This window comes from Dactylosporangium sp. NPDC005572 (assembly GCF_040605515.1).
Classification (GTDB): domain Bacteria; phylum Actinomycetota; class Actinomycetes; order Mycobacteriales; family Micromonosporaceae; genus Dactylosporangium.
On record NZ_JBEXCY010000026.1, the window covers coordinates 1 to 57,671 of the forward strand.

At 72.2% G+C, this 57,671-nt stretch carries 51 protein-coding genes (1 of these 51 running past the window's edge); 28 read left to right on the forward strand and 23 right to left on the reverse strand.

The window, feature by feature from the left end:
* Positions 1 to 639, reverse strand: a 639-nt coding sequence (locus ABZS66_RS15775; protein ID WP_354758200.1) for an FAD-dependent monooxygenase, incomplete at its 3' end; no start/stop codon positions are given.
* Positions 640 to 770: 131 nt separating this feature from the next.
* Between ABZS66_RS15775 and ABZS66_RS15780 the strand changes: the two genes are divergently transcribed.
* The 3 genes from ABZS66_RS15780 to ABZS66_RS15790 all read left to right on the forward strand — a co-directional run bounded on the left by ABZS66_RS15780 (position 771) and on the right by ABZS66_RS15790 (position 3,329).
* Complete coding sequence (locus tag ABZS66_RS15780) at positions 771 to 1,532, forward strand: sulfite exporter TauE/SafE family protein (RefSeq protein WP_354758052.1); 762 nt, start codon at positions 771 to 773, stop codon at positions 1,530 to 1,532.
* A gap of 85 nt (positions 1,533 to 1,617) precedes the next feature.
* On the forward strand, positions 1,618 to 2,118 hold the full coding sequence (locus ABZS66_RS15785) for a RidA family protein (protein WP_354758054.1): 501 nt from the start codon (positions 1,618 to 1,620) through the stop codon (positions 2,116 to 2,118).
* Positions 2,115 to 3,329 carry an MFS transporter gene (locus ABZS66_RS15790; protein WP_354758056.1) on the forward strand — a complete coding sequence of 405 codons (1,215 nt, stop codon included), beginning with the start codon at positions 2,115 to 2,117 and terminating at the stop codon, positions 3,327 to 3,329. The genes ABZS66_RS15785 and ABZS66_RS15790 overlap by 4 nt, the downstream gene beginning before the upstream one ends.
* Positions 3,330 to 3,408: 79 nt before the next feature.
* Here the strand turns inward: ABZS66_RS15790 and ABZS66_RS15795 are convergent, their stop codons facing one another.
* The 3 genes from ABZS66_RS15795 to ABZS66_RS15805 form a co-directional block, all read right to left on the reverse strand.
* On the reverse strand, positions 3,409 to 4,518 hold the full coding sequence (locus ABZS66_RS15795) for a histidine kinase (protein WP_354758058.1): 1,110 nt from the start codon (positions 4,516 to 4,518) through the stop codon (positions 3,409 to 3,411).
* A 35-nt stretch (positions 4,519 to 4,553) separates the two neighbouring features.
* Entirely contained in the window at positions 4,554 to 5,225 is a 672-nt protein-coding gene (locus ABZS66_RS15800) for a response regulator transcription factor (protein WP_354758060.1), read from the reverse strand.
* Between the two features lie 93 nt (positions 5,226 to 5,318).
* A complete protein-coding gene (locus ABZS66_RS15805; RefSeq protein WP_354758062.1) occupies positions 5,319 to 7,490 on the reverse strand; it encodes an MMPL family transporter in 2,172 nt (723 codons plus the stop codon).
* Positions 7,491 to 7,873: 383 nt separating this feature from the next.
* On the opposite strand from ABZS66_RS15805, the gene ABZS66_RS15810 reads away from it, so the two are divergent.
* Entirely contained in the window at positions 7,874 to 9,760 is a 1,887-nt protein-coding gene (locus ABZS66_RS15810; protein WP_354758063.1) for a DUF4118 domain-containing protein, read from the forward strand.
* A 56-nt stretch (positions 9,761 to 9,816) separates the two neighbouring features.
* Here ABZS66_RS15810 and ABZS66_RS15815 read toward each other — a convergent pair whose 3' ends face one another.
* The 13 genes from ABZS66_RS15815 to ABZS66_RS15875 all read right to left on the reverse strand — a co-directional run bounded on the left by ABZS66_RS15815 (position 9,817) and on the right by ABZS66_RS15875 (position 25,216).
* Positions 9,817 to 10,638 carry a DUF2470 domain-containing protein gene (locus ABZS66_RS15815; protein WP_354758065.1) on the reverse strand — a complete coding sequence of 274 codons (822 nt, stop codon included), beginning with the start codon at positions 10,636 to 10,638 and terminating at the stop codon, positions 9,817 to 9,819.
* 128 nt (positions 10,639 to 10,766) lie between these two features.
* Complete coding sequence (locus ABZS66_RS15820) at positions 10,767 to 11,063, reverse strand: DUF1540 domain-containing protein (protein ID WP_238009289.1); 297 nt, start codon at positions 11,061 to 11,063, stop codon at positions 10,767 to 10,769.
* Positions 11,064 to 11,437: 374 nt separating this feature from the next.
* Complete coding sequence (locus ABZS66_RS15825) at positions 11,438 to 12,391, reverse strand: GNAT family N-acetyltransferase (RefSeq protein WP_354758067.1); 954 nt, start codon at positions 12,389 to 12,391, stop codon at positions 11,438 to 11,440.
* Between the two features lie 2 nt (positions 12,392 to 12,393).
* On the reverse strand, positions 12,394 to 13,407 hold the full coding sequence (locus ABZS66_RS15830) for a hydroxyacid dehydrogenase (RefSeq protein WP_354758069.1): 1,014 nt from the start codon (positions 13,405 to 13,407) through the stop codon (positions 12,394 to 12,396).
* Positions 13,391 to 14,407 (reverse strand): dihydrodipicolinate synthase family protein, encoded by a 1,017-nt coding sequence (locus ABZS66_RS15835; protein ID WP_354758071.1) that lies wholly within the window; start codon positions 14,405 to 14,407, stop codon positions 13,391 to 13,393. The genes ABZS66_RS15830 and ABZS66_RS15835 overlap by 17 nt, the downstream gene beginning before the upstream one ends.
* Before the next feature lie 2 nt (positions 14,408 to 14,409).
* Positions 14,410 to 15,432 (reverse strand): NAD-dependent epimerase/dehydratase family protein, encoded by a 1,023-nt coding sequence (locus ABZS66_RS15840; protein ID WP_354758073.1) that lies wholly within the window; start codon positions 15,430 to 15,432, stop codon positions 14,410 to 14,412.
* Between the two features lie 5 nt (positions 15,433 to 15,437).
* Entirely contained in the window at positions 15,438 to 16,337 is a 900-nt protein-coding gene (locus ABZS66_RS15845) for a carbohydrate ABC transporter permease (protein WP_354758075.1), read from the reverse strand.
* Entirely contained in the window at positions 16,334 to 17,236 is a 903-nt protein-coding gene (locus tag ABZS66_RS15850; protein WP_354758077.1) for a sugar ABC transporter permease, read from the reverse strand. Before ABZS66_RS15850 ends, ABZS66_RS15845 begins: the two co-directional genes overlap by 4 nt.
* A 69-nt stretch (positions 17,237 to 17,305) precedes the next feature.
* Positions 17,306 to 18,553 carry a sugar ABC transporter substrate-binding protein gene (locus ABZS66_RS15855; RefSeq protein ID WP_354758079.1) on the reverse strand — a complete coding sequence of 416 codons (1,248 nt, stop codon included), beginning with the start codon at positions 18,551 to 18,553 and terminating at the stop codon, positions 17,306 to 17,308.
* 26 nt (positions 18,554 to 18,579) lie between these two features.
* Entirely contained in the window at positions 18,580 to 19,833 is a 1,254-nt protein-coding gene (locus ABZS66_RS15860) for a Gfo/Idh/MocA family oxidoreductase (protein ID WP_354758081.1), read from the reverse strand.
* 28 nt (positions 19,834 to 19,861) lie between these two features.
* Positions 19,862 to 22,048: a hypothetical protein gene (locus ABZS66_RS15865; protein ID WP_354758083.1), complete on the reverse strand. Its 2,187-nt coding sequence runs from the start codon at positions 22,046 to 22,048 to the stop codon at positions 19,862 to 19,864.
* Between the two features lie 19 nt (positions 22,049 to 22,067).
* The gene (locus ABZS66_RS15870; protein WP_354758085.1) at positions 22,068 to 24,167 is read right to left on the reverse strand and encodes a hypothetical protein; all 2,100 of its coding nucleotides are present in this window, start codon (positions 24,165 to 24,167) and stop codon (positions 22,068 to 22,070) included.
* Between the two features lie 236 nt (positions 24,168 to 24,403).
* Complete coding sequence (locus ABZS66_RS15875) at positions 24,404 to 25,216, reverse strand: IclR family transcriptional regulator (protein ID WP_354758087.1); 813 nt, start codon at positions 25,214 to 25,216, stop codon at positions 24,404 to 24,406.
* Between the two features lie 219 nt (positions 25,217 to 25,435).
* Here ABZS66_RS15875 and ABZS66_RS15880 point away from each other — a divergent pair, with 219 nt between their 5' ends.
* Genes ABZS66_RS15880 through ABZS66_RS15895 form a run of 4 tightly spaced genes read left to right on the forward strand, consistent with a single transcriptional unit; the run spans position 25,436 to position 29,646 of the window.
* Positions 25,436 to 26,806, forward strand: a complete 1,371-nt coding sequence (locus ABZS66_RS15880) for an aspartate aminotransferase family protein (protein WP_354758089.1) — start codon at positions 25,436 to 25,438, stop codon at positions 26,804 to 26,806.
* Positions 26,807 to 26,810: 4 nt separating this feature from the next.
* Complete coding sequence (locus ABZS66_RS15885) at positions 26,811 to 27,998, forward strand: mandelate racemase/muconate lactonizing enzyme family protein (RefSeq protein WP_354758091.1); 1,188 nt, start codon at positions 26,811 to 26,813, stop codon at positions 27,996 to 27,998.
* On the forward strand, positions 27,995 to 28,837 hold the full coding sequence (locus tag ABZS66_RS15890) for an amidohydrolase family protein (protein ID WP_354758093.1): 843 nt from the start codon (positions 27,995 to 27,997) through the stop codon (positions 28,835 to 28,837). The genes ABZS66_RS15885 and ABZS66_RS15890 overlap by 4 nt, the downstream gene beginning before the upstream one ends.
* On the forward strand, positions 28,834 to 29,646 hold the full coding sequence (locus tag ABZS66_RS15895) for an SDR family oxidoreductase (protein WP_354758095.1): 813 nt from the start codon (positions 28,834 to 28,836) through the stop codon (positions 29,644 to 29,646). Before ABZS66_RS15890 ends, ABZS66_RS15895 begins: the two co-directional genes overlap by 4 nt.
* Before the next feature lie 55 nt (positions 29,647 to 29,701).
* On the opposite strand, the gene ABZS66_RS15900 is transcribed toward ABZS66_RS15895, so the two are convergent.
* Positions 29,702 to 31,138, reverse strand: a complete 1,437-nt coding sequence (locus ABZS66_RS15900) for an MFS transporter (RefSeq protein WP_354758097.1) — start codon at positions 31,136 to 31,138, stop codon at positions 29,702 to 29,704.
* Positions 31,139 to 31,235: 97 nt separating this feature from the next.
* Between ABZS66_RS15900 and ABZS66_RS15905 the strand changes: the two genes are divergently transcribed.
* Complete coding sequence (locus ABZS66_RS15905) at positions 31,236 to 31,730, forward strand: helix-turn-helix domain-containing protein (protein ID WP_354758099.1); 495 nt, start codon at positions 31,236 to 31,238, stop codon at positions 31,728 to 31,730.
* A gap of 54 nt (positions 31,731 to 31,784) precedes the next feature.
* Positions 31,785 to 32,579 carry a GTP pyrophosphokinase family protein gene (locus ABZS66_RS15910; RefSeq protein WP_354758101.1) on the forward strand — a complete coding sequence of 265 codons (795 nt, stop codon included), beginning with the start codon at positions 31,785 to 31,787 and terminating at the stop codon, positions 32,577 to 32,579.
* A 25-nt stretch (positions 32,580 to 32,604) separates the two neighbouring features.
* Here ABZS66_RS15910 and ABZS66_RS15915 read toward each other — a convergent pair whose 3' ends face one another.
* Together ABZS66_RS15915 and ABZS66_RS15920 are read right to left on the reverse strand one after the other, a co-directional pair.
* Entirely contained in the window at positions 32,605 to 33,195 is a 591-nt protein-coding gene (locus ABZS66_RS15915; protein ID WP_354758103.1) for a methyltransferase domain-containing protein, read from the reverse strand.
* 3 nt (positions 33,196 to 33,198) lie between these two features.
* On the reverse strand, positions 33,199 to 33,405 hold the full coding sequence (locus ABZS66_RS15920; protein ID WP_354758105.1) for a 2TM domain-containing protein: 207 nt from the start codon (positions 33,403 to 33,405) through the stop codon (positions 33,199 to 33,201).
* 118 nt (positions 33,406 to 33,523) lie between these two features.
* Between ABZS66_RS15920 and ABZS66_RS15925 the strand changes: the two genes are divergently transcribed.
* The 3 genes from ABZS66_RS15925 to ABZS66_RS15935 are packed head-to-tail and all read left to right on the forward strand — an operon-like array spanning position 33,524 to position 36,072.
* Positions 33,524 to 34,309, forward strand: a complete 786-nt coding sequence (locus ABZS66_RS15925; RefSeq protein WP_354758107.1) for an alpha/beta hydrolase — start codon at positions 33,524 to 33,526, stop codon at positions 34,307 to 34,309.
* Positions 34,309 to 34,467, forward strand: a complete 159-nt coding sequence (locus tag ABZS66_RS15930) for a hypothetical protein (RefSeq protein WP_354758109.1) — start codon at positions 34,309 to 34,311, stop codon at positions 34,465 to 34,467. The genes ABZS66_RS15925 and ABZS66_RS15930 overlap by 1 nt, the downstream gene beginning before the upstream one ends.
* Positions 34,468 to 34,521: 54 nt before the next feature.
* Positions 34,522 to 36,072: an FAD-dependent oxidoreductase gene (locus tag ABZS66_RS15935; protein ID WP_354758110.1), complete on the forward strand. Its 1,551-nt coding sequence runs from the start codon at positions 34,522 to 34,524 to the stop codon at positions 36,070 to 36,072.
* Here the strand turns inward: ABZS66_RS15935 and ABZS66_RS15940 are convergent.
* Both ABZS66_RS15940 and ABZS66_RS15945 read right to left on the reverse strand, forming a co-directional pair.
* Complete coding sequence (locus tag ABZS66_RS15940; protein WP_354758112.1) at positions 36,061 to 39,237, reverse strand: AAA family ATPase; 3,177 nt, start codon at positions 39,235 to 39,237, stop codon at positions 36,061 to 36,063. The two genes, ABZS66_RS15935 and ABZS66_RS15940, sit on opposite strands and share 12 nt — an antisense overlap.
* The gene (locus tag ABZS66_RS15945) at positions 39,234 to 40,136 is read right to left on the reverse strand and encodes a bile acid:sodium symporter family protein (RefSeq protein WP_354758114.1); all 903 of its coding nucleotides are present in this window, start codon (positions 40,134 to 40,136) and stop codon (positions 39,234 to 39,236) included. Before ABZS66_RS15945 ends, ABZS66_RS15940 begins: the two co-directional genes overlap by 4 nt.
* 84 nt (positions 40,137 to 40,220) lie before the next feature.
* Here ABZS66_RS15945 and ABZS66_RS15950 point away from each other — a divergent pair, with 84 nt between their 5' ends.
* Positions 40,221 to 40,526 (forward strand): hypothetical protein, encoded by a 306-nt coding sequence (locus tag ABZS66_RS15950; protein ID WP_354758116.1) that lies wholly within the window; start codon positions 40,221 to 40,223, stop codon positions 40,524 to 40,526.
* Positions 40,527 to 40,538: 12 nt separating this feature from the next.
* Here the strand turns inward: ABZS66_RS15950 and ABZS66_RS15955 are convergent, their stop codons facing one another.
* A complete protein-coding gene (locus tag ABZS66_RS15955) occupies positions 40,539 to 40,733 on the reverse strand; it encodes a hypothetical protein (RefSeq protein ID WP_354758118.1) in 195 nt (64 codons plus the stop codon).
* Between the two features lie 281 nt (positions 40,734 to 41,014).
* Between ABZS66_RS15955 and ABZS66_RS15960 the strand changes: the two genes are divergently transcribed.
* The 14 genes from ABZS66_RS15960 to ABZS66_RS16025 form a co-directional block, all read left to right on the forward strand.
* Positions 41,015 to 42,112, forward strand: a complete 1,098-nt coding sequence (locus ABZS66_RS15960; protein WP_354758120.1) for a terpene synthase family protein — start codon at positions 41,015 to 41,017, stop codon at positions 42,110 to 42,112.
* 24 nt (positions 42,113 to 42,136) lie between these two features.
* Entirely contained in the window at positions 42,137 to 43,573 is a 1,437-nt protein-coding gene (locus ABZS66_RS15965; protein WP_354758122.1) for a cytochrome P450, read from the forward strand.
* On the forward strand, positions 43,570 to 44,937 hold the full coding sequence (locus ABZS66_RS15970) for a cytochrome P450 (protein ID WP_354758124.1): 1,368 nt from the start codon (positions 43,570 to 43,572) through the stop codon (positions 44,935 to 44,937). The genes ABZS66_RS15965 and ABZS66_RS15970 overlap by 4 nt, the downstream gene beginning before the upstream one ends.
* A gap of 5 nt (positions 44,938 to 44,942) precedes the next feature.
* On the forward strand, positions 44,943 to 46,013 hold the full coding sequence (locus tag ABZS66_RS15975) for a polyprenyl synthetase family protein (RefSeq protein ID WP_354758202.1): 1,071 nt from the start codon (positions 44,943 to 44,945) through the stop codon (positions 46,011 to 46,013).
* Positions 46,014 to 46,220: 207 nt separating this feature from the next.
* A complete protein-coding gene (locus ABZS66_RS15980; protein WP_354758126.1) occupies positions 46,221 to 46,592 on the forward strand; it encodes a metalloregulator ArsR/SmtB family transcription factor in 372 nt (123 codons plus the stop codon).
* A gap of 166 nt (positions 46,593 to 46,758) precedes the next feature.
* Positions 46,759 to 47,481 carry a hypothetical protein gene (locus tag ABZS66_RS15985; protein ID WP_354758128.1) on the forward strand — a complete coding sequence of 241 codons (723 nt, stop codon included), beginning with the start codon at positions 46,759 to 46,761 and terminating at the stop codon, positions 47,479 to 47,481.
* 82 nt (positions 47,482 to 47,563) lie between these two features.
* Positions 47,564 to 48,247 (forward strand): response regulator transcription factor, encoded by a 684-nt coding sequence (locus ABZS66_RS15990; protein ID WP_354758129.1) that lies wholly within the window; start codon positions 47,564 to 47,566, stop codon positions 48,245 to 48,247.
* Complete coding sequence (locus tag ABZS66_RS15995; RefSeq protein WP_354758131.1) at positions 48,244 to 49,665, forward strand: HAMP domain-containing sensor histidine kinase; 1,422 nt, start codon at positions 48,244 to 48,246, stop codon at positions 49,663 to 49,665. Before ABZS66_RS15990 ends, ABZS66_RS15995 begins: the two co-directional genes overlap by 4 nt.
* A gap of 191 nt (positions 49,666 to 49,856) precedes the next feature.
* Complete coding sequence (locus ABZS66_RS16000; RefSeq protein ID WP_354758133.1) at positions 49,857 to 50,111, forward strand: hypothetical protein; 255 nt, start codon at positions 49,857 to 49,859, stop codon at positions 50,109 to 50,111.
* 46 nt (positions 50,112 to 50,157) lie between these two features.
* Complete coding sequence (locus ABZS66_RS16005) at positions 50,158 to 51,135, forward strand: hypothetical protein (protein WP_354758135.1); 978 nt, start codon at positions 50,158 to 50,160, stop codon at positions 51,133 to 51,135.
* A gap of 93 nt (positions 51,136 to 51,228) precedes the next feature.
* Positions 51,229 to 53,775 (forward strand): hypothetical protein, encoded by a 2,547-nt coding sequence (locus tag ABZS66_RS16010; RefSeq protein WP_354758137.1) that lies wholly within the window; start codon positions 51,229 to 51,231, stop codon positions 53,773 to 53,775.
* 295 nt (positions 53,776 to 54,070) lie between these two features.
* On the forward strand, positions 54,071 to 55,114 hold the full coding sequence (locus tag ABZS66_RS16015) for a membrane dipeptidase (protein ID WP_354758139.1): 1,044 nt from the start codon (positions 54,071 to 54,073) through the stop codon (positions 55,112 to 55,114).
* Positions 55,115 to 55,145: 31 nt separating this feature from the next.
* The gene (locus ABZS66_RS16020; RefSeq protein ID WP_354758141.1) at positions 55,146 to 56,759 is read left to right on the forward strand and encodes an ABC transporter substrate-binding protein; all 1,614 of its coding nucleotides are present in this window, start codon (positions 55,146 to 55,148) and stop codon (positions 56,757 to 56,759) included.
* A 65-nt stretch (positions 56,760 to 56,824) separates the two neighbouring features.
* Positions 56,825 to 57,671, forward strand: partial view of a hypothetical protein gene (locus ABZS66_RS16025; RefSeq protein ID WP_354758143.1) — the 5' portion only. The gene runs 20 nt beyond the window's last position; only the first 847 of its 867 coding nucleotides appear in the window; its start codon is at positions 56,825 to 56,827; its stop codon lies beyond the right edge, outside the window.

Genomic DNA, 57,671 nt, shown 5'->3' on the forward strand with positions numbered 1-57,671 from the left:
CCGCAGCCCCGGTGGGTAGCCCGCCGCGCGGGCGGCGGCCATCCGGTCCGGCGGGCCGACGACGTTCGGGCCGGGCCACCAGTGCCAGCCGAGCCGGTTGTGCGCCGCGGCGACGCGGCGGCCGAGCTCCATGATCGGCAGGGCGCGGTACGGCGCGGCGCCGTTCACCGGGAACGCCGGGTCGCCCGGCTCGGCGGCCGCGCCGAAGTCCCGGTCGAGCCGCTCGTAGTACGGCGCGAGGTCGTCCCAGCCGATGGGCCAGTCCTCGGCGACCCCGTCGAACGAGCGGACCCGGAAGTCGCTGGGCAGGTACCGCTCCCATTGGGCGCCCCAGAGCACGGTGCCGCCGCCGACGCCGTTCCAGGTGAGCACGTCCAGGTCGGAGTCGCGGTCGTCGATCGGGTGGTCGCCGGGGCCGCGGCGGCGGTTCGGGCTGAAATGCGCAGGGCCGCGGCCGGCCAGCTCCCACCGGCTGTCGGTGGCGGCCACCAGCGGACCGGGCCACCCGCCCTGCTCCAGGCAGACCACGCGCACGCCCGCCGCGGCGAGCCGGTCTGCGACGACCGCGCCGACGGGGCCGGCCCCGACGATGACGACGTCGGCGGAGCGCGGGTCTTCGACCGCTTGCCGGGTGCTCAGGCCGCTCGCCTCCTAGGTACGGTTCGGTCTCCTGAACGCATGTACTGTATCCATACTACATGACTTTGTATCCACTGTACCCCCATAGTGGATGCGCGACACCCCCGGCTCCCCCGAGGAAGGCTGACCCGTTGACCCTGTTCCATGCCGCCCTGCTGCTCGTCGCCGGCCTGGCCGGCGGGATCGTCAACGCCATCGCCGGCGGCGGCTCGCTGATCACCTTCCCGGTGCTGCTCGGCATCGGCCTGCCGCCGGTGTCGGCGAACGTCAGCAACGCGCTGTCCGTCGCGCCCGGCTACGGCGCGAGCGTCGTCGGCAGCCGCGCCGACCTGTCCGGCCAGGGCCGGCGGATCCGCCAGGTCCTGCCCACGGTGGTCGCGGGCGCACTGTGCGGCAGCGCGCTGCTGCTGTCCACGCCGCGCGCGGTGTTCGACGTCGTCGTGCCGTTCCTGGTGCTCGGCGCGACCGCGACGCTGGCGTTCCAGACGAGGCTGCGCGGGCTCGCCGGGCAGCCCCGGGACCACTCCCCGCGCCGGGCCGCCGTGCTGCTGCAGCTGGCCGTCTTCGTCTGCGGCCTGTACGGCGGCTACTTCAACGCCGCGCTCGGCGTGCTGCTCATCGCCGGACTGGCCCTCGTCCTCGACGACTCACTGCGCCGGATCAGCGCGCTGAAGAACGTGCTCTCGGCCACGGTCGGCGGCGTGACCGTGCTGGTCTACGCCGTGTTCGGGCCGGTCAACTGGGCCGCGGTGGCCATGCTCGTGCCGGCGACCGTGGTCGGCGGCTTCGTCGGCGCCCGGCTCGCCCAGCGGCTGCCGCCCCGCGTCCTGCGCGCGGTCATCATCACCGTCGGCGCGGGCGTCGGCGGCGTACTGCTGATCCGGGCGTTCTGACCGCGCGTCGGGGGTCGTCAGGACGCACCCCTCTCGCTAAGGTGGATCCATTTCCGCTAGGTATGGATACAACTAGGGAGAGCGTGTGGCCAGTGCGGAGCAGCGGGTTCGAGAACTCGGCCTCACCATCCCCGACTACTCGGATCCCCCGTACGGGCTGCGTTACGGCCCGCTGAAACCGTTCCACCGCATCGGCGACCTGCTCGAACTCAGCGGGCTCACCCCGGAGAACCGGGCCGGCGAGCGACTGCATCCCGGGGTGATCGGGGTCGATGTCACGATCGGGCAGGGCTACGACGCGGCGCGGCTGACCGCGATCCACGCGCTGGGGATGATCCGCTACGCGATCGGCTCGCTCGACAACGTGGTGAGCCTGTCCCGGGCGCTCTGCTTCATGACCTGCCCGCCCGGGTTCGCGCGGTTGCACGAGGTCTCCAACGGCGCGAGCGACCTCTTCGTCGAGGTGTTCGGCGACGAGATCGGCAGCCTGGGCCGGGCGTCGATCGGCGCGACAGCCCTGTCCCGGAACAACTGCTTCGAACTCTGGCTCAGCCTGGAGTGCGCGCCAGAGCCGGCGGCGTCATGACGCCGCCGCGCGACATCACCCGCACCGTGCCCTTCTGGCTCATCTTTGCCGCCTCGACCCTGAGCGCGATGACCAACTCCGCCAGTACGCCGATCATCCCCGACTACGTGCAACGCGTCATGGGCGGCGACGCGACGCTGTCCGGTCTGGTGATCTCGCTCGGGGCGGTCGCCTCGATGGTCGCGATGCCGGTGGCCGGGATGCTCGGAGACCAGCACGGATACCGGGTGGTGGCGCTGGCCGGCGGTGTGACGGCGACCTTCGGGATGCTCCTGCTGGCGGCCGTGCCGTCCCTGTGGGGAGCCGGACCGGCCCGCCTGCTGTTCGGCATCGGCAACGCCGCCGCGATGACCCTCGTCATGGCCTGGCTGGTGGCGACGGCACCCGCCGCGCACCGCGGCAAGGCGCTGAGCATCTTCGGTCTGAGCGTGTGGATCGGGCTCGCCGTCGGCCCGCAGGTCGGCGTGGCCGTCAACCAGGCGCTCGGATTCAGCGCCGTGTTCCTGCTGTGCGCCGCCCTTGAGCTGGTCACCGCCGTCATCATCGCCTGTCTGCCGCGACCCGCGCGGCCGGCGGCGCCCGTGCCGACGGTCCGGCGCATCCATAGCGCCGCCGCGCTCTGGCACTCCTTCCGCGCGGTCTGGGTGCCCGGCGTCGTCGCCGCCGCGGCCTGGTGCGGTGAGGGGCTCATGCTCAGCTTCCTCATCGTGCACCTGGCGGCTCAGGGCGTGCCGGCGGGCGGCCCCACCGGTGCGGCATCCGTCTTCGCGGTCTTCTCCGTCAGCGTGATCGGTGCGCGCATCGCGCTGGCAAACCTGCCCGACCGGATCGGCCCCGTACGCGCGACCGCGATCTCGCTGGCGGCGCTCGCGGCCGGCCTGGCCGCCCTCGGCCTCGCCCCCAACTTCTGGGTCGCCGCGGCGGCGCAGATCCTGATCGGCATCGGCTTCTCCCCGCTGTACCCGTCGTTGACGATGCTCGCCGCACGCGGCCTGCCCAGCGGCATCCGAGCGCTGGGGCTCGGCATGTTCGCCAGCTTCAACAGCCTCGGGCTTGCCGGCGGCGCGCTCATCGGCGGGCTCGTCATCGCCGCCGCCTCGACGGTCTGGGCCTTCGTTCTCGTCGCCGGACTGCAACTGGCGGCGCTGGCCACCGTCACGATCTTCGCCCGCGACGACGAGCCCGCCGCGCTTGCTGAACAAGGTCGCTGACGCCGCGAGCTACGCGCGCGCGGCCCGACGTGGCACCGCTGGCGGTTCTTGCCGGCGGGGCATCGTTCGGCCCGAGAGGTCAATCAGTGTGCGGTTCTGGACCTGACACCAACGGCAGGCTGACTTGAACGACAAACGTATCGATGGTCATGCCAGCCGTGAACCGGCCGCCGGCTGACTCGGCGCGTTCCCGCATGCCGATCATGCCGTGGCCCGTGCCCGGACCCTGCACGCCCGGCTGGGCCCGATTGGCGAGCGTCATGTCAAGGGTGTCGCCGTCGTACGTGAGGTCCAGGTCCACGACTCCCCCGCCACCGTGCTTGCGAGCGTTGGTCAGTGCCTCCTGCACGATCCGGTAGGCGGCGAGGTCGGCGGTGCCGGTGAGCGGTCGCGGGGTGCCGGCGCGGGTCACGCGGACTTCGAGCCCGGCCTGGCGGAACCCGTCCAGCAACGCGTCGAGTCCGGCGAAGGTGGGAGCGGGTTGCCGGTCGTCCGGCTCGTCGTCGGCACGCAGCAGGCCGACCGTCGCCCGCAGCTCGTCCAGGGCTGCCCGGCTGGTGTCCTTGATGCCGGCGAGGGCCTGGTATGCGCGGTCCGGGTCGGTGCGCAGCAGGTGGTGCGCGACGCCCGCCTGTGCGTTGACCAGCGTGATGTGGTGGGCGACGACGTCGTGCAGGTCGCGGGCGATACGGACGCGCTCCTCGCGAACCTGCCGCCGGGCCTCCGTTTCACGGTCTCGTTCGGCCTCGGCCGCCCGCCGGCGTTCCTGAGCCAGGAGCTTGCGCTGGTTGCGCACCGAGTCGCCGATCGCGACCGCGGCCGCGATGTAGTTCAGCGGCAGCACGTTGTGGATGTCGAAGAAATGCTCCGGAAGCCACCACATGGAACTGCCGGTGAGCAGCAGCACGGCGACGGCACCGTAAGCTGCCGCGGTACGCCTTCCGGCTTGCAGCGCGAGGGTGTACAACGCCACCATGGTCGGCACATCCGCCAGCACAAGGTGCGGCGGAAACGCCGGCAGGGCCACCCCGCACAGCACCGTGACGACCACGACCGCGCGAGGATGGCGCTGCCGCGCCAGCAGCGCCCCAGCCCCAACCAGCACGAGCACGAGCTGGGGAATCGTCGGCTTGAACAATCCAGGGCCGTGGCCGTAGGCGATCTCCGCCATACCGATCAGCACGACCACCAGCGAGAGCCCGACGGCCCGCAACCCGCGCAAGATCAGCTCCGCCCCGGTGTGACAAGACCCGTCTCATAGGCGAACACCACGAGCTGGGCGCGGTCGCGCGCGCCGATCTTCATCATGGCGCGGTTGACGTGTGTCTTGGCGGTCGCGGCGCTGATCGACAGCCGCCGGCCGATCTCGTCGTTCGACAGCCCCGTGCCCGCCAGCGCGACGATCTCCCGCTCCCGGGTGGTGAGCTCGTCCAAGCGGGCGTCGGCAGTGACGGTGGCCTGGTCAGGGACTGCGAGGAACCGGCCGATCAGCGCGGTCGTCGCGGCCGGTGACAGCAACGACTCACCCGCGGCGACGGTGCGGATCGCCTGCAGTAGGTCGGCCGGGTCGACCCCCTTGCCGAGAAAGCCGCTGGCCCCGGCGCGCAGTGCGGCCAGGACGTGCTCGTCGGTCTCGAACGTGGTGAGGATGAGTACCCGGGTGCCACTCAGGCTCTGCGCCCCGGCAATCCGACCGGTGGCGGCAATACCGTCGCTGCCGGGCATCCGGATGTCCATCAGGACCACGTCCGGGCCGGCCTGCAACGCCTTCGCGACGGCCTCGTCGCCGGTCGAGGCCTCGGCGACGACCTCGATGTCCGGGGCGGCGTCCAGCAGCAGCCGGAAGGTGGCCCGTAGCAGCGCCTGGTCGTCGGCGAGGAGGACGCGGATCGTCACGGGCAATGCCTTTCCTGGTCATACGGTCGGTTCCATCATCCGCCGACGGCAGGGTGCCCGGACACTGGCACGCCCGGGCACCCTGCACTGGACTCATCCGACCACGGCCGGCACCCGCTCCGGTGCCGGCTGCGCCTCCGGGGTTCCCTCGACCGCCACACGCGGCGTGATCTTCTGCGCCCAGCCCGGATACCACCAGTTGCGCCGGCCGAGGACAGTCATCAGCGCCGGGATGAGGGTCATCCGCACGACGAAGGCGTCGATCAGCACGGCGACCGCCAGGCCGCCGCCGATGGCAGAGACGATCCGCTCCCCGCCGAACGCGAAGGAGGCGAACACACCGACCATGATCAGCGCAGCCGTGGCGATGACCCGGCCGGTCTCGGTGACGCCGACCCGCACGGCCCGACGGTTGTCGCCCGTGTGTGTCCACTCCTCATGAATCCGGCTGACCAGGAACACCTGGTAGTCCATCGACAGACCGAACACGATCCCGACGATCATCACCGGGACGATGTACATGACCGGCGCACCGGAGCCGACCTGCATCAGCTCACTGCCCCAGCCGAACTGGAACACGGCCGTGATGGCGCCAAGGCCGACGAGGATGCTCGTGATGTTGCTCAACGCCCCCACCAGCGGCACCAGGAAGCTGCGGAACGCCACCGCCAGCAGCAGGAACCCGAGAGTCGCGATGATGCCCAGGTACAGCGGAAGCCTGCCCAGCAGGGCGTCGGACAGGTCCTGACTCGATGCCGCCTTCCCCCCGACGTACGCACGCAGGCCCGTCCCGGCTTCCGCCGACGGGATGACCTCGCCACGCAGACGCTCGATGAGCTCCGCCGTGTCCGCAGCCTGCGCACTGCTCGCGGGGACGATCGTCACCATACCGACCGTGGCGTCCGCCGACGCGCTCACCGGAGTCACCGAGACGACACCCGGCACCGCGGCAAACCGACCAGCCAGCTCCGCGAACGCCCGCTTCGACGGGACGTCGGGGGTGCTCGCCGCGACGACGAGCGGGTTGTCGAAGCCCGCGCCGAACGCGGACGACGTCATCACCGAGTACTGGTGCGACCTCGACCCGGAAGGGTCGCTGCTCGCGTCGGCGTCGCCGACGCGCATCTGCAGGACCGGCGCCGCGAGCACCACAACCACCACCAGCGCAAGCGGAACCACCAGCCACGGCACCCGCTGGACGAGCCGGGCCCACCCGGCGGCAAGGCCCCCCGGCTGGTGGTGCTCGACGACACCCTCGGCCAGCTGCACACGCTGCCGCTTCGACAGCACCTTGACCCCCAGATTGCCCATCAACGCCGGCAGCAGCGTCAAGGCGGCCAGCACCGTGCACGCCACCGTCACCGCAGCGGCCTCGCCCATGCCGGTGAGCACCCCCATGCCGACGACCCGAATCCCGACCAGCGCTACGATGACCGTCAACCCGGCGAAGACGACCGCCCGGCCAGAGGTGTCGACCGCCCGGGCCACCGCATCCCCAACCGACTGACCGGCGAGCAGCCCCTTGCGCGTGCGGTTGACGATGAACAGTGCATAGTCGATGCCGACGGCCAGACCCATCATCGACGCCATCGTGATCGAAGTCGCGTCCAACGTGACGACGTGCGAACCGACCGCCACGAGCAGCAGCGACACGACCACACCAACGATCCCGGTGATGAGTGGCAGCCACGACGCCCACCACGACCGGAACATCAGCATCAGCAGCACCAGCGCCACGATCAGGCCGACAGCCTCACCGCCGTGGCTCGGCTGCGGCTGGTGATCGAACGCGGTACCGCCATAGGTCAGCTCGACCCCGCTGAGCTGCGCGTCGTCCAGGATCTTCGCGACGCCTTCGACATCTGCGTCGGACCGCAGGATCACCTGGGCGTACGCCGTGTTCGCCGACGCCGCCACCTGCCGTGCGCCGGCCTGGCTGTACGGACTCATCACGGAGACCACACCGGGCTGCTTCCCGACGTCGTCCAGCAGACCACCGATCTCCTGCTGCACCTGCGCCGACGTCACCGAACCAGCCGTCGCCCGCCACGCAACCTTGCCCGTGGTCGTCGCCTCACCGGCACCGCCGGACATCCGGTCGAGCAACGCATACGCCTTCGACGACTCGCTGTCGGGCATCTCGGCAGAGGTCTTGAACGCCGTTCCTCCGACGATCACCAAAGCGAGCAGGCCTGCCACCAGCAGCAGCCAGCCGGCGAACACTGTCTTGCGGTGCCTGACGCACCAGCGTGCCAGAGCAGACACGGAGCAGATCCCTTCGTCGCGACGGTGGAGCAGAACGCCTCCACTGTCGCCACCGGGCCCGTCCCCAGTCGTCGGCCAACCACGGTGACCGCACATACCGCGGTCGCCGCAGCCGGGTCCGGCATACCGCCGCTGCAGTACCTGGCGAAGCCGGGCCGCCCGCGGAGCGGGGCGTCCGATCAGCTCGGCGAGCGCGGACCCGGCGTCATCATGTGCCCCGCCGATGTCACCGTCCGGATTCCTGGTCGCTGTACTTCCGGACAAAGTGCGAAAATGGGTTACGTCATGTTACGAGGGCTGCTCGACGCGGGCCGGGTCGATAACGGCCTCCGCCCGTGGCACATGCTTCGCGGGAAGGGGGCAGCCGCCAAATGAGGGCGCGCATGGGCTCGCTGTTGTCCCGCCCGAAGCCGCCACCGCTCCGGCTCGGGTTCCTAGTCGCCGCAACGTTCGTTGCGGTGGAGACCCTCGTCCTGTTTCCCTTCCACAGCCTCGCCGGCAAAGGTGCCAACGGGGTGCTCTACCTGGTCGGCGTGCTGGTGGTTGCGGCCGTGTGGGGCGTCTGGCTGGGCGTGGCGACATCGCTGGTCAGTGCAGTGGTCTTCAACTACTTCCACGTCGCGCCGCTCGGCAGGCTGAACCCCTCCGCCGGCCGAGAGCTGCAGGACGTGGCCGTCTTCATCACGGCCGCTTTCCTGGTCAGCGCCCTGGCCGACGTCGGTCGCAAGCACGCCGTCCAGGAAGCCGAACGCCGCCTGGAGGCCGATCTCTCCGCCGAACTGGCCCGTCTCATGCTCGGTGCCAGCGACCTGCGCTCTGCTCTGGACGCGACGTCCAAGCGGATGGCGGCGGTGCTCGACCTGCCCGCCGCGGCCATCGAGCTCGACGCGGTCGCGGGTGACGAGCGCCGGACCGCGATCCCGTTGCGCGACGGCGCGACGGTTATCGGGACACTGCTGGTCCCAGCCGGCCTGCACCCGCACATGCTGGTTCGCCTTCGCGGGCGGGTCGCCCCCGCGCTGGAGTCGTTGCTGCGTGTTGCCTACGAACGGGAGACGATCACCAACTCGCTGAAGGCGAGCCGGGAAAGGGCCACCACGCTCGCTGCGGAGCAGGCCGCGTTGCGGCGGGTGGCGACGTTGGTGGCCCACGGGGCCGCACCGTCCCAGGTGTTCGACGTGGTGAGCGAGGAACTGGGTCGGGTCCTCGGTTCGTATCCCACGGCCCTGTACCGCTACGAGTCCGACGGCACGGCCACCCAGGTCGCGGGGCGCAACGTGCTGGTCATCGAACATACGCTTCCCGTGGAGGGCGACAGCCTCCTCGTCATGGTGCAGCGCGACGGCCGCGCAGCCCGGATGCACAGCTACGACAACGCCGTGGGTCCCAACGCGGAACTCGCCCGGCGCCAGGGCATCCGATCCGGGGTTGGCGTGCCGATCGTCGTCGAGGACCGCCTGTGGGGCGTCGCCGTCGTGGTGACCACCGAGCCGGAACCCCTACCGGCGAACGCCGAGGCGCGCATGGCCGGCTTCACCGAGCTCGTCGGGACTGCCATCGCCAACGCCGACAGCCATACCCAGCTCACCGCCTCCCGCGCCCGGATCGTCGCCGCCGGCGATGATGCCCGGCGCCGGATCGAACGCGACCTGCACGACGGCACGCAGCAGCGAATCATCGCGCTCAGCCTCAAGCTGCGCTTGATCGAGGCGTCGCTGCCCGCCGGGCTCGACCCCGTGCGGCGCGACCTGTCCCAGACGGTCGACGACGTCACGTGTGTCTTCGAAGAGCTGCGGGAGATTTCCCGGGGCATCCACCCGGCGATCCTGGCCAAGGGCGGGCTCGGCGCGGCGGTGAAGTCGCTCGCCCGGCACAGCGCGGTGCCGGTCGACCTCACGCTGGCCATCGATCGGCCGCTGCCCGAGCCGATCGAGGTGGGCATGTACTACGTCGTTTCCGAGGCGCTTGCGAACGCGGCCAAACACGCCCAGGCGACCCTGGTCCGCGTCGCCGTCGAGGCGGACGCGACGTCCCTGCGGATCTCGATCCGCGACGACGGCGTCGGCGGGGCCAACACCAGCCGGGGCTCCGGTCTGATCGGCCTCAAGGACCGCGTGGAGACGCTCAACGGCCGCATGGACGTCGCCAGCCCGCCTGGGCAGGGCACGGCACTGTTGGTTTGTATCCCGATCGACGGCCCGTGGACGGCGGCGGTCGAGGACCGCAACTGCCAGGGGCAACGGCGATCCGCGGCTCAACGTGACGCTTGACGCATCGACACCGTCGATGTACAGACCGTCTGGGTCAAGCGGCAGTGCGGCGAGTGCTATTCGCGCTCATCGCCGCGGACGCCGACCCGCCCGTCGGCCTCGCCTCGCGATCCGCGCCGGTCGGTGTCCCAGTTCGGCAGGAGCCGCCGCAGTTCCCGGTCGAGCGTGGCCTCGTCGGTGACCCGGGCGCGGAACGGCAGGCGGACGTCGTGATGTCCGTGCGCGGTCTCCGCCCGCAGCGTCAGCCCGTCGGTGTCGACGCCCACCGGCACCAACCGGGCGCCCGTGCCGGCCAGGTCGGGGTCGACCAGCGCGGCGAACCGGTGCACGGCGTCGCGGTGGTGGCGGATCAAGCGGGCCAGGTGCGCCGCTTCGACCGCGGCAAGCGGATCGGGACGCGCCGCCCGGTAGGCCGCGACGGGTACCTCGACTGCGGCCTCGTGCCGCTCGAGGTGGACGCTGCCGGGCTCGACCGTCCAGAGTGCCAGCGGCGGGAGGCCGAGCAGCGCCTGGACCGTGTCGTCGTCGCACGCGTCGAGAAACGCCGGGTCCAACCGGCCGACCTTGCCGGTCACCGTCACCCGCGCCCGCACCCGGGCACGCACCGGCACCGGCACCAGGTGGGTGACCTCGAGCCGGACGGCGCCGTCTGCTCCGCGGGCGGCGACGAGCAGGCCACCGAGCGGGGTCATCGCGTCGACGGCGACGACGATCGTGCCGTCGGGGAGCACGGCGTGCGCGTCGATCAGGTCGGTGGCCGCGCCGGCCACGTTCAGCCGCAACGACGTGCAGGTCGCTAGGGCGGAGCGGACCCCGACCGCGTCGGCTGACGGCCGGTCGCCGGCAACCGCCGACAACGGTTCGGCTGCGGATGCCACGCCAGACCTCCTTGCTCCGCGATCGAGTTCGAGCAAGCCTACCCCATGAAGTAAGGCTTACCTTAGTCGAGCCCGAGTGCGGTGCAAGGAGGACGTTGACCTGCCGTTTCGGCAGGTCGGCTGGTAGATCAGGCGGGCTGGTAGGTCAGGCAGTCGCTGACGGTGGCACCCGGGCCGACCTGGACGGACGGCGCAGTGCAGGCCAGGTTGGTGTTGTGGGCGCAGTCGGTGCGGGCGCACGCGCCGACACTGCCGGTGACCTCCGACATGCCCCCGCGCACCGACGACTCGACGAACGTCGCGCAGGACGCAGCCTTGCCGGCCGCCGCGACGGTCACGGCCGGGGCGTGACAGCCACCGTCGTTGAAGCTGCACGTGACGGCCGCGCATTCGCGCACGGCAGGCATCTGCAATAGGGTCTTCATGACTCCTCCGCTCATTGTTCTCCGCCTGATCGACGATATCGCGACCACGCCCAAGAATAGTCCGGAACTCGCCCGACGGCGCGTTTCCCCGGTGCGCGCAGGATGGTTTGTGGTGGCATCGCACCAGCTCAGATGAGTGAACGAAGTCGCGAAAATTGCTCGTGGATTAGACGTTGATCATCGGAACCAAGGTAAGGCTACGCTTTGTTTCTTGCCCTGCGGAAAGGAAGGCCACCCTTCGTTATCAGGTCGGTTCCCACGCGTCCGCCGCCGAAGCTGAGCGCGCTGTACACCCCTCGGCTCATCCTCCACCACGGCCGGCGGTGACGGCGGCAAGTCGGCTTCACCCGCTCCTCGCCATCACCCGCCGCACGTCACAGGTAGTCGCCGGGCCAGTGGAACGCCCCGGGGACGGCGGTCATCGCGGCGATCAGCTCCGGGGCGGCGTGCAGGGGCCGGAGCATCCCGGTGGTGTCGGTCTCGGTCACCGGGTCGCGCAGCAGCCAGGGCAGCGCCGCGTCGATCGCCGGGTCGGCGGGCAGCCGGGCCGTGCAGCGCCGCACGCCCGCCGCGCGGGCGTCCTCGGCGACGGCGGCGAACAGGGCGCACAGGGCGGCCTCCCGGCCCGGCCGGCACGCGGCCTCCAGGACCCGGACCTCGCCGGCCGTGCGGCGCAGCACAACGTACCCGCCGAGCCGGCCGCGGCGGTGGGCGACGAGCAGCTCGGCCGGCGGTGCGTACCAGACCGGCACCCGCCGGTTCCAGTCGTCGGCGGTCCGGACCGTGGTGAGCGGGCGGTGGGCGTTGAACGCCCGGTGGGCGGCGGCGAGCCCGCGCCACTCGGTGAGCGAGCCGGGACCGATCGTCCAGCCGGAGAACGCCGGAGCCGCCCCGGCGGCACCACCGGCGGCACCACCGGCCATGGCCGGTGCGCCGGAAGGATAGCGCAGCGTGAACGGTTCGAAGCCGCTGCCGCGGTAGACGTCCGGGGTACCGGTGAACAGCAGCGACCAGGCACAGCCGTCCGCCGCCATCGCGGCCAGGGCCAGGTCGAGCAGGCGGCGGGCGTGGCCGCGGCCGCGGGCCGTGGGGAGGGTCGCCACGTTCGCGATCCCGCCGACCAGGTGCGCGCCGCCGTCGGCGGCGCGCAGCCGACGGGGAATGTAGTAGACGGCGGCCAGGACCGTCGCCGCGTCGACCGCGACGAACGTGCGGGGGAAGCGCCCCGGGTCGCCGGCCCACAGCGGGAAGACGTCCGTGCCGGGGAAGGCCGTCGACCACAGGGCGCGCAGCGACGGCTCGTCGGCGGGGATGGCCGGGCGGTGCACGGTCAGCCCATGCGGGCGAGCAGCTGCCGGGTCACCGCGTGGGCGAGCGGCTGCCCCGCCGCGTACCGGGCGATCTCGTCCACCACGATCGCGCCCTGACGGCGCCTCCCCTGCACCGTGCCGGCGGCCTGGTGCGGGGTGAGCAGCACGTTCGGCAGCGCGCGCAGCGGGTGCCCGGCGGGCAGCGGCTCGTCGTCGAAGACGTCCAGGGCCGCGTCGATGCGGCCGGTGGACAGCTCGGCGACCAGCGCCGCCTCGTCGACCAGCCAGGAGCGGGCCGTGTTCACCAGGCCGGCGCCGTCGGGCAGCAGCGCCAGCTCGCGGGCGCCGAGCAGGTGCCGGGTCTCCGGCAGGACCGGCGCGTGCAGCGCGACGATCCGGCTGCCGGCGAGCAGCTCGTCGAGCCCGGCCAGCCGCACACCGAGCGCGGCCGCCTCGGGCGCGGAGAGGGTCGGGTCGGCCAGCGTCACCTCGGCGCCCAGGGCGCGCACCAGCGAGACGTAGGCGCGGCCGGTGCGCGACGCGCCGACGACACCGACCGGGCAGCCGAGGATCTCGTAGCGCGGCGGCGCCTGCTCGGCGGCGTCCCATGCGGCGCCGGCGTGCAGGGCGTGGTCGAAGCGGGGCAGCCGGTGCAGCAGCGCCAGCGAGAAGGCCAGCGCGACCTCCGCGACCGACCGGGCCATGCCCTGCCCCGCCTGGGTGACGGCGATGCCCCGCTCGAACACCCCGTCGGTGACGAACGGCTTGACCGACGCGCCGGTGTGGGCGACCAGCCGCAGCCGCGGGGCCAGGTCGAGCAGGCCGGCGTCGAGCCGCGGGAAGCCCCACGCGATGACGAGGACCTCGGCGCGGGGCAGCCACTGCGCCGCCGCGGCGTGGTCGTCCACCAGGACGCAGTCGGCGACCTCGGCCAGCCGGGCGCCGACCTCGGCCGGGAAGAACTGGGCGCGCAGGGCGGGCGGCACCGACACCACGGTCACCGGCCGGCGCGGCGCGTCACCGGAGCCAGGCATCGCGGTGCTCCTCGACGAAGTCGTCGTCGGTCAGCCACGGGTAGGCGGCCGCGACCCGGGTCAGCTCCCCGGCCTGGCCGGGCGAGAGTCCCTCGTCCGGGTCGAGGCACCACACGCCGGCGAGCAGCCCCTGCCGGCGCAGCACCTCGTGGACGCCGGCGATGCAGCCGCGGAACGCGTTGGCGGCGTCGAACACGGCGGCGTTGGCGTCGGTGACCGCCGCCGCGCGGTCGGTCAGCTCGGCGAGGGCGGCGGCGTCGCCGGCGCGGGCCGCGCGGACCCGGTCGAACATGGCCACCGCGGCGCGGGTCCAGACGGCCCACTGGCCGAGCAGGCCGCCGGCGAAGCGCCGCCCGGCGAACCGGCCGAGCAGGTCGCCGAGGATGTGGTCGTCGTTGCCGGTGTAGAGGGCGACCTCGGCACCGCGGTCGGCCGCGGCGATGCCGCGGACCGCTTCCAGGGTGCGGTACCGGTCGAACGGCGCGAGCTTCACGGCCACCACCGCCGGCAGGTCGGCGAAGGCCCGCCAGAACGCCGTGGACAGGCGCGGGCCGCCGATCGCGGGCTGGAGGTAGAAGCCGACCACCGGCAGTACCGTGCCGACCGCCCGGGCCCGGTCCAGCAGGGCGGCCTCGTCGGCGCCCGGCACGACCGGCGACAGCAGCACGGCGTCGTAGCCCAGCCCGGCGGCCAGCTCGGCCTCGGCGACCGCCTGCGCGGTGTCGCCGCACGCCCCGGCGATCTTCACCACCGGCCGGCCGGCCTCGGCGTCGACGACCTCGGCGGCCAGGGCCAGCACCGGTGCGAGCAGCCCGGCCGGCCGGATCTCGAACTGGGTGGTGTGCACGCCGACGGCGACGCCGCCCGCGCCCGCGGCCAGGTAGTAGCGGGTGAGCGCGCGCTGCCGCCGCTCGTCGAGGGTCCGGTCGGCGGTGAGGGCGAGGGGGTGCGCCGGGATGACGGTGCCCGACCGGAGCAGATCAAGGCCCTCCTGGGACACGGTCAGAACCTCCCGTCGCGGACGGCGAACTTGGTCGGCTTGCCCGAGGTGGGCAGGCCGGCGGCGAGCCAGTCCGCCTGCCAGTCGACGAGGGTGCCGAGCGGCACGTCCGGGTAGCCGAACAATGCGTGGCAGCGGGTGGCGTCGTTGAGCAGCGCGGCGGGGGCCTCGGCACCGGTGATGGTCACCGGCCGGTCCAGCCGTTCGCCGAACCGGGCGGCGAGGCGGCGCACCGGGGCGGTCTCCGGGCCGGTCAGGTTGAGGGTGAACACGCCGGTGCTGGCGTGGCGCAGGGAGCGCAGGGCGACCTCGTTGGCGTAACCCTGCCAGACCACGTTGACATGGCCGGTGGTGACGTCGATCGGCGTGCCGGCGAGGACGGCCTGGCCGATGTCGGCGAGCACCCCGTAGCGAAGGTCGACCGCGTAGTTGAGCCGGAGGACCGTCACCGGGGTGCCCCTCGTGGCGGCCGCGTGGGCGAACACCTGCTCCCGGCCGAGGCAGCTCATCGCGTAGTCGCCGACCGGGCCGGTCGGGTCGGGCTCGGCGCAGCCGCCGGAGGCGACCGGCACGAGCGGGTAGACGTTGCCGGTGGAGAACGCGGCGATCCGGGCGCCGGCGTAGCGACGGGCGACGGCGGCGGGCAGCACCGCGTTGACGACCCAGGCCAGGTAGGGAGCGGCCGAGGTGCCGAACTTCGCGCCGACCATGAACACCACGTCGGTCGCGTCGGGCAGCTCCCGCAGGTCGCGGTCGCCGAGCAGATCGAACGGCACCGGTTCGACGCCATCGGCGGCCAGCGCCGCGGCGGCCTTCTCGTCGGACCAGCGCGACACGGCGTACACCCGGTCGCCGGTGCGCCCAGCGGCGTCGAGGCCGCGGCGGGCCAGCCGGCACAGCGACGGGCCCATCTTGCCGCCCGCGCCGAGGACGACGAGGTCGCCGGCGCCCCCGGCGAGGTCGGCGACGAGCGCCGGCGACGGCCGGGCGAGCCGGTCCTCCAGTTCGGATTCGCTGCTGAACACGGGTCTCATCCTTTGATTCCGGACATCGTGACGCCCTCGGTGAAGTACCGCTGGCCGACGAGGTAGGCGGCGAAGATGGGCACGAACGCGATCACCGAGCCGGCGAGCATGACGTTGAGCGGCACCTGCTCCTGCTGGAGCGAGGCGATGCCGACGGTGAGCGTGCGCATGTCCCCGCTCTGCCCGATGATCAGCGGCCAGAGCAGGTCGTTCCAGTGCCACAGGAAGACGAACACGCCCAGTGTGGCGAGGATCGGCTTGCACAGCGGCAGCACGATCCGGGTGAACATCCGCCACTCCGACGCGCCGTCGATGCGGGCCGCCTCGAACAGCTCGTCGGGCAGGCCCTGGATGAACTGGCGCATCAGGAACACGGCCTGGGCGTTGGCGAGGGTGGGCAGGATCAGGCCCCAGTACGTGTCGACGCCGCCGGCCTTCGCGATGAGGATGAACGTCGGGATGAGCGTCACGTGGTACGGCACCATCACCATCGCCAGGAAGGACCAGAACATCGTCTCCCGGCCGGGGAAGCGCTTCTTCGCGAACGCGTAGCCGGCCATCGCGGCGAGCAGCAGCACCAGCACGACGCTGACGACCGAGTAGATCGCGGTGTTCAGCAACCAGCGCAGGATGCTCTGGGCCTCCAGGACCTTGCCGTAGGCGCCGGTGTCGATCGGCCACGGCAGCAGGCTGCCCGGGAACTCGACGGCCGCCGCCGGTTTGAGGCTCAGGACCACCATCGCGTAGAAGGGGAACAGCGTGACGACGCTCGCCACGGCCAGCAGGACGGTGCGCAGCACCCTGCCGGCCGGGCCGGGTTGCAGGGCGCGGTAGGCGCGGGGCCGGCGGGTCTGCCGGCCGGGCTGCCGGCGGGGCTGTCGGCGGGTCCCAGTCGTGACGGTCACTTGTCCCTCCCGAGGGCCAGCCGCTGGATCAGCGCGACGAAGAGCGTGAGCACGAACAGCGCGACGCCGATGGCGCTCGCGTAGCCGAGGTCGAAGTACTTGAAGCCCTGGTCGTACAGGGCCATGACGAGCGTGTAGCTGGCCCGGGCCGGGCCGCCACCGGTCATCGCGTAGACGAGGTCGAAGACCTGGAACGAGGCCGTCGTCTCGATCACCAGCAGGAAGAACAGCACCGGCCGCAGCTGCGGCAGGACGATCCAGCGGAACCGCTGCCACGGCCCGGCCCCGTCGGTGAGCGCCGCCTCCTCCTGCTCGCGCGGCAGGTCCTGCAGGCGGGCCAGGACGATGAGCATGCCGTAGCCGAAGTGCGACCAGACGCCGACGAGGGCGAGCGCCGGCAGGACCAGCGTGGTGGAGGCGAGCCACGAGTCGTCGGGCAGCCCGAACCAGCCGAGGATCCGCGACCAGGGGCCGTCGCTGGAGAAGACCCACGCGAAGATCGTGGCCACGAGCACGAGGCTGGTGACGACCGGCAGGAAGAACACCGAGCGGAAGAAGCCGACGCCGCGGAAGCCGCGCCGGACCAGCAGCGCCAGCCCGACCGAGACGGCGACGGTCAGCGGCACGTACAGCAGGGTGTAGACGACCGTGACCCGCAGCGCCTGCCAGAAGACCGGGTCCTCGGCGAGGCGGCGGGCGTTGTCCAGCCCGGTCCACTCGGCGTCGGCGCCGATGGTGTAGTCCATGAACCCGAGCACCAGCCCCGCGATCGCCGGGCCGAACCGGAACACGAGGAACAGCAGGAACGCGGGAAGGACGAAGAGCAGGCCCCACCGGGCCTCGCGCCGGGCCATCACCCGCCGGGTCCGCCGCGCCGGCACCTGTGCTGTTTCGGCCATCCGCCGTCCTTTCGGTGAACAAGGGAGCCGGCCCGCCGCGAGGGTGCCGCGGCGGGCCGGACCGGAGGGTCAGAGCAGCGCGTTGGCGGCCTTGGCCGCGTCGGCGAGCGCCTGCTCGGGGGTCTTCTTGCCGATCAGCGCCGCCTGGATCTCGGGCGCGAGCACGCCCATCACCTCGCGGCTCTTCTCGTTCAGCGCGCCGACCGTGGTGCTGGCGAGGGTCTTCTCCATCGCGCTGTTGATCGGGTCCGACGCGTAGAGCGTGCCGGCCGACTTCTTCGCCGGGAAGTAGCCGCTCTTCGTCTCGTAGGCCGAGGTGACCGACGGCTGGCTGGCGAACGTGATCCACTCGCCGGCGGCCTTCTTCGCCGAGCTGCCCTTGAGCATGGCGAGGCTGCCGACGGTGCCGTAGCCGACGCTCTTGGCGTCCTTCAACGGCGGGAAGATCTTGATGTTGTCCGCGCCCCAGAACGTCTTGACGTCCGCCGGCACGTGCTGCCAGGTGCAGGCGACCTTGTTCTTGGCGACGTTGGTCTGCTCGAAGGCCGGTATGCTGGTGAGCAGGTCCTTCTGCACGTAGCCGCCGTCGGCGAGCTGCTTGAGGAAGGTCAGGGCCTTGACGCCCTCGGGGCCGTCGAACGCGACCTTCTTGCCGTCCTTGCTGAACACGTCGCCGCCGGCCTGCCACAGCAGCGGGTAGAACGACTGGTTCAGGGTGGCGGCCGGGTCGGCGTAGTAGTTGGTGACGTCGAAGCCCTTGGCCTTGAACTGCGGGGCCAGGGCGAGCAGGTCGTCCCAGGTCTCCGGGTAGTCGGTGATGCCGGCCTCGGCGAACACCTTGGCGTTGCACATCAGCGGGTTGCTGCTGGTCAGGATCGGCGCGCCGAGCATCTTGCCGTCGAGGGTGACGGCGGCCTTGACGTTGTCGAGGTAGTCGGCCTTGGCGTCGGCCGGCAGGTAGTCGTCCAGCGGCTCGATCATCTTGTTGAACTTGCCGAGCTGGTCGGGGATCAGGTAGACGACGTCGGGGCCCTTGCCGCCGGCGATCGCGGTGGTCAGGGACTCCTCCCGCTTCGCCCACGGGAAGATCTCGACCTTCACGTCGATGTTCGGGTGGCTGGTCTTGAACGCGGTGACCTGCTCGTTCCAGAAGGCGGTGTGGGTCGCCTGGTCGGGGATGACCGGGTAGATCCACATCGTGACCGACGCCTTCTCGTCGGACCCGCCACCGCTGTCGCCGGACCCGCCGCCGCACGCGGCGAGCAGCCCGGCCACCAGCGCGGCGACCGCGACCGGCGCGAACCTGCGAACTCGCATCAATGTTTCCTCTCGTGAGTGATGGTTCACTGCGCGGGCACGGTCACGACCGTGCCGGTGTGCCGGGCCGCCTCGGCGGCGAAGACCGCGAGGTGACTGGCGAGCGACTGGTCCAGTCCGGACCGGATGTGGCCGCCGTCGCCGGTGGCGACGGCGCGGATGAAGGCGTCCATCAGCCCGCTGTCGCCGCCGCCGTGGTCGTCGGCGGCGGTGGACCCGCCGACCGGGCCGGTCTCCAGGACCTCGATCCGGTCGGTGCGGAAGTCGTGCACCCGGACCCGCTCGCCGTCGCCGGAGAGCATGCCGTGGGTGCCGAACAGCTGGGTCTGCCGGTGGGTCTGCTCGGTGAACGCGGTCATGGTGAACGTGGCGGTGAGGCCGCCGGTCAGCTCCATGGCCACGACCTGGTGGTCGACGACGTCGTTGTCGCCGCTGTACACGCAGCGCCCGTACGGCCCGGTCCGCAGCGCGTCGAGGAGCGCGGCCTCGTCGGTGCCGTCGGTGACGATGCTGACCGGCCACACCGCTCCCTGTTCGCGCAGCCGCGGCAGGTACAGCTTCGGCGCCGAGTACGGGCAGGCGGCCTCGACCGGGCAGTCGAGGCACCGCTCGGCGGCCCCGGCCGGGCGCTGCTCGGGCCGGAAGTGGCGCAGCCCGCCGAAGCTGGCGACCCGTTCGATGCGCCGGCCGGTGACGAAGCTCAGCCAGTCGAGGTCGTGGCTGGACTTCGCCAGCAGCACCGGCGCCGCCAGGTCCGCCCGCCGCCAGGGCCCCCGCACGTACGAGTGGGCGAAGTGCCACCAGCCGACCGGCTCCAGGTGCTGGACGCTCACGATCTCGCCGAGCACACCGCTGTCGACCACCTGCCGCACCAGGTCGGTGTAGGGGGTGTACCGCAGCACGTGGCAGACCGCGAACAGCACGCCCGTGGCGCGGACCGCGTCGACGATCTCGCGGCACTCCGCCTCGGTCGGCGCGAGCGGCTTCTCCACCAGCAAGTGGTGGCCGGCCCGCGCGAACGCGACGGCCGGCGCCACGTGCATCCGGTCCTGGGTCGCGATCATCACCGCGTCGGCCTCGACCCCGGCGCCGAGCAGCTCCTCCCAGCCCGTGAACTGGGCGGCGCCGGGGTGGTCGGCCACGACGAGGCCGCGCTGGTGCGGGCGCGGGTCGGCGACCGCGACCAGCCGCGCCCGCTGCGGGTTGTTAGCCACCCAGCGCGCGTACGTCTGGCCCCGGTTCCCGGCGCCCACCAGCGCCACCGTCACCTGCTGCTCCACGTCGTCCTCTCTCCTTACCGGTATGGGGTCAGACGCTGAGGTTGCCCGTGTCGCGGACCCGCGGCCCGGCCGGCGGCAGCGACCGGGCGACGCCCTCCTCGACGCACGCGGTGTGCAGCAGGGAGGAGCCGTCGCCGAAGCCCGCGTCGGTCAGCCGGAGCCGGCCACCGGTGAACAGGGCACCGACGGCCGAGTACCGGTTGCGGCCGGCCTCGACGGCGACGTGCGCGGTGTCGCCGTCGCCGGCGGTGCTCACGTAGCTGCCGAGGTCCCAGGTGACGGTGCCGGTCGCCGCGGCGCGGGACAGGAAGGCCTTGGCCGCGTTGGTACCGGCGAGCACCGCGCCACCGCCGACGCTGATGCGCTGGTCGGCCGCGCCGGCGAGCCGGATCCCGGTGTCGGTGAACGTGCCGCCGTCGACGCGGACGTCGGCCGCCTTGACGGCGATCGGTGCGGCCGTGGCGGCGCCGGTCAGCGTCGTGCCGGTCAGGTGCAGCCGGCCGGTGCCGTTGAACGCGTGCCCGTCGAGGCCGGTGATGCTCGTGCGCACCAGGTGCACCGGCGCGGTGACGCTGGCCTGCACCACCTCCGTGCCGGGGGTGGCGAGCCGGAACGCGCAGCCCTCGATGACGTTCGGCCGCCCGGAGCGGCTCGACTGCTGCGAGATGATCAGCGTGTCGTCGGCCGAGCAGCCGCGCAGCTGGACGCCGTCGGCGTTGACCCACAGCATGCCGGAGCCGGCGAGGCCGGCCTTGCGGATCACCTGGACGTCCTCGAGGGTCAGGTCGGTGACCTTCACCCGGGCCACGAACCACGAGCAGACGTGCTTGCGCACGGTGATCCGCTTGGCCGCCGAGCCCCACGCGGCGCCGGAGTTGGCGAACGTCATCAGCCCGGAGTTGCCGGTGTAGACCAGGTCGTGCTCGTACTGGCCGTGGGTGACGAACGGACCCTGGTCGTCGCCGTCGCCGTGGCAGTTGGTGACGTAGCCGTAGGCGGAGGCGGTCCAGTCGTTGAGGTGCCGGGCGTTGGAGGTGCGGCAGTCCTCGACGTGCCCGTAGAGGCAGTAGATCTGCTGGGTGAGGTAGCCGGCGCCGCCCCAGGTGACCGAGGTCGGGTTCTTCAGCGTGCACCGGGCGGTGTGGAAGTGGGTGCACCAGCGGCGCATGATGACCGGCCAGAACGAGCCGGTGGCGTCGACGTCGGCGACGTCGCAGTGCACCGCGTACTCGTAGGCGATCGGGTGCGAGCCGGTGTACTGGTCGGCGCCGTTGCCGGTGAAGACCAGGTTTCGCACGTGGACCCGGCTCACCGGTTCGACCCGCGTCCAGGTCAGCGTGCGGCCGGCGGCGAGCTCCCAGCCGTTCTTGTAGGCGATGCGGATGTGGGTGCCGTCGATGATCTGGGTGACCTGCACGAGCTTCTGCAGCTCGCGCTCCCAGGCGCCGGCGAGTTTGTTGACCTCGACCGCGTACCACTGGCCGACCGCGAACGCGGCGGAGTCGGCGACCTGGAACGAGTCCCAGCCTTCCAGCACCGCCTCAGTGAGGGTGTGCGTGTGGACCTGGTCGGTGACCGTGCCGCGGAAGAACAGCACCGCGGCGAACGGGTCGTCGCGGGCGGCGTCCTCGATCCCGTCGGTCGACATGGTGTGCCCGCCGAAGTCGAGCACCAGGTCGCTGCGGGTGAATCGGTGGCGCTTCACGAAGTGCAGGTCGGTGTGGGCCTCGATGCGGTGGATCGTGGGGTCGTTGACCATCGCGTCGAGCGCGGCGTCGGCCGGTGTCTTCGCGTCGAAGACGCCGAAGTGCCGGAACTCGACGACGCCGTCGTGGACCTGCAGCCAGCGACCCGGGCCGGGCCTGTCGGTGTGCGGGTCCAGCACGGTGCCGCCGTTGGCGGGCGCGCTGCTCGTCGCGTCCCAGCGCACCAGCCGAGCGCCGCCGTCGCCGGCGGCCAGGTGGCCGTCGACGTGGACGAGCTGGCCGTTCTCGAGGCGGCGGTACTGCAGGGCGAGCAGCGCGGGGACGGAGCCGACGTGGAAGACGGCGTCCCGCAGCGGGCTGAGCCGGTCGGCGTCGTCGCCGGGCGAGTGGGGGGTGGCGTGGGCCGCCGAGGCCGGGGAGAGCGCGAGGGCGCTGCCGGCGAGGGCCAGGCCGCCGAGCCCGGAGGCGCGCAGCAGGGCGCGGCGGGTCGTCGATTCGGAACGGTCCATCGGAAGGGTCTCCTGCCGGTCAGACGGTGAGGTTGTCGGTGGTGACGATCCGGGCGGAGTCGGCGGGCAGCTCGCGGCCGACCCCGTCCTCGACGCATCCGGTGTGCAGCAGCGTGGAGGTACCGCCGAAGCCCGCCTCGCTCAGGACGAGGCGGCCGCCGGCGAAGCGGGCGCCGACGGCCCGGTACCGGTTGACGCCGGTGTCGACGCGGACGTGCGCGGTGGCCGCGCCCGCGGCGGTGCTGCGGTAGTCGCCGAGCTCGATGCGGACCTGCCCGGTGCCGGCGGCCCGGGACAGCAGCGCGCCGCGGGCGTTGGTGCCGGTGACGGTCGCGCCGCCGCCGACGACCAGGCGCTGGTCCCGCACGGCGGACAGCTCGATGCCGGTGTCGGTCAGGGCTCCGCCGTGCACGACGACCTCGGCGGCGCCGATCTGCAGCGGCGCCGCGCCGGGCGAGCCGGTCAGTACGCAGTCGGTGAAGCGCACCGGGCCGGCGCCGCGCAGGATCGCGCCGTCCAGGCCGCGAAACGTGGTCCGGACGAAGTGCACCGGGTTGCTGACCGGGGTCTGGTGGATGACCGTGCCGGCGGGCTGGTCGAACTCGCAGTCGGCGATGATGTTGGGCCGCCGGGATCGGGCCGAGCGCTGCGCGATGCTCAGCGTCCGGGCCGAGCAGCCGCGCATCTGGATGCCGTCGGCGTTGACCTGGAGCGTGCCGGCCGGGTCGAACGTGGAGCGGGCGATGACCCGCACGTCCTCCAGGGTCAGGTCGGTGATCTTGGTGCCGGCGACGAACCAGGAGCAGACGTGCCGGCGGATCGTGATCCGCTTGGCGCTGATGCCCCACTGCCCGCCGCTGTTGGCGATGTCCATGAGGCCGGAGTTGCCGGTGAAGACAAGGTCGTGCTCGTACTGCCCGTGGGTGGTGAACGGGTTGCCGCCGGCGTCGTCGCCGTCGCCGTGGCAGTTCTCCACGGTGCAGTACGCCGAGGCGGTGAGGTCGTTGAGGTGCCGGGCGTTGGAGCTGCGGCAGTCGACGACGTGGCCGTAGAGGCAGTAGATCTGCTGCGTGAGGTAGCCGGCCCCGCCGTACATGACCGTCGGCGGGTTCTTCAGGGTGCAGTTCGCGGTGGTGAAGTGGGTGCACCAGCGGCGCATGATGACCGGCCACCAGGTGCCGGTGGCGTGGATGCCCTCGACGTCGCAGCGCACGGCGTACTCGTAGGCGACCGGGTGGGAGCCGCTGTACTCCCGGTCGTCCGGGCCGGATCCCGGGTACTCGCCGGTGAAGGCGACGAACCCGAGGAAGACCATGTTGCGCACGTGCGCCCGGCGGACCGGCTCGACCCGCTGCCAGGTGACCGTCCGCCCGGGGTCGAGCTGCCAGCCGTTGAGGTAGCCGACCCGGATGTGGGTGGCGTCGACGATCTGGGTGACCTGCACCATCTTCTGCAGCTCGCGCTCGTCGGCGCCGGTGAGCGGGTTGCTGGTCGCGGTCCACCACTGGCCCACCGCGAACTGCTTCGCGTCGGGCACCTGGAACACGTCGGACAGCTCCGGCACGGTCTCGGTGAGGGTGTGGACGACGGGCGCACCGGTCGGCGTGCCGCGGAAGTACAGCACCGCACCGAACGGGTTGTCGTGGGTGTTGCGCTCGATGCCGTCCGTGTGGACGGTGTGGCCGCCGAAGTCGAGCTCGATGTCGCTGCGGCCGAACGTGTGCCGCTTGACGAACCGCAGGTCGGTGTGGGCCTCGACACGCTGGATCGACGGGTCGCCGACCATGGCGTCGAGGGCGTCGTCGGCCGGCGTGTCGCGGCCGAAGACGCCGAACATCCGGAAGTCGCCGACGCCTGCGTGCACGACCAGCCAGCGGCCGACCGGGCGGCGGTAGGGATTGTGGACGGTGCCGCCGTTGCCGGCGGCCGTGCTGGCCGGGTCCCAGCGCAGCAGCGTGCCGCCGCCGTCTCCGGGAGTGTGGTAGCCGGCGACGCGGACCATGGTGCGGGCGGTCAGCAGGGCCGGGTGGACGGCGTTGAGGGCGGCGACCGTGTCCACCGCGAGGATCCGGTCCTCGGGCGTGACGTGGTCGGGTGGGGACGAGCCGGGTTGACCCATGGAAAAGCCTCAACCTTCGCGGTCCAGCCGTGCGGCGACGCCGCCGCACAGCGGTGCGGTTCTTTGGGGGTGAAGGTCGGGCAAACGCGCGAGGCGCGCAGGCGGCGGAGCTGCTGACCGGAAAACGTCCCGGCACCGGGGCTGCGGCGCGGCGGGAGTCAGCTAATTCGCCCGAGAGGCGTCACGACCTTGGCCGTGACGTTGGCGGGGACTTTAAACAGCCCGTGAACTCGGTGTCAAGCGTTGTCGCGGTGATCGGCGTGGCCGAGGCGGGCCGAGATCTCGTCGGCCGCCTGCCGCACCTGCCGGCCCACTTCCTGGTAGCGCCACGTGGGCAGACCGAGCTTGAGGCCGGTCACGCTGATCGCGCCGCAGCAGCCGCCGGTGTGGTCGCGCAGCGCGCTGCCGATGCAGAACACGCCGTCGGCGTCCTCCTCGTCGTCCAGGGCGTAGCCGGCCGTGCGGACCTCGTCCAGGTGCGCCTGGAGCGAGTCGAGGTCGGTGATCGTGTGGTCGGTGCGCTTCGGCAGCCCGACCCGGCCGATGAGCTCGGCGACCTGCGCGGGGCTCATCTCGGCCAGCAGCGCCTTGCCCAGGCCGGTGCAGTGCGGCAGCTCGCGGGTGCCCATCCGCAGGTCGAGCTGGATCCGCTCGCCGTTGCTGACCTGGTCGATGACGACCGCGTGGGCGCCCTCGGGCACAGCGAGCCGGGAGCTGAGCCCGGTCTGCACGGTCAGGGTGCTCAGCACGGGGCGGGCGATGTCGCGCAGCGAGAGCTGCTCCTGGGCCCGCACGCCGAGCCGGGCGAGGGCCATGCCGAGCCGGTAGCGCCGGTTCAGCCCCTCGCCGTCGGCCGCCGCCAGCCCGTGCTGGCCCAGCGTGTAGAGGGTGGCGAAGACGGTGCTCTTGGACAGGCCGCACGCCTGGGCCACCTCGGTGACGCTCAGCCCGCGACCGGGGGCGGCGGCGGAGAGCGCCTCCAGTACCTCGGCCGCGCGGCTGACGCTGCGGACGAGGTATCGGGCGTTGTCGGATTCGTCGGTGCTCATGGTCCTCATTTCGTGCTGCTGTTCGCCCAGGCCGAACAGCGTAACAAAGCTGTTCGAAAACCGCGCCCCCGTCGTGTTGACCCCGTCGATCAGGCGTGCTTAGGATGCTGAACACTGTTTGGCAGTACCGAACAGCGTTCTGAAAATCTTATGCGGCGGAAGACATCGCGGCGCCATGACCGGGCTGGGCCATGGCACCGCACCGATGAGGAGTTAGGTGTGAAGCCACGATCGGCCCCATCCGGCACCACGCTCGCCGAGCGCGCCCGCCAGGTCATTCCCGGCGGCGTCAACAGCGGGCAGCGCAGCATCCCCGGACTCACCGAGCTGGTGATCACCCGGGCCGCGGGTGCGCGTTTCTGGGACGCCGACGGCCGCGAGTACACCGACTATCACGCGGCCTTCGGGCCGCCCCTGCTCGGCCACAACGACCCCGACGTCAACGCCGCCGTCACCGAGGCCGGCAAGCGCCTCGACCTGTGCGGCGTGGCCGTCACCGACGGCGAGGTCCAGCTCGCCGAGACCCTCGCCGAGCTGGTGCCCAGCATCGAGCAGGTACTGCTGACCAGCACCGGCAGCGAGGCGACCTTCCACGCCCTGCGGGTCGCCCGCGCCGCCACCGGCCGGCGCCTCGTGGTGAAGTTCCAGGGCTGCTACCACGGCTGGCACGACGCGGTCAGCCTCAACGTCATCTCCACCCCGGACCGGGTCGGCGTCCAGGACCCGATCTCGACCGGCATCCTCCCCGAGGTCCTCGACGCCACCCTCGTCCTGCGCTTCAACGACGTGCCGGCGGTGCGCGCGGCCTTCGCCGAGCACGGCGAACAGATCGCCGCGGTCATCGTCGAGCCGGTGCCGCACAACGTCGGCTGCCTGCTGCCCGACCGGGAGTTCCTGCAGGCGCTGCGCGACGAGTGCACGCGCGCCGGCAGCGTCCTCGTCTTCGACGAGGTGATCACCGGCTTCCGGCACGACCTCGGCGGCTGGCAGCGCATCAGCGGGGTCACCCCCGACCTGACCACGCTCGGCAAGGCCCTCGGCAACGGCTACCCGATCGGCGCGCTGGGCGGCCGGGCCGACCTGATGGACCTGTTCAGCACCCGCCCCGGCGCGCCGGCGTTCTTCGCCGGCACCTACAACGGCCACCCGGCCATGGTCGCCGCCGCGCTCGCCACCCTCGGCAAGCTGCGCACCGAGCCGGTCCACAAGCACGTCTACCGGCTCGGCGAGCGGATCCGCACCGGCCTCGCCGAGGTCTTCGCCGACCTCGGCGTGCCCGCCGTGGTCACCGGCCACGGGTCGGTCTTTGTCAGCTACTTCATGGACGGGCCGGTTCCCCGGACGTACGACGACCTGTTGCGCAACGATGCGGGCATGTTCATCGGCTACCGGCGCCGGATGCCCGAGCACGGCGTCTTCGAGCTGCCGCTCAACCTCAAGCGCAACCACGTCTCCTACGCGCACACCGACGCCGACGTCGACCACCTCCTGGAGGCCACCCGCTCGGCGGTGCGCGACACGCTCGCCGCGGGCGGCGTCACCGAGCTGGCCGGCACCGCCACCATGGGTGGCGCCGTGGGGAACGGGTGAGCCGATGCTGACCGTCGACACCACCCGCCCGGTCGGGCCGGCCGGCCGGATCACCCGCGTCGAGACGCTCAGCCTCGGCACCGCCTGGCGCGACTTCTCCTACGTACGCGTACACACCGACGCCGGGCTCAGCGGCGTCGGCGAGATCACCCATCCGTACCGGGGACGCGAGACCTGCCAGCTCGCCGAGGCGATGGCCGCCCGCCACCTCATCGGCGCCGACCCGTTCGACGTCGAGGAGATCTGGCTGCGGCTGTACCAGGGCGACTTCCTGCGCGGCGGCGACATCGGCGGGATCGTGCTCTCCGGCGTCGACCAGGCGCTGTACGACCTGATGGGCAAGGCGCTCGGCGTCCCGGCCTACCGGCTCACCGGCGGGGCCTGCCGCAGCCGGGTCCGGGTCTACGCCAACGGCTGGTACACCGGCGAGCGGGAGCCCGCCGCCTTCGCCGAACGGGCCGTCGCCACCGTGGCCCGCGGCTACACCGCCCTCAAGTTCGACCCGTTCGGCGCCGGCCTCGGCGAGCTGTCCCGCACGGAGCTGCACAGGTCGGTGGCGATCGTCGCCGCGGTCCGCGAGGCGGTCGGCCCCGACGTGGAGCTGTTCGTCGAGGGACACGCCCGCTTCGCCATGCACACCGCCGTGCGGCTCGTCCACGAGCTGGCGCCGTTCGACCTCGGCTGGTTCGAGGAGCCGCTGCCGTGGACCCACATCGAGCGCTACGCCGAGCTGCGGGCCCGGGCGACGATGCCGATCTCCGGCGGCGAGCACTTCCACAACCGCTACGAGTACGCGCGGCTGTTCGCCACCGAGGCGGTCGACATCATCCAGCCCGACCTGTCGATGGCCGGCGGCTTCACCGAGGTCCGTAAGCTCGCCGCGATCGCCGACCAGCACGCGATGGTCGTCGCCCCGCACAACTCCAACTCGCCGCTGTGCACCACCGCCTCCGTGCACGCCGTCCTCGGGATGCCAAACTTCAAGATCCTGGAGACGTTCGACGGCATGCTGGAGGACTACGTGTTCGACGCGGTACGCGGCGCGCTGCCGATGACCGGCGGGCACATCGAGCTGCCGACCGCGCCCGGCCTCGGCATCGAGCTCGCCGACGAGGTCTTCGCCGAGCACCCGCCGAGCCACGGCTTCTGGAACATGTTCGCCGAGGGCTGGGAGAAGCGGGACCGCCGATGATCGTCGACGTCCACTCGCACCTGTTCGACTGCCCGGAGCACGTCGGCGACCCGTTCGCCGCCGAGGCCTCCCGGGCCCACGGCGGTCACGTGGACCTGACCGTGCGCTGGTCGGAGTACGCCGCCACCGCACCACCGGACACCCGCACGATCGTCGTCGGCGGCAAGGCCCGCCGCTCCGGGCTGTGGGTCGACGACGCGGCCGTCGCCGCGTACGTCGCCGCCCGGCCCGAGCGGCTCATCGGCTACCTCGCTCTCGACCCGACCCAGCCCGGCTGGCGCGACGAGCTGGAGCACGGCCACGTCGACCTCGGGCTGCGCGGGATCAAGCTCATGCCGATGTACGCCGGGTTCGACCCGGCCGACCCCGCCTACGACGACCTGTACGCCTACGCGGCCCGGCACGGGCTGCCGCTGCTCGTGCACACCGGGACCACGTTCGTGTCCGCCGCGCCGCTGCGGTACGCGCTGCCGGTACACCTCGACGAGGTCGCGATCCGGCATCCCGAGCTGCGCATGGTCCTCGCCCACCTCGGCCACCCCTACGAGGGCGAGTGCATCGCGGTCATCCGCAAGCACCCGCACGTCTACGCCGACGTGTCCGCGCTGCACTACCGGCCGTTCCAGCTGTGGCACAGCCTCCGGCTGGTCCAGGACTACGGGGTGTGGGACAAGCTGCTGTTCGGCAGCGACTACCCGTTCACCACCGTCGACGCCTCCGTCGACGGACTGCGCGCGGTCGGCCGGGTCCCCGGCATTCCCGGCCTCGACCCGCTCGACCCCGAGCAGATCGAACGGCTGATCCACCGCCCGTCGCTGGACCTGCTGGGGCTGTCGTGACCGCGTTCGACCTGACCGGCCGCACCGCCCTGGTGACCGGCGCCGCCCGGGGCCTCGGCGCCGCGTTCGCCGCCGGACTGGCCGGCGCCGGAGCCGACGTGATCGTGGTCGACCGGCCCGGCGTCGACCTCGGCCCGACCGTCGCCGCCGTCACCGGCGCCGGCCGGGCCTGCCACCCGCACGCGTTCGACCTGGCCGACACCGAGGCGATCGCGCCCTGGGCCGACGAGCTGCGCCGCGCCCACGGCCCGCTGCACATCCTGGTCAACAACGCCGGGGTGGCCGCGCTGGAGCACTTCAACGAGATCACCGTCGCCGGCTGGCGGGCCCTCATGCGGGTCAACGTCGAGGCCGTGTTCTTCCTCGCGCAGCGCGTCGCCGAGCACATGATCGCCGACGGGGTCTCCGGCCGGATCGTGAACATCTCGTCGAAGAACGGCCTCGTCGCCGAGGCCGGCCTGGCCCACTACAACGCCTCCAAGGGCGCCGTCGAGCTGCTCACCCGCTCGCTCGCCGCCGAGCTGGGCCCGCACGGGATCACCGTGAACACGATCGCACCCGGCATGATCGCCACCCCGATCGACGGCGAGTTCCCGTTCGACCGCGCGGCCTTCGAGGCGGCGTGGGCCGAGCGGATCCCGCTCCGTGGTGGCTACGGGCGCCCGGACGACTGCGTCGGCGCGCTGCTCCTGCTGGCCTCCGACGCCGGCCGGTACATCACCGGCACCCATCTCGTCGTCGACGGCGGCGTGCTCGCCGACCAGATGCCCCGCCTGCGGTTCATGCCGCCGTACCGCAACACGCTCTGACCCCGACCCGACAAGCGCGGGCCCCGGCAACCGGCGCCATCGTCGCTCCTGCCGATCAGGCCGCTGCGCGGACGGCCGCCGGCGTTGGGACCTGCGGCGTCGGGGTCTTGCGGCGCAGACCGAATGCCGTGACGAACGCCGCGAGGACGGCCGCGGTCACGGGCAGCACCAGGCCGTGGCGGATCGCCGTAAGGCTGATGTCCTCGCCGGCCTCGGCGTTGACCGTGGCCATGCTCACAGCGGTCACAGCGGAGATGCCGAGGGCCGTACCGAACTGCATCGAGGTGTACAGCAGGCCGCCCGCCAGGCCGTGCTCCCGCTCGTCGACACCGTCGGTGGCTGCCATGGTCAGGGGACCGTAGGACAATGCGAAGGCCAGGCCCAACAGCAGCATGGTCGGCAGCATCACGGCGTAGGTCCAGTCCTGCGCGACCGGCAGGAAGAGCACGTAGGCCAGCGCGGCCAGGACGATGCCGCCGAAGAGCACCCGTACGTTGCCGAACCGGTTGACCAGCCGCGGCGTCAGCGTCGGGGCGAGGATGGTGTCGATCCCGACCACCAGCATGGCCAGACCGGTCTGCAGCGCGGTCCAGCCCCGCAACTCCTGCAGGTAGAGCGTCACCATGAACTGGAACCCGGCGAACGAGGCCATGAACAGCAGCGCCGCCAGGTTGGTCCGCACCAGCCGAGCCGACCGCAGGATGCCGAGCCGGACCAGCGGATTCGTCGAGCGGCGCTCGATCAGGACGAAGATCCCCAGCAGAACGACGCCGGCGGCGAAGACAGCCAGGGTTGTCCCAAGCCCCGCACCGCCGTGCTCCAACCGCACCACGCCGTAGGCCAGCAGCAGCATGGCGGCTGTGATGCTCGCCGCGCCGGCCAGATCGAAGCCCCGCGCCTCCGGCAACTCCTGCCTGTCGTCCTTCAGCAACGCAACCGCGGCCAGCAGGATCGCCGCGGCGAGGATGACCGGGGCGAAGAACACCCACCGCCAGTTGGCCGACACCAGCACGCCCCCGGCGACCAGGCCGAGGGAGAAGCCACCGGCGGCGGTGCCCGCGTAGACCCCCAGCGCCCTGGTTCGCTGCGGACCCTCCGCGAAGTTGCTGGTGACCAGAGCCAGCCCGGCCGGAGCCATGAACGCGGCAGCCACTCCGGTGACGAAGCGTGCCACCAGCAGCATCCAGCCCTCGGTGGCGAAGCCACCCAGCCCGGAGAAGACCACGAAGACCAGAAGCCACCACAGGAACATCCGCCGCCGGCCGAGCAGATCGGCCACTCGCCCGCCCAACAGCATGAACCCGCCGTACCCGAGCACATAGGCGCTCACCACCCCGCTGAGCACCCCGGTCGACAGCCCAAGATCCTCCCTGATCGCGGGCAGCGCCACGTTCAGCATCGCGACGTCGATCCCCTCCAGGAAGATCGCCCCGCACAACACGAACAACACGCCCCACGTCCGCCCGTCCATGCGGGTGTTCGACGTAGACATCTCGACTCCTCTTGGAGGGCCTCACGCTCTCCGGTTCTCCCAGCGCATGCCGGTTCCTTCTTGTAACCGTCTGCATCGTGGGGCACCATCGGTAGCCATGGAAGACGGAACTCTCCGGTCCCTCGGTCACTGCGCGGATACCGACGCCGACTACGACGTCCTGCAGTGGGACACCCGCGAGGACTGCGAGGTCCGCCAGATCCTCGATCGGATCGCCGACAAGTGGTCGCTGCTGGTCATTGCACTACTGGACCGGCGCAGCCTGCGCTTCACCGAGCTACGGCGCATGATCGACGGGATCAGCCAGCGAATGCTCTCGCGCACCCTCCGGCACCTCGAACGCGACGGGCTGGTCACCCGGACCGTGCACCCGACGGTGCCGCCCCGCGTCGACTACGAGCTCACCGCGCTCGGCGCCACCCTCCACGAGACGATCCGGTCACTGGTGACCTGGACGGAGAGCCACCAGAACGAGATCGCCGCCGCGCGTTCGGCATACGACAAACGCGCAGCCGAGGAACAGGCCCAAGCCGAACGAGAGGCAGCCCAGCGAGACGCCATCGCCCGCGAGGTCCTCGCCGGCCGCCGATAGAACCCCGTCATCGCGTACGAGGCCGGCCAGCTCGCGCCGGGTACCATCGTGCAGATGGGACATATCGCACGCGCGGCCGGCGGGATGGAGCCCGCCATCGCGTCGGTCGCCGGCGAGAGCGCCGTACTCCCCTCGGAGCTCCGCCAGATGTGGGATGAGTTCTCGCGCTTCATGCTCTCGTACAAGTTCGGTATGAACGAGATCACAACAAAGGTGCAGATCCTCCAGGAGGAGTTCCGGCACATTCACGAGTACAACCCGATTGAACACACGTCGGCCCGTCTCAAGAGCCCCGAGGGCGTCCTGGAGAAAGTGCACCGCAAGGGGTGCGAGCCGACCTTCGACCGGATTCGCGAAGAGATCACCGACATCGCCGGCGTGCGGGTGACGTGCTCGTTCGTCTCGGACGCCTACCGGGTGTTCGATCTGTTGACCGGACAGCACGACGTCGACCTGCTCGTGGTCAAGGACTACATCCGCCGGCCCAAGCCCAACGGATACCGGGGCCTGCACGCGATCGTCGAGGTCCCGGTCTTCCTGTCCGACGGACCGACACCGGTGCGGGTCGAGGTGCAGTTCCGCACGGTCGCCATGGACTTCTGGGCCAGCCTCGAGCACAAGATCTACTACAAGTACAACGAGCACGTCCCCGACGAGCTCCGGGCCAGCCTTCGCGAGGCCGCTGCGACAGCTGCCAAGTTGGACGAGGACATGGAGCGACTGCACCAGGAGATCCACGGCGACGACCGCCGTCGGCCGTCCCGGTCACGAGCGGGCAATGTCGATGTGTCGGAGAAGCTCGTGATGGAGCTGATCCGACGGCAGCGCCTGCTGAACCAGCAGAGCTAGCCCGCAACCGCCTGCGCCGCGGGCATCAGGACGTGTTCCCATCCACTCCGGGGCGCCGGCAGTAGTACACGAGTGCCGGCGGAACGTTCGCCCACACCGTGCGGCTGACGACCACCTCGTCGAAGCGGGACCGCAGGGATTGCAGCAGTCGGCGCGCCGGCGGAGCCCAGCGGGTGTGCACGTACGCGAACGTGGTGAACACGCCGTGCGGCGACAGGGTCGCCACCACCGCGGACAGGACGTCGTGCTGCCGGCCTGCCGCGAACGCCGCCCACGGCAGGCCGCTGACCACGACGTCCGCCGAACGCAGCCCACGCTGTGCGAGCAACGCGGCCAGGCCGGCGGCGTCCGCGTGGACCACGTCCACCGCCGGATGGCGGGCGGCGAGCTGCTGCGCGAACCGTGCGTTGAGCTCGACCGCGAGGTGCGTGCCTCGTCCGGCGAGTCGTCGCTGGATGGCGTCGGTGAAGGCGCCGGTGCCCGGACCGAGCTCCACGACGACCGGAGCACCGGTCCGGGGTACCGCTGCCGTCGAGACCGTGGCCAGGGCGGGGCCGCTCGCAGCGACCGCGCCCACCGTCAGCGGGTCGCGCACGAACTCCACGAAGAACGACACCGGTCAGGCCCGGTGCGGGGTCCGGTTGATCGCCCAGGCGTGGAACGCGAGGCCGACGCCCCACCCGACGATCGACCACAGCGGCCAGAAGAACTGTTCGGGAGTGGCGTAGTACCAGGTGAAGACCTGGCCCACGTTGGCCAGGACATACCAGAGGACGTGGATTCGCAGGCCCCACTTCTTGGAGGCTTCGCTCTTCGTCGATTGCATGGTGGGGACGTTAGGCCCGCGCACTGTACGACGACTGAATCCGTTCGTCAGTGGCCGTCAAGTGGCCGTCCCTACTGTGACCGGCGATCGTCTCCCCTTGCCGGAAGGAAATCCCACGATGACCACTCGTAGAACCGTTCTCGCCGGGTCGGCCGCGGCCGCCACGGGCGCATTCCTCGGGGCACCCGCCGCGCAGGCGCACAGCTCGAAGCCCAAGCCCACCGTGGTGCTCGTGCACGGCGCGTTCGCCGACGCCTCCGGCTGGAACAGCGTCGCCGGCCGGCTGATCCGCGACGGCTACCCGGTCATCGCCCCGGCGAACCCGCTGCGCAGCGTCTCCGCCGACTCCGCCTACCTGGCCAGCGTGCTGGCGACACTCAGCGGGCCGGTGGTGCTCGCGGCGCACTCCTACGGCGGGATCGTCACCACGAACGCGGCCGCCGGCAACCCGAACGTGAAGGCGCTGGTCTACGTGGCCGCGTTCGTGCCCGACGAGGGCGACACGCTCCTGGGGCTGCAGACGAAGTACCCGGGAAGCCGGCTGAACGAGGCGGCGCTGGACTTCCGCCCCTACGGGGAGGGCCTCGTCGACGGCTACATCAAGCAGGCAGTCTTCCGCGACGTGTTCGCCGGGGACGTACCGGCGGCGACCGCGGGGCTGATGTGGGCGGGGCAGCGGCCGGCTGACGCGCGGACGCTCGGCGAGCCGTCCGGCGCACCGGCGTGGCGGACGATTCCGTCCTGGTACCTCGTGGCCCGCAACGACCAGGTGCTGCCCGCCGCGGCGCAGCGGTTCATGGCGCAGCGCGCCGGCGCGCAGGTCCGCGAGGTCGCCGCCTCGCACGTCGCGATGATCTCGCAGCCCGGCGTGACGGTCGAGCTCATCAAGCGGGCAGCGCGCTGATGTTCGAGCGTCTCGGGCGGACCATGTACCGCCGCCGCTGGTGGGTGATCTGCGCGGCCGCCGCCTTCATGACGTTCGGCGGCCGCGCGAACTGGTGGGCGCCCGGGCCGCTGCGGCGCTTCTCCACCCGGCACGGCCTGCGCGAGGTGACGGCGTGATGCAGCAGCACGCCTCCGCGCCGGCCGTCGCACGTCCCCCGGTCGGTGGCCGCGATGCCGCTCTCCGCTGAACAGGCCGGCCGCCTCGCCGGGTACGGTGTGGAAGAGCACGCCTCCGCCGGGCGGATCCTGTACGCCACCGGCGACGACACCTACAACCTGTTCCTCCTGGGCACGGCGACGGTGGACATCGTCCGGGACGCGACGGCGGCCGAGCCGGAACGAGTGATCTTCCGCGGTGGCCCCGGGGACTTCCTCGGCGAGCTGAACCTGCTGACCGGGCAGCACGTCTACCTCACCGCCCGGGTGGTCACCGCCGGGACCGTCGTGCGGGTTGACGCGCACGGGCTGCGCCGGGTGCTCGCCGAACACGACGACCTCGCCGATCTGCTGCTCCAGGCGTTCCGCGAACGGCGTGACGTCATCCGCGCCGCCGCCGGCAACGCCCTGACGATCTACGCCCGGCCGGATACGGCGGAGTCGCTCGCGCTGCGGACGTACGTGACCCAGCTACTGCTGCCGCACACCTGGCACGCCTCGCCGGGGCCCGGGCTCGCGGACGACGACCTGCCGGCGGCGATCGTCAACGGCGCGGTGCTGCGGCAGGCGACACCCGGGACGGTCGCCAAGGCGCTCGGCCTCACCTACCGGCCCGGCGGCCCCCCGGTCGACGTGGTCGTCGTGGGCGCCGGCCCGGCGGGTCTGGCTGCCGCGGTGTACGCGGCGTCGGAGGGTCTCACCACCGTGCTGCTGGACCGGCACGGGCTCGGCGGGCAGGCCGCCATGAGTGCGCGCATCGAGAACTACCTCGGCTTCCCGCACGGGGTCAGCGGGGCGTACCTCACCCGGCTGGCGATGCTGCAGGCGCTGAAGTTCGGGGTGCGGGTGCACTCGCCGTGCGCGGCCGCGGACCTCGACCTCGCGGACCCCCGGCGCCCGGCCGTACTGCTGGAGGACGGCACCCGCGTCGAGTGCCGCGCGGTAGTCGCCGCCACCGGGGTGCGGTACCGCCGGCTCGACATTCCACAGTGGACGGCGTTCGAGCGGTCCGGCTGCATCAGGTACGCGGCGACCGAGCTGGAGGTGCGCGGGTACGCCGACCGGCCGGTGGCGGTCGTCGGGGGCGCCAACTCGGCCGGGCAGGCGGCCCTGTCGCTCGCCGCCCAGGGCGCCTGCGTCGAGCTCGTCGTCCGCGGTGCCGAGCTCGGCCGGCGGATGTCCGCCTACCTGGCGGACCGGATCCGGGCGCACGCGCGGATCCGGGTGCACACCGGCACCGCGGTGCTCGAGCTCGCCGGTGGTGACACCCTCACGTCGATCGTCGTGCAGCGGCCCAACGGCAGCCTGGAACGGCTGGCCTGCCGGGCGCTGTTCTGCTTCGTCGGCGCCGACCCGGTCTCGGGCTGGCTCACCGGCGTGGCCACGGACGACGACGGCTTCGTCCGCACGGACGGTCGGCTGCCGTACCAGACGAGCGCACCACGGGTGTTCGCGGTCGGTGACCTCCGCTCGGGCTCGACGAAACGGGTGGCCGCCGCCGTCGGGGAGGGCGCCGGTGCGGTCGCCTCGGTCCACGCCGCACTCGACGGCGACTCAGTCGAGTGAGGCCAGGAACGCTTCGGCCCGGCGGGCGAAGAGGTGGGTCTCGCGCTCGGCGGACCAGGCACGGGCCGCCTCGGCGGCCGCCCGCACCACGTCGACCGGCTCGCCGCGGGCGTGGAGCAGGCGCGCCCGCAGCAGCCGGATCAGGCCCTCGGCGTACCGCTGGCCGTGGGCCTCGAGGGCCCGGCCGGCCCGGTCGAGGGCGGCGCCGGCCTCGTCCGGCCGCCCGGCGGCGAGCCACATCTCGGCGAGCAGACCGTTGTGGTACGCGATGCCCCACCGCGGCGGGTCGACCAGCGTCGCGGCCAGCAGCTGCTCCGCCTCCGCCGCGGTCGCGGCCGGGTCGTCGCCGGTGAGGGCGCGGGCCCAGTACCAGTTCAGGCGCACGTAGTGCTCCTGCTGGACGGCGGTGGCGCCGGTGCCCATGGCCATCCACCGTTCGACCGTGCGCATCACCCAGCCCGCGTCGCCGGCCATGGAGGCGATGATGGTGATGTAGTAGGCCCAGGTCGCGACCCCGAGCGGATCGGCCGGGCCGTTCCACTCGTCGATCATGGTGCCTGCCGTCCCGGCGTCGCCGTGCAGGGCGGTCACGACGGCCCGCCAGCCGGGCCACTCGCCCGAGACGTCCCGCCGGACCGTGGTCTCGCTGTGCGAGGAGACCGCACCGTGCAGGACGGCCGGGTCGTTCGCCATGAGGTACCGGTACGCCTCGCCGATGTTGCCGATGTCCCACTGGTGCAGGCCCCAGGCCTGCCGGCCGTACACCCGCAGCACCGGATCGGCGGACGCCTCCCCCTGCTCGTACAGCCGGCGGACCAGATGCGCGCGGTCCGGTTCGAGGAAGGTGTAGGCCCCGAACAGGCGGGCGAAGAGCAGCCCGGCGGCCTCGATGTCGCGGCCGAGCTGGCGGGCCAGGTACTCCGCCCGCTCCAGCAGGTCGAACGTCGTGCCGCCGAACCCGGCCTGCCGGCGCGGGGCGATGGCCAGCAGCGCGAGGGCGGAGAGCTCCAGCTCCGGCAGGCCGGCGTTCCGCGCGATCTGGGCGGCCGTCTCCAGGTGCCGGTCGGCGGCCGCGAACGCGAGCTTGGCCGTCGCGCGGCGACCGGCGCGCTTGAGCGCCTCCGCGGTGCGCACCGGGTCGGCGAGGGGGCCCGCGGCCCACAGGTGGTAGGCGAGGCGCTCGGTGACGGCGTCGTCGTCGGCCTGGCCGGCTTCGAGCGCGTCCGCGACCCGCAGGTGCAGCCGGACCGCCAGTTGCTGCGCCGTCGTCTCGGTGATCGACTCGCGGACCAGGTCGTGCGCGAAGCGCAGCGAGAACGGGTCCTCGGGTCGCGTTTCGAGCAGGCCGAGCGCCTGCAGCGGTTCGAGGCGTTCGAGGCAGTCGGCGGCGTTCCCGCCGGCGGTGCGGGCGAGCAGGCCGAGGTCGACGTCGCGGCCGATGAGCGCGGCGATCTGCAGCAGGTCACGGGTGCCGTCGTCGAGGTCGGCCATCCGGTCCCGGACGACGTCCCGCACCGTGGACGGCACCCCGGCCCGTGCCGACGCCCCTACCGACGCTCCCATCGACGCCTCCGCCGACGCCTCGCCGTCGCTGAGCGCGCCTCGGTCGCTGAGCAGCCGGGACAGCTCCCGGACGTAGAACGGGTTACCGGCGGTGCGGGCATGGATGCTGCGGGCGATGTCGGCGGCGGGCTCCTGGCCGGACTCGCGGCGGATGAGCTCGGCCACATCGGGCAGGCTGAGCGGACCGAGCCGGAACCTGCGGTGGCTGGGCAGCCGGCTGGCGGCGGCCAGGACCCGCGAAAGGTCGGAGCCGGGTGCGGGTGCGCGGTCGCGAAGGGCGCCGATGATCGCGGTACCGGTGGGCAGCCGGCCCGCCAGGTGCCCGAACAGCTGCAGCGACGCCGCGTCGGCCCATTGCAGATCGTCGAGGACGAGCAGGATCGGCCGCTCCGCCGCGGCCTGGCCGATGACGGTGACGACCTGCTCGAACAGGCGGAACTGGGCGCGGCCGCCGGACACCACCGGCCCCGCGTCGTCGTCCCGCGATTCGAGGAGGCTGCCGAGCTCGCCGGCCAGCCACTTCTCCCGCGCCGACGCGGGCAGGCTGTCGACGACCGCGGTGAGCGCCTGCTCCCACGGCCACATCGACGGTGTGCCGTCGCCTTCCAGGCAGGAGGCCCAGACGACGTGCCCGCCGCGTTCGTCCGCCTCGGCGGCGGCCTCCTCCAGCAGCCGGGTCTTGCCCACGCCGGGTTCGCCCTCGACGACGGCGAGCCCGGTGCCGCCGGTGAGCGCCGCCTCCACGGTCTGCCGCAGTACCGTCAGCTCCTCGGTCCGGCCGATCAGACCACTCTGCCGGGTGGGCGCGCCGCCACCCCGACCGCCCGCGACCACCGGACCCTGCGTCAGCACCCGCAGATAAGCGGCCTGCAGCGCCGAGCCGGGGTCGATGCCGAGCTCCTCGGCCAGGCGCTCGCGCAGCGTGCGGAACGCCGACAGCGCCTCGGCCTGGCGTCCGGCGGCGCCGAGGGTGGCGATGAGACCGGCCTGGACGGGCTCGTGCAGCGGCGCCATCCTGGAGGCGAGCTGCAGCGCCGGGAGCACCCGCTCCGGCTGGCGCAGCGACACGGCGAGGTCGGCCGCGGCCGTGCAGGCGGCGTGGAACTCGTCGTCGAGCGCGGCGAAGATCGCCATCGCAGCCGTTCCGTGGGTGAACCCCTCCGCTGCGGGACCCTGCCAGAGGCCGAGCGCGTCGACGTAGTTGTCGAGCGCCGCTTCGTGCTGCCGCTCGGCCAGGGCCGCCCGGGCGGCTTCGAGGAGGTCCCGGAAGGCGACCAGGTCCAGGGTGCCGGGGCCGCCGCCGAACAGGTACGCGTTGCCGCGGCGGTGCAGGTACGAACCGCTCTCCCGGGCGGGGACCGCGGGCTCGAGCAGGCGCCGGAGCGCGCCGATGTACTTCTGGATCACGTTGAGCGCGCTGGCCGGGACGTCATCGCCCCAGATCAGGCCGATCAGCTCGCTCGTCGTGATCGGCTGGCCGACCCGGGCCAGGAGCAGGGCCAGCAGGTACGCCTGCTGGCGGGGGCCGGTGTCCAGCTCGGCGGCGCCGCGCCACACCCGCAGCGGGCCGAGGATTCGCAGGCGCAGGGGATCGGCGCTCACCCGAGCCCGACCGGCGTCGGTTCACCGGGAACGGGCTCCTCAGCCCGGCGGCGGGCGACGAGCCAGCCGAACGCGACCGCGGTGAAGAACATGACGATGCCGTACACCGCACCGGGGATGGCCATTTCGGCGTTGTTCATCAGCGCCGGGCTCAGCGCGACGGTGATGGTGAACGCGGTGTTGTGGATGCCGATCTCGAACCCGGCCGCGACGGCCGCGCGGTGGTCGACGCCGGCGAGGCGCGGCACCGCGTAGCCGACCAGCAGGCTCACGATGTTGAAGACCACCACCGCCAGCCCGACCGAGACGAAGTAGCCGGCGAGGTTGGCCCGCTCCCCGTACAGCACGGCGGAGATGACCGCGACCAGGACCACCACGGACAGCGCCCGGACCGGGCGGTTGAGCCACTGCGCCATCCTGGGCGCCCGCGCACGCAGGAGCATCCCGGCCACGACCGGCACGACCACGATGACGAAGACCTGCACCACCTTGCCGAACTGCAGCCCGATGCCGGTGCTGCCGGGCAGGAAGTACCCGGCCGACAGGTTCACCACGATCGGCAGGGTGACCACGACCAGGCCCGAGTTGATCGCGGTGAGCGAGACGTTCAGCGCGACGTCGCCGCCGAACAGGTGGCTGAACAGGTTGGCCGTGGGACCACCCGGTGACGCCGCGATCAGCAGCATCCCGACCGCCAGCTCCGGCGGGAGCCGGAACGCGAGCACCAGGCCGAAGCAGATCAGGGGCAGCAGCACGAGCTGGCACAGCAGCGCGACCACGGCCGCCTTCGGATGCCGGCCCACCCGCCTGAAGTCGTCCACGGTCAGGCCCAGGCCCAGGCCCAGCATGACGACGGCGAGGGCAAAAGGCAGGCTGGCGATGATCGAAGCGGAGCCCACGGTGCATTTTCACCGTCCTGCGGCGGCCGGTCAATGGCCAGTTCCGCCGCAGGAGCGGCTGTCGCACGGGGTACCGTCACCCCGGTGAGCCCCGAACCAGACAACGACCCGAGCATCCTGGCCCGGCAGGTCGCTCACGCGGCAACCGGTCTCGCCCGATGCCTCGCCACCGACATCACCATCGACCCTGAAGACGTCATCGGGCCGCTGATCGCCGCGTCGCACCGCCTGCACGAGATCGCGACCGAGCTGAGCCTGGCGGCGACGCCGGTCAGCGAGGAGTCGGGGTCGGCGGCCCGCCGGGCGGCGGAGCGGTTCCTGCAGGCCAAGGCGGAGCTGGCGCAGTCGCTGGCCGGGCTGCCGGAGGAGCCACCGCCGGGCGAAAGCTGACGACCGCGGGCCCTACCTCCCGGCGGTGCACGCCGCCGCGTGCTCAGCCAGCCACGCCAGAGCCTGCGCCAACGACTCCGCTTCCTCGTCGGTACCGCATCCGGTGCACCGCTCGGTGAGGTAACCGGTGAGGTTCATCTCGATCCACGCCTGCCCTCCGCCGGCGGTCGCGAGGATGTCGGACACGATCTCCCGGTACTCGCCCATGCCGGCCATCGTGCCGCCGGCCACCGGCTGCTGCGCCGAAACCCCCGAAACATCCGTGCCCGGCGGCAGAACCACCCCGGCAGTAACCCGCCGGATGCCGGCTTCGTGGCGGCCTTTAGCGAGGTTTCAGACGCCGGTCCTAGCGTGGCCGTTGTCCGATGCCGGACCGCGGGGCGCGGTGGCCCGTCCACGGGAGGCGCCCGGATTGCGAGGTGAGTCATGCACGAGCTGACGATCGACGTGGCGCTCAGCGGTGTACCGGCCCGAGTGGGCGAGCACTGATGATCACCGACGCGGACCTGGCCGCGCCGGTTGGGCGCACGACCGCCGCGCCCGAGGCCGACGAGTTCTACCTTCCGCCCCTGCCGCGGCTGCTGCCGGTGGCCTACCACCCGCAGGCCGCTCAGATCGAGATCAGTTCCAACGGCTGGATCCGCCGGATGCTGGGCGAGTGCTTCTCCGACGAGCAGGCGCTCCTGGTCTTCCTGCGCCAGCGCAACGGCATCTACGGCCCGATCACCGTACCCTTCGCGGATCGGCGGCGCGCACAGAACATTGCCGACTGGTACCAGTTCGTCACGGTGATCGACAGCTTCGTTTCCGACGAATCGGCACTGGGGGCGGATCATTCGGCCGCGCGCGAGGCGTTCGCCGCCGTCATGGCGGACGTCGACGCGCCTGGCGGCGCTGCAGCGGCCACCGTGTACGGTCGCGCCGCCCAGGATCTCTGGCGGCGTATCGCGCCGGACCTCAGCCGCAGGCAGGTCGACCGGCTGGTGCACAGCCTCGAGGCGTTCCTGCGCGGCTGCGCCGCCGAGATCGAGGCCAAGCTGGCCGGGACGGTACCGGACTTCGAGGGCTGCATGCGCGTGCGGATGAACAGCTTCGGCTGCGAGTTCCTGGAACTGCTCACCGAGTACGCGTGCCAGGTGGACATGAGCGACCTGGCCGTGCGCGGTGCCCTGGACGAGGTGCACCACCACGGCATGCGCCAGCTGATCCTGGTCAACGACCTGTTGTCGTGGCGGAAGGAGTACGCGCAGCGCGACACGATGACGACGATGCGGGTGCTGCGCGAGCACGAGGGGCTGGGCCTGCAGCAGGCCGTCGACCGGCTCTGCGCGCTCGTTGCGCACCACGAACACCAATACATCAGCGCCCGGGACGCGGCGCTCGCCGGCCCGTCGGGCCGGGAGCCCGGACTGTCCGCGTACCTGTCCGGCCTGGACCATCTCATCGGCGGCAGCCAGGAGTTCGAGTACCTGACGCCCCGCTACTTCGGTGACGGTGCGGCCTGGGACGGCACCACCTACGGCTGGCTCAGCCTGACCGCGCCGGTCGCACGCTTCCGACCAGGCCCGTCCACGACGACCAGGTGAGGCCGACCCCGAGGGAGAACAGCCATGACCCGTTCCGCAGCAGCACCGGCCGCCACCGCGCGCTATGCGGTCGCCCCCGGGGCACTGCCACTGCTCGGACACGCGCTGCCGCTCGCCAAGCGCCCGCAGCAGTTCCTCACGCAACTGCCGCGCTACGGCGACCTCGTCGAGGTACGGCTCGGCCTGCGTCGCGCCGTCATGGTCTGCGACCCGGGCCTGATCCGCCAGGTCCTGCTCGACGCGCGGCTCTACGACAAGGGCGGTCCCCTGTTCGACAAGGCCGAGGAGCTGGTCGGCGCGGGCCTGTTCGCCGCCACGTGGCAGCCGCACCGCCGGCAGCGCCGCATGATGCAACCCGGGTTCCACCGCTCCCGGATGCCGGGGTACGCCACGATCATGGGCGAGGAGATCGAGGCGCAGCTGGCGTCGTGGACCCCGGGCGAGCGGCGGGACGTGCGGCACGAGATGCACGTCGTCACGCTGCGGATCGCGGCCCGGACCATGTTCAGCAACCCGATCAGCTCCCACGCCTCGGACGAGGTCCAGGAGTGCATGCCGATCATCAACCGCGGCGTGTACAAGCGGATGGTCGCACCGACCTCGCTGCTGGAGAAGCTGCCCACCCGGGAGAACCGCGAGTTCGCGCTCGCCCACGAGCGGATGCGCAAGGTCGTCGACGAGACCGTCGTGCAGTACCGCGCGGCCGGCATCGACCACGGCGACCTCATGTCCATCCTGATCAACGCGGTCGACGACGAGACCGGCGAGGGCCTGTCCGAGTACGAGATCCACCAGCAGGTGATGACGCTGCTGGCCGGCGGCATGGAGACCACGGCCAACGCGATCTGCTCGACGCTGCACATGATCAGCGGGCACCCGGACGTCGAGCGGCGCCTGCAGGAGGAGCTGGACGCGGTGCTGGCCGGCCGGTCGCCGACGTTCGAGGACATCCCGCGCCTGCCGTACCTGTCCCGCGTGGTGTACGAGACGTTGCGGGTCCGGCCGCCGGTGTGGCTGCTCACCCGGCTGACCACGGCCGACGCCGAGCTCGGCGGCCACCGGCTGCCGAAGGGCACGATCGTGCTGCTCAGCCCCTACCTGCTGCACCACAACGAGGAGCTGTTCACCGATTCGGAGCGGTTCGACCCCGACCGGTGGCTGCCCGAACGGGCCGACGATGTGACCGAGGCCGCGATGCAGCCGTTCATCATGGGCAACCGCAAGTGCATCGGCGACAAGTTCGCCCTCACCGAGGCAACGCTGCTGATCGCGACGATCATCTCCCGGTGGTCGCTGCGCATGGTGCCCGGAGCGCGGATCGAGAACCTGCCCGAGGCGACCCTCGGACCGGGCCCGATGCCGATGCGCCTCGCCCGTCGCGCACCGGCCCCGGCTCCGGCCGCCGATGCCCCGGCCTCGCACGGTGCCACCGGCTGTCCGTTCCACGTCGGAGACGCATGAGCGCCGCGACGCCGCTGGCGCCGCACGCGCTGCCGCTGCTGGGCCACGCTCCGCTGCTGTGGCGGCGCCCGCTCACGCTGCTGCGCGAACTCAACGACGGCCCCGAACTGGTCCGGCTGCGTCTCGGCCCGGTCGAGGCCTACCTGGCCCGCGCGGACGCGGTGACCGAGGTGCTCAACGACCCGCGGACCTTCGACAAGGGCGGGCCGTTGTTCGACAAGGCCCGGCTGCTCGTCGGCGACGGCCTGGTCAGCTCGGACTTCGCCACCCACCGGCGGCAGCGGCGGCTCGTCCAGCCGGCGTTCACCACGTCCCGCCTGGGCGGATACGCCGCGCTGATGAGCGAGCAGATCGAGGCGGAGCTGGCGACCTGGCGGCCCGGCCAGACCTTCGACCTCGCCCGCGCCATGCACACCCTCACCCTGCGCGTCGCGGCCCGGACAATGTTCGGCGCGCAGCTCGACGAGCGGGCGATCGCGGACGTCGTGGCGGCCATGCCGATGATCATGCGGGGCGTGTACCAGCGGATGATCGTGCCCGCCGAGTGGGTGCACCGGCTGCCACTGCCCGGCAACCGGCAGTTCGAACAGGCCCGCGCCACCATGCACCGGGTCATCCGGCAGACCGTCGAGGCGTACCGCCGCTCCGGCGTCGACCACGGCGATGTGCTGTCCATCCTGGTCCGCGCCGACACCGACGCGCCGCTGCGCGACGAGGAGATCCACGACCAGGTCATGACGCTGCTCATCGGCGGCACCGAACCGCCCGGCGACGCGCTGACCTGGGTGTTCCATCTGCTGGCCGGCCACCCCGACACCGAGCGCGCCGTGCACGCCGAGGTCGACGCGGTGCTCGGCGGAGCTCCCGCGGGCCTGTCCCACCTCCCGGCGCTGGAGGAGGTGCGGCGCGTCGTCCTGGAGGCGCTGCGGCTCTACCCGCCCGCCTGGCTGTTGTCGCGGGCGGCGACCCGCGACACCGTGCTCGCCGGCCGCCCGGTGCCCCGGGGCGCGATTGTGCTGTTCAGCCCGTACCAGGGACACCACGACCCGCGCGTGTTCCCCGACCCGGAGCGCTTCGACCCGGACCGGTGGCGCTCGCCGTCGCCTGCGGCACGGTCGGCGTTCCTGCCGTTCGGCGCCGGCAACCGCAAATGCGTCGGCGACGAGGTCGCGCTCACCGAGCTCGCGGTGACGGTCGCGAGCGTCGCGTCGCGGTTCCGGCTGCGCCCGGCACCCGGGTCTGTCGTCCGGCCGCAGCCGCGCGCGTCGCTGAGCGCCGGTCGCGTGCTGATGGTCGCCGAGTCGCGGACCGCCGTCCGCCGACCGGCGGCGCCCCGCCCCGCCCACCCGGTGGTGGCGCCTTGACGCAGGTGGAGGCGCCGCGCGCGGCGGGGACGGAGGTCGACCGGCTGATGGGCACCGAGGTGGCGGCGGCGCTCACCCGACACGTCGACCCGGCCGCGGTGCGCACCGACCTCGCCGCGTGTCTGGACGCCATCGCGACGCGGGTGTGCGCGAGCCCGTCGGTGATCCCACCCGAGCTGACCGGCGTGCTCGCCGGCGGCAAGCGGCTGCGGCCGCTGCTCGTCCTCGCCGTGGTGCACAGCGCCGGCCGCGCCTCGCCGGCCGCGCGCCGCCGCGCGGTGGGCGCCGCGACCGCCGTGGAGCTGCTGCACGTCGCGAGCCTCGTCCACGACGACATCATGGACGGTGCGGCGGTGCGGCACCACGCCGCCACCATCAACGCCCGCGCCGGCAATGGGCGGGCGCTGCTCGCCGGGGACCTGCTGATCGGCCACGCGCACGCGGCCGCGGCGGAGGTCGGCGCGGCCGCCGCAGGCATCATCGGCTCGACGCTGGTGCGGCTGTGCGAGGGTCAGGCCGAGGAGACGTCGGCCCGCTACGACGTCGGGCGCACCGAACGTTCGTACCGCCGCGCGATCGCCGGCAAGACCGGATCGCTGTTCGACGCGTCCTGCCGGCTGGGCGCGATCGCCGCCGGACGGGACGCCGCGACAGCCGACGCGCTGGGACGGTTCGGCATGCGCCTGGGCATCGCCTTCCAGCTCGCGGACGACCTGCTGGACGCCGAACCCGCGCGGGTGCTCGACAAGCCGGTCGGGCAGGACCTGGCCGCGGGCGTGTACACCTACCCCACGCTCTGGGCGATGCGCCGCGACCCGCAGCTGCGGGGCCTGCTGTCCCGGCTGGACGGGCGGGCCGGTACCGACCGGGCTCGTCTTCTCGACGAGGCCGCTCTTCGCATTCGCTGCGGCGGAGCCCTGGTGGTGACGCGCCAGGTGATCGAGCGGCAGCTGACGCGGAGCCTGCGCTCACTCGGCGCGCTCGGTGGCGCGGGTGTCGCGCTGCTCGAGGACGTGGCGCGTGCCGTCGGTGCGCCGCGCGGACCGGATTCATCCGCCGCGGGGGTACCGCTGTGATCGAGGGCTCACATACCGCCCGGCACACGGCCGCAGCGGTGATGGCTCGGTCGTCAAAACCGGCACAGATCGGTCTCATCCGGCACCAAACGCACCACCACACCACCGTCTTGACCTGCCGGCGGGACGTCGCTCGCACCGGCCTCGCGGTCGCCATCGGGACACTGGTTCCGGTTTCACCGGCCAATCGATGGTGTTGGTGGAACGATGGAGGGCGTGGGAACCGCGAAATCTACTATGCCTGCTATCTCGCCACTTGCCGGCGAGCCGATTGAGCGTGCCGATGCCGAGCGGCTCGCGGGAGTGCTGAAGGCGATCGCCGACCCGGCCCGGCTGCGACTGCTCAGTCTGATCCAGTCCGCTCCGGAGGGCGAGGCGTCCGTGAGTGACCTCACCGCGCCGCTCGGCCTCTCCCAGCCGACCGTGAGCCATCACCTTCGTATCCTCACCGAGGCCGGCCTGCTCGAACGCGAGAAGCGCGGCGTCTGGGCGTACTACCGCCTGGTGCCGTCCACGATCGCGACGATCGCCGACCTGTTGACCCCGCCCCGCAAACGGGCGACGAAGCGGGCCCGCTGAGCAGCGCTGTCCCCCGCGCGGGGAGCACACGGCGCCGCTGAACGACGGCACGCAGGTGCCGGGACCATCCCCGCGTGCGCGGGGGTGGTCCGAACCTGCCGGACGGCGAAGACGGAGGACGTGGTACCTCGGCAGCCTCGCCGCGATCCTGGCGTTTCGCGTCGGGTTGCCGATCTGGCGCTCGGCCTACCACCGGCTGCGGGTCGCGTCCGTCGACGTCGAGACGACCGGCGTGGTGTCGGTCCACGTCACCGGCCGTCACCTGGATCGGATGCGGACCCGGTCCGGGCAGTTCTTCATCTGGCGGTTCCGCGACGGTCCCGGCTGGACCCGTGGCAACCCGTACACCGTCTCCGCCGCCCCGGCCGACGACCGGCTCCGGGTGACCGTCCAAGCGGTCGGCGACGGCAGTGCGCGGGCCGCCCGGCTGCGGCCGGGCACCCCCGTGTTCGTCGAGGGCCCGTACGGCACGATGACCGCGCAGCGGCGCCGGCACCCGCACGCGCTGTTCGTCGCCGCCGGCGTGGGGATCATCCCGATCCGGGCGCTGCTGGAGGACATGCCGTTCGCGCCGGGTGAGGCGACGCTCATCTACCGGTACTCCGACCGGCAGCACGCGATCTTCGTTCCGGAGCTCGACGACCCGGCCGGCCGTCGGGGCATCGTCGTGCACCACCTGCCCGGCCCCCGCCGCATCGACGGCAGCTGGCAGGCCGCGGGTGTCGGCTCGGACGTCGACGACGCCGAAGCGCTCCTTCGGCTGGTACCACAGATCACCGCGACCGACGTGTTCGTCTGCGGACCGCCACGGTTCATCACCGCGGTCAAGGCCGCGGCCCGCCGGGCCGGAGCCGACCGTGCGGACCTGAACTCCGAAGACTTCGCGTGATAGCGGGGAAACCGACCGGCGGCGCCTCCCGCCGCCCCAGGGCGGCAAGCCCGCTGAGCGAAAATAGCCGGAGGAGGTGTTCGTGGCCCGTCGCAGTCCACAGGTCCTCGTCGTCGACGACGACCGCGGGGTGCGCGCCGCCCTGGCCCGGGGCCTGCACCTGGAAGGGTTCGACGTGCACGAGGCCGCCGACGGTCCGGCGGCCCTGGCCCGGATCACCGCCGAACCGCCCGCTGTGGTCGCGCTCGACGTGGTCATGCCCGGCATGAGCGGCGTGCAGGTCGTCCGCACGCTGCGGGAGCAGGGCCGCACCCTGCCGGTGTGCATGCTGTCCGCCCGCGACGAGGTCGACGACCGGGTGGCGGGGTTGGCCGCCGGCGCCGACGACTACGTCGTGAAGCCGTTCTCCATCGGTGAGCTCGCCGCGCGGCTGCACGCGCTGGTCCGGCTGCACGCCAGCAGTGACCGGCGGCCGGTGACCGTCGCCGGCCTGGTCATCGAGCCGGCCCGGCGGATCGTCACCCGCGGCGGCGGCGACCTGGAGCTGACCTCCCGCGAGTTCGATCTGCTGCTCGCGCTCGCCCGGCACAGCGGGCAGGTCCTGAGCCGCAACCAGCTCCTCGAGCTGGTCTGGGGCTACACCTGGGACGTCGACAGCAACGTCGTGGATGTCTTCATCGGGTACCTGCGCAAGAAGCTCGAGGCCGGCGGGACCGCCCGCATCCTGCACACCGTCCGCGGCGTCGGGTTCGTGCTGCGACCATGAGCCGGCCCGAGCGACCCGGCCCGCGACGGTGGGCCGCCCGGCTGGTCCCGCGCACCGTCCAGTCGCAGGTCGCCGCCGGCGTGGCCGGACTGGTCATGCTCGTCGTCGGCCTGGCCGGGCTGACCATCGCGCTGCGGATCGACCACCGCGACCGCGCCGACGTCGACCGGCAGCTCACCGCCCGCGCCGCGAAGGTGCAGCAGGATGCCGGCAAGCTCCTCGCCGACGGTGAGACGCACACCGCCGACGACTACGGCGGGCTGCTGGCCGGCAGTCAGTCACTGGTGCGGCTCATCGCCGGCGGCCGGGTGGTCGCCGCCCGCGGCGACCAGCCACCGGCGGCGATCCCGGTGCCGACCCGCGACGGGTTCTCGACGATCGACGTCGACGGGGAGCCCTGGCGTTCCCTGGTCCGGCCGCTCGCCGACGGCAGTGGCGCCCGGCTGCAGGTCCTGCAGAGCCTCGAACCGGTCGAGGAGCGCCTCGCCGACGGCCAGCGGATCGTCGTCGCGGTCGCCGTCGCCGCCAGCCTCGCCGCCGCCGGCGGGGTGTGGGCGATCACCGGCGTCGTCCTCGCCCCGCTGCGCCGGCTGCGCAGCGGCGCCCTGCGGATCCGCCCGACCGACCTCGAACAGCGCCTGCCGGTCGCAACCCGGCCGCAGGAGGTCGCCGACCTGTCCGCCACCCTGAACCGCATGCTGGAACGGTTGCGGGCCAGCATGCTGGCCACCCGCCGGTTCACCGCCGACGCCGGCCACGAGCTGCGCACCCCGCTCACCAGCCTCGGCATCGACCTCGAAACCCTGCTGCGCAACCCCGACCTGCCGGCCGCCCGCCGGCAGGAGATCCTCGCCGCGATGACCGCCGAGCACCACCGGATGACCTCCCTGCTCGACGGGCTGCAGACCCTCGCCCGCGGCGACGCCGAGGCCCTGCCCGCCCGCGAAGGCATCGACCTCACCGAACTGCTCGCCGCCGCCGTCGATCGCGCTCGCCGTAAACACCCCACCGTCCGCTACGACCACGCCACCACTCCCCCGGTCGGTGTCGACGGCTGGCGGGCCGGGCTCACCCTCGCCGTGGACAACCTGCTCGACAACGCCGCCCTGCACGGCCGGGCCGACGGCACCGTCGAGGTCCGGATCACCACCACCGAGACCGAGGTGCGGATCGCTGTCGCCGACGACGGACCCGGCATCCCCGCCGACGAGTACGAGTCGATGAAACGCCGCTTCACCCGGGGCCGGCAGCCGCGCAGCGACGGCTCCGGCCTCGGCCTGGCCCTCGTCGACCAGCAGGCCCACCTGCACGGCGGCAGCCTCCGCCTCGGCCCGGCCGCCTCCGGAGGGCTGGAGGCCACCCTTGTCCTGCCAACGCTCCCGCCCCGCCCACATCGACAGCCAGGCCGGAAGTCTTGACGCGGGCACAGAAACGCCGTCGAGCATGGTGCTGACAACAGCACCGGCAAGCCGGGCGAACGCAAGTGGCCCCGAGCAGGGACAGCGTCCGGCCGGTCGTCCCGGGCGCGGGAGTGAACGTTTGCCCGGGAACGGGGCGGGAAGACCATGCCTGACGGCATGGATCCGTTGCGCCAGGACAGGAGTCAGCCATGAGCCAGTCGGCGAGCAACCAGGCCGCGTATGAACAGGACGCATTTGAGAAGGGCGGGAACCGCGAGGCGGCGGCGACGCGACGGGCCTGGCAGGAGGCCGCGGACCGCGATCCCGACGACTTCGACCCGTACGAGTTCGGCCCGGACGGCGAGAACGCCCACGAGAAGAACCCGGCCACCGGGACCGAATACGGCGAGATCAACAGCGCTGCCCGGAGCGTCGTCGGAACCAGGGGTGGTGCCAAGGGGTGAGCGGCCGGACCCGGCCACAAAGGTGAGTCTCTCTTGAAGGTGGGCCGTGGCCGTGGGGGCTTTTTGGGATGCGCTGGTAGCCAACATTGGTCGGCTGACGTTGGCCGAGTGGATTCAGATCATCGCGGCCATCGGTGCGGTCGCCGCAGCGGTTGCCGCCGCCTCGGCCGCCCGCGCGGGGCGTGGCGCGGCCCGGACCGCGGCCAAGCAGTTGCCGGAGTTGCAGAAGCAGGTCGAGATCAATGCGGCGCAGGCGAAAGCCGCCGACGAGCAGGTCGGCCTCGCTCAAGAAATGCTGAAGGCCGCCACGGTGGCGGTCCGGGAAGCGGCACGCGCCCGGACGGACGAGCGGGCTCCCCTCGTCGTCGCGCTGCTGGAGGCGCCGCAATGGCCCCCGCTGGTCGATCCGACGCGTGATCGGATGCCCTATGGGAGCGAACTGCGACTGCTTGACGATCGTGCCGTGGCGCAGGCCGAAGCGGCCTCGCCGGCGCGGCTCTTCAAACGAAACGGCGAGCGGAACCAGCTCCTGTGGTTTCAGACCCGGGGTGTGCTGATCAACGAGGGCGCGACCACCGCACGGGTACGACTCGATGAGGAGGCCCAGTTCGTGGAGGCGACCGCCGCGAGGAGAGAGCGCCTCCTGCGACCGGGAGAGGTGGCCCGGTTCGAATGGGGGGCGGGTCACACGATCGCGGAGTGGGCGGACGCCCGGGAGAAACCCGACCCGCCCAACCCGCTCGGCGCCTGCTTCCTGACGATCACCGTGTTCGACTCGTTCGAGCACGGCATTTTCGACCACATTCACGTCGTCATGAGCGGCCGGCCGATCGTCCCGGTCGACGCCGCTTTCGACGAAGTGCGGCTCGCTTCCCTGGAGTCCGAGGCGGAGATGGGCGTCACGGTCTTCCCCACCCGGCGCACGCACCGCTCCGACGGTTCGCGAAGGGAGCCTCTCCCCTGGGACGGCACGTACGCGCCGTGGTGGCGGCAGAACGGACGGCGCACCGCGGAGCGGGCGTAGGTGGCATCAGCCGATCGAGCCTGTCGTTCCGCGCCGCCGAGGCGGTAGGTTGGCGCCGGACGTCCGTGCCGACGGTCACGTAGGGAGCACGCCGTGGCGGTGCCGAGTTCCGACCAAGCCCTCACCGTGCTCGGCCGGCTGCTCGGGCCGGACCCGGTGGCCTACACCGAACTGCTCCGCGCGGGTGGGCAGATCCCGGGGTACCTCCCGGAGGGATTCGGCCAGGTCGACCCCCAGCACGAGGGCACGCAGTGGTTGTGGACCGATCCGCCGCCGATGGACGTCGGCGGGTACGGGAACCCGGAGCGGTTCGCGCTGCCGGGGGCCGGGCGGACCGTCTGGCTCCCGCCGGACAAGGTGCTGCCGGAGGACTCCGGGTGTACCGACGATGAGCGCGGCGCGTACCGGCGGCGCAGCGTCGACCTCGCGATGCGGGGCGGCACCACGTCCGGCGTCGTGTACCCGCTGGCCGTGTGCGAGATCGCCCGCCAGTACCGGGTCCGCAACGTCGGCGGCGCATCGGCCGGGGCGATCGCGGCGGCAGCGACCGCGGCCGCCGAGCTCGGGCGCAGCGGGCGGATGCTGGAGCCGGGGCGGGTCGCCGACGCGCGGTACGCCGAGCTGTCGGACGCGGATCGGCAGGCCGGGCATGTGCGGTCCGGGTTCGCCGGTCTGTCGGACCTGATCGCGTGGCTCAGCCAGGTCGACCGCAAGGACGGCGACCGGTACCGGCTGGCGCAGCTGTTCCGGGCCGGGCCAGAGGTGCGGGACCGGCGGGTGTTCGCGGTCGTCGTGGCCGTGATGCGGCAGCGGCTGTGGGCCGTGCCGGTCACCGCGCTGCTCGCGTTCGGCTGGAGGTCGAAGCTGGCGCTCGCCCTGCTCACCGTGGCCGGAGTACTGCTCACCGGGTGGGTCGGCACGCACCTGGCCTGGCCTTCGCCGCAGCGCCCGGCGTCGTTCTGGTGGGGCGCGCCCGACCTGCTCCTCGCCTTCGTCCTCGCGACCGCGCTGCTGACCGCGGCGCCGCGCCTGCGCCCCAAGGCGGGCGACCCGGCCGGCCTGCCGCCGTGGGTCGACAGGCTGCGGAAGGTCTCCAGCCGGTACCAGCGGCCCGGCACCCGCGCGGGCATGCTCGCGCCGCTCGCGGCCGTGCTGGTCGTGGCCGCGCTCATGGTGGCGGCCGCGGTCGGCTGGTGGAACTGGGTCGCGGGGCTGCTCGTCGGCATCGTGCTGAGCACCGCGATGGCCGCCGTGGTGGTCGCGGCGATTCTCACGTACCTCGGCAAGCAGCACGACTACGGCTACGGCCTCCTCGCCGGGGCGCCGGAGGCCGGGAAGGTGCGGCGCACGCTCGCCGAGTTCCTGGCCGGCGCGGCCGAACCGGACGTCACGCGCGGCCTCGTGCACTGGCTCGGCGACTGCTTCAGCGAGCTGGCCGGCCTGGAGCGCGGCACGGTGCTGCGGTTCGGCCACCTGTGGCACGGTCCGCGATGGGCGCCCGGCGGACCGCAGCGCGACGTCGAGCCGCGTTCCCGCCTCGTGAACCTGCAGCTCGTCACGACCGACCTGACCCGCCAGCGGCCCTACGTGTTGCCGCTCGACGCCGACGCCGAGCCGCTGTACTTCGACCCGGCGGACCTCAAGGGCGTGTTCGCCGAGCCGGTCGTCGCGGCCATGTGCGAGACCGGGCAGGTCACGGTCGGCGGCCTGACCCTGCACCGGCTGCCGGACCCGTGGGACCTGCCGGTGGTGGTCGCCGTGCGGCTCAGCATGGCGCTGCCCGGTCTGTTCAAGGCGGTCCGGCTGTACCGGCTCAACGGCCCCACCACGATCCGCGACGACCTCGGCCGGGGCGTGACGGAGTCCGGCCGCGTGTTGCGGTGGCCGCCGGACGACGAGGTTCGCGCCGAGGAGCTGTGGTTCTCCGACGGTGGCATCACGTCGAACTTCCCGGTCCACCTCTTCGACACGCTCCTGCCGGCGTGGCCGACGTTCGGCCTGAACCTCGGCGAGCACCCGGCGGCGTTCCCGCACCAGGACGTCTGGCTGCCGCAGGACTGGCAGGCCGGCCGCGCGCCGTCGAGCACGGTTCCGGGGTCCCTGTTCGGCTTCGTCATGACCATCCTGGACACGGCGCGGAACTGGCGTGACACGATGCAGACGGGGATGCCGGGGTACCGCGGGCGCGTCGCCTGGGTCCGGCAGCGGCCCGACGAGGGCGGCGAGAACCTGTTCATGCCCCGCGAGATCATCGCGTCGATGGCCCTGCGCGGTGCCCTGGCCGGCGCCCGGCTGAGCCGCCGCTTCGCGAACTCCGCCCAGTGGACCCGGTACCGCTGGCTGCGCCTGCGGATCGGCCTGGACAACGCCCAGCAACTGCGCCACGCGGTACACGGGAACGCCCCCGCCTACAGCGACCTGCTGGCCTCGCCCGAGCGCCTGCCCGGCCCCGACGACACCTACCCGTACGACCCGTGGTCGGCCGGCATCGAGTGGTACGAGCCGGCGGACCGGGAGGCGTTCTGGCGGGCGGCCACGGGCATGCTCGGCGACGTGGCCAGGGACCCGGCGCCGACGGCGATCCTGGCCGAGGGTGGTCCCCGGCCGCACCCGAACCTGTCCCAGATCCCGCCCATGTAGGCGACGAAGCTCCCTCTCCCCGGGTCCCGCTGCGGGACCCACTCCAGCGTCACGGTTGCCGACTTCGCGCTGCAGCAGCAGCCGGGTGCGGTCATGTCGCCGTGCCCTGCGCCTGACGCACTGCGCGGCACCGCGGACCCGACGGTGCAGCGAACGTAGTGATGATGGCCGAAGTGACGAATTTCGTCACTTCCAAGCTTCAATATGACGAGTTCGTAAGATCTATGGACAGGAAAGTGGCGTGGCTCGTAGAGTCGGGCATCTTCCAATGATCCCTGGAGATCTGATCCTGGAGATGACGTTGAACGCTGCCGCTCAGGAAAGCCCCGCCCTTTCCGCGACCGAACTGCACGCCGCGGCCACCGTCGTGGACGGAAGCACGGTCATCGAGCTCTCCGACGCGCACCTCGACCGCATCCGCCGCGGTGGCGTCACCGCCGTCAACCACACCGTGACCTCGCCGTACGCGGACACCGCCACCGCGCTGCGGCAGGTGAACCGGTGCCGCCGCTGGATCGACGCGCACGCCGACCGGGTGATGCTCGCCCTGAGCGTCGCCGACGTCGAGCGGGCCAAGGCCGAGGGCAAGGAGGCCGTGATCCTCGGGCCGCAGGACACCGAGATGATCGGGGTGAACCTCGACCTGCTCGGCACCTTCTACGACCTGGGCGTGCGCATCCTGCAGCTGACCTACCAGCGGCAGAACCTGCTCGGCGCCGGCTGTGGGGAGGACACCGACCCGGGCCTCACGCACAAGGGCCGCATCTTCGTCGCGGCGATGAACGAGCTCGGCATCGCCGTGGACGTCTCGCACTGCGGCGAGCGCACCGGGCTCGACGCCATGGAGGCGTCGGCGACGCCGGTCGTCGTCACGCACTCGTTCTGCGACGCGAAGTCGCCGCACATCCGGGCGAAGTCCGACGCGTTCCTGCGCCGGCTCGCCGACCAGGGCGGGGTCATCGGCATCACCACCCTGTCGGGGTTCCTGTACTACCCGGACGAGCCGTCCCGGCGTCCGGACCTGGCCCGCTTCGTGGAGCACCTCAGCCACGTCGTGGAGGTCGCCGGCGTCGACCACGTCGCCGTCGCCACCGACTACGACGAGACGCTCACCGAGGCGATGCGGGCCGAGCAGCTCAAGGACAAGGAGTTCAAGAGCCTGCTCGGCGACTGGAAGTGGGAGGAGCGGCGGGCGATCGGCATGGACGACGCCGGCGAGTTCCCCAACTTCACCGAGGCGCTCCTGGCCGGAGGGTTCTCTCCGGCTGACGTGACGAAGGTCCTCGGCGGCAACTGGCTGCGGGTGTTTGGGGAGGCGTGGAACCCGGCCGGCCGGTAGGCGCGAGTTGAGAGATCAGCCAAGGAGACCCATGGGAACGCGATTCATGACCAGAGTGCTCGCGGGGGGCATCGTCGCGGCGCTCGCGGCCGGTTGCTCCGGAGGCGAGCCGCCGAACAGCGACAGCGGTACCAGCACCAATGACGGCCTGACCAAGAACGTCCGGCTGGAGGACGAGTCGCAGCCCGCGGGCACGCCGAAGTCCGGCGGCCGGCTGCGGATCATGATCCGGCTGGACGCCAACGAGCTCGACCCCCACAAGATGTCGGAGACCTCGGCCTTCGTCATCAACGAGCAGATCTACGAGTCGCTGGTGGAGTCCTACCGTGGCGAGATCAAGCCGGCGATCGCCGAGTCGTGGCAGCAGAGCAGCGACGGGCTCACCCTGACGTTCAAGCTGCGTGACAACGCCTACTTCCACAGCGGCCGCAAGGTGACGTCGGCCGACGTGAAGTACTCGATCGAGCGGATCAAGAACCCGGCGACCCGGGCACCGCGGGCCCGCAGCTACGAGAGCATCACCGCGGTCGAGACGCCCGACGAGCGCACCGCGGTCCTCAAGCTCAGCAAGCCCAACGCGGCCATCCTGACCCTGCTGTCCACCGCCGCGTCGTCCGTCGTGGACAAGACGGTGGTCGACGAGAAGGGCGGGCTCAACACCGCCGTCGACGGCGGCAGCGGCCCGTTCAAGATCGCGTCGCGGGTGGCCGGGCAGACCATCAAGCTCGACAAGCACAGCCAGTACTGGCAGGCCGGCGTTCCCTACCTCGACGGGCTGGACTTCACGTTCAACCCCGACGACAACGCCCGCGCCGCCGCGGTGCGCAGCGGCACCGTCGACTTCCTGTGGCGGCCCGCGCCGGAGTTCATCGACGCCCTGAAGAAGGACGAGAAGCTCAAGTGGTACGGCGGGTCCGGCTCGCTCTCGCTGCACCTGCGCCTCAACACGTCCAAGGCTCCCTACGACAACGTGAAGGTGCGTCAGGCGATCTTCTACGCGCTCGACCGGCAGGAGATCCTCAACGTCGCCAACTCCGGCTTCGGCACCGCGCTCAACGCGGGCTACCTGCCGCCGGACCGCTACGGTGCGCTCACCACGCCGGTCTACAGCACGGCGAACATCGACAAGGCCAAGCAGCTGCTCACCGAGGCGGGCCTGCCCAACGGCTTCGAGGCGAAGCTCATGGTCATCGCCACCTCCGCGTTCCAGGTGCGCTCGGCCGAGGTCGAGCAGCAGCAGCTGGCGAAGATCGGCATCAAGGTGACCATCGAGTCGGTCGAGTCCACGATCGCCGACACGAAGACGAAGTCGGGCGAGTTCGACATGTACCAGTCGGGCTTCGGCCTGACCTATGACCCGGACGAGCGGTTCAGCGCGAGCTTCCTCAAGGGCGGCGGCCTGAACTACGGCAACTGGACCGACCCCGAGTACGAGCAGCTGATCGTCCAGGCCCGCTCGGAGCTCGACAAGGACAAGCGGGCGGCGCTCTACCAGCAGGCCGAGAAGATCCTGGCCGAGCGTGGCCCGGTGGCGATGACGTTCCTCAACGCCGACTTCGACGTCGTGCAGAAGGACGTCATGGGCTACAAGGGCGACCCGACCCCGACGTACCGCTTCTACCGCAACATCTGGCTCGACCGATGACGCACCGGAGGGGCGCCCCGGGGGTGGGGCGCCCCTCCGGGCACCCCGCAGCGAAAGGCAACGCCATGGAAGACGTCCCCCTGAGCCATCGCTACATCATCGCCGCCCGGCTCAAGGGCTACCTCAACAAGCACGCCGAGGCCGTCGCCCTGCTCACCGAGGCGCTCGAGCTCGAGCCGGGCGACCCGCGCCTGCTGCGTTTCCGCGGGCACCGGCGGATCTCGGTCCGCGACTACCGGGGCGCCATCGAGGACCTGCGCACCGCCGCGGACCGGCTCGACGAGGTCGAGGACGAGCACGAGATGTACCAGCCCGAGGTGGAGCGGGACGTCGTCAGCCTGATCCTCGGCCGGCCCGACCGGGTGCGCCCGCAGCACCTCACCGAGACGATGGCGGCGGCCGACCCCGGCGCGCTGGCGCGGTACAACACCACCCTGCACACGTCGGTGTGGTACCACCTCGGCGTCGCCCAGTACCTCGACGGCGACCTCGAGGGCTGCCTGCCCAGCTTCCACGCGGCCGAGCGCTCCGCCCGCCACCAGGAGGGGGTCGTCGCATCGCAGGACTGGCAGTACATGGCGCTGCGCCGGCTCGGCCGGGCGGACGAGGCCGAGCGGGTGCTCGACCGGTTCCGGCAGATCGCGGTCGTCGACGAGGACCACCTGGTCGGCTACGAGGGTCGGATGCGCCTGTACACCGGCGAGCTCACCCCCGAGCAGCTGTGGGCGATGTGCGACGGCGACAGCCTCAAGACCGTGACCCAGGGCTACGGACTGGGGAACTGGCACTACTACAACGGCGACGTCACCAAGGCCCGCGAGGTCTTCGACGGCGTCCTCAAGACCGGCGTCACGCACGCCTTCGCCTACCTGGCGGTCACGTCCGAGTACTCCCGCAACCCCGATTTCGCGA

Excerpts from the sequence above, each read along its gene's own strand:
- ABZS66_RS15790 (WP_354758056.1), top strand. The coding sequence starts at position 2,115 with ATGACGCCGCCGCGCGACATCACCCGCACCGTGCCCTTCTGGCTCATC.
- ABZS66_RS15810 (WP_354758063.1), top strand. The coding sequence starts at position 7,874 with ATGGGCTCGCTGTTGTCCCGCCCGAAGCCGCCACCGCTCCGGCTCGGG.
- ABZS66_RS15820 (WP_238009289.1), bottom strand. The coding sequence starts at position 11,063 with ATGAAGACCCTATTGCAGATGCCTGCCGTGCGCGAATGCGCGGCCGTC.
- ABZS66_RS15830 (WP_354758069.1), bottom strand. The coding sequence starts at position 13,407 with ATGCCTGGCTCCGGTGACGCGCCGCGCCGGCCGGTGACCGTGGTGTCG.
- ABZS66_RS15850 (WP_354758077.1), bottom strand. The coding sequence starts at position 17,236 with ATGGCCGAAACAGCACAGGTGCCGGCGCGGCGGACCCGGCGGGTGATG.
- ABZS66_RS15855 (WP_354758079.1), bottom strand. The coding sequence starts at position 18,553 with ATGCGAGTTCGCAGGTTCGCGCCGGTCGCGGTCGCCGCGCTGGTGGCC.
- ABZS66_RS15865 (WP_354758083.1), bottom strand. The coding sequence starts at position 22,048 with ATGGACCGTTCCGAATCGACGACCCGCCGCGCCCTGCTGCGCGCCTCC.
- ABZS66_RS15870 (WP_354758085.1), bottom strand. The coding sequence starts at position 24,167 with ATGGGTCAACCCGGCTCGTCCCCACCCGACCACGTCACGCCCGAGGAC.
- ABZS66_RS15875 (WP_354758087.1), bottom strand. The coding sequence starts at position 25,216 with ATGAGCACCGACGAATCCGACAACGCCCGATACCTCGTCCGCAGCGTC.
- ABZS66_RS15885 (WP_354758091.1), top strand. The coding sequence starts at position 26,811 with ATGCTGACCGTCGACACCACCCGCCCGGTCGGGCCGGCCGGCCGGATC.
- ABZS66_RS15890 (WP_354758093.1), top strand. The coding sequence starts at position 27,995 with ATGATCGTCGACGTCCACTCGCACCTGTTCGACTGCCCGGAGCACGTC.
- ABZS66_RS15900 (WP_354758097.1), bottom strand. The coding sequence starts at position 31,138 with ATGTCTACGTCGAACACCCGCATGGACGGGCGGACGTGGGGCGTGTTG.
- ABZS66_RS15905 (WP_354758099.1), top strand. The coding sequence starts at position 31,236 with ATGGAAGACGGAACTCTCCGGTCCCTCGGTCACTGCGCGGATACCGAC.
- ABZS66_RS15910 (WP_354758101.1), top strand. The coding sequence starts at position 31,785 with ATGGGACATATCGCACGCGCGGCCGGCGGGATGGAGCCCGCCATCGCG.
- ABZS66_RS15920 (WP_354758105.1), bottom strand. The coding sequence starts at position 33,405 with ATGCAATCGACGAAGAGCGAAGCCTCCAAGAAGTGGGGCCTGCGAATC.
- ABZS66_RS15925 (WP_354758107.1), top strand. The coding sequence starts at position 33,524 with ATGACCACTCGTAGAACCGTTCTCGCCGGGTCGGCCGCGGCCGCCACG.
- ABZS66_RS15930 (WP_354758109.1), top strand. The coding sequence starts at position 34,309 with ATGTTCGAGCGTCTCGGGCGGACCATGTACCGCCGCCGCTGGTGGGTG.
- ABZS66_RS15935 (WP_354758110.1), top strand. The coding sequence starts at position 34,522 with ATGCCGCTCTCCGCTGAACAGGCCGGCCGCCTCGCCGGGTACGGTGTG.
- ABZS66_RS15955 (WP_354758118.1), bottom strand. The coding sequence starts at position 40,733 with ATGGGCGAGTACCGGGAGATCGTGTCCGACATCCTCGCGACCGCCGGC.
- ABZS66_RS15960 (WP_354758120.1), top strand. The coding sequence starts at position 41,015 with ATGATCACCGACGCGGACCTGGCCGCGCCGGTTGGGCGCACGACCGCC.
- ABZS66_RS15965 (WP_354758122.1), top strand. The coding sequence starts at position 42,137 with ATGACCCGTTCCGCAGCAGCACCGGCCGCCACCGCGCGCTATGCGGTC.
- ABZS66_RS15970 (WP_354758124.1), top strand. The coding sequence starts at position 43,570 with ATGAGCGCCGCGACGCCGCTGGCGCCGCACGCGCTGCCGCTGCTGGGC.
- ABZS66_RS15980 (WP_354758126.1), top strand. The coding sequence starts at position 46,221 with ATGGAGGGCGTGGGAACCGCGAAATCTACTATGCCTGCTATCTCGCCA.
- ABZS66_RS15995 (WP_354758131.1), top strand. The coding sequence starts at position 48,244 with ATGAGCCGGCCCGAGCGACCCGGCCCGCGACGGTGGGCCGCCCGGCTG.
- ABZS66_RS16000 (WP_354758133.1), top strand. The coding sequence starts at position 49,857 with ATGAGCCAGTCGGCGAGCAACCAGGCCGCGTATGAACAGGACGCATTT.
- ABZS66_RS16015 (WP_354758139.1), top strand. The coding sequence starts at position 54,071 with ATGACGTTGAACGCTGCCGCTCAGGAAAGCCCCGCCCTTTCCGCGACC.
- ABZS66_RS16020 (WP_354758141.1), top strand. The coding sequence starts at position 55,146 with ATGGGAACGCGATTCATGACCAGAGTGCTCGCGGGGGGCATCGTCGCG.